Below are 57,671 nucleotides of genomic sequence, written 5' to 3'. Positions count from 1 at the left end.
AATACGATGGTTACATCGCTAATGTTGCATTTTCAATTACATTTTTAACACCATATACTATCCAGAAACTACTAGTACGCATACTAAGAGCCTATACTATAGTATATTACAAATCAAATAAAGTTTACATATTTTCACATATAAAAACACATGTAAATATAAAAAGACGGTATTTTTTTCAATGCGATAAACAATTGAATTGCTTAATTCACATGAAGATAAACTTTGGGCAATTATACGTAACGCAACGATTCGATAGGATCTAACTTAGAAGCCTTGATTGCAGGTAACAAACCAAACAATACACCAACTGCTAGACATACGCAAACACCAACAATCACCCAGTTCCATGGTACTATAAAATCAGACTGCATCACCATTGACATCAAGTTACCAACTAATATCCCTGATACAATCCCGACTCCCCCATCTGCCCAATAATAATTGATTCTATTTCAATCACATTTAAAAAGGCTTCCGTTTAGGAGGCCTTTTTTAGTATAGATAACTCTCATTCTTCAACTGCAAATATCTATTTCAATTTAATACTCTCTAGCTCAAGCCTAAATACCTCGGCACTTTTATTCGCAATTAGGATGGAAAGTTCCTCAATTCTTTCCCCAGAGAAATTAGGCATATTTAATCGGCGACCACGAAACGTTGGGTACATGTCAGACAAGCTAATTTCTACCGTTTGCCACTCGCCTGTTGTTTCAAAATAGTTAATATATGAATGTCTGTCCCCACTATTGGCTTTCACTCTTATCTGATAGCGTTTTCCATCGCCCTTTAAGCTCAAAATCAATAATGCAGAAGCATGCACATCCAAGGGCTTGAATTGGTGACGAACTGAAGCAAAACCACCATTGTTTTTAAGCGATACCACTCCAAAGAAAACAGCATTATTGTCTTCATTCAATTTTATATCACTCTCAGACAAGCCCCCCATAACACCATCATTGATAATGGTCCAATCCAAAAGGCTATTGCTTTTACTAAAGTCACAAATAGTAATCTGTCCACATGCATTCATAACACATCCTGTTAACAAAATTAAAACAGCGGAAACTCTCACAACACCAAACATATCAATCATCTTTAAAGATAAAGTTCAATGCAAATTCTCTAAAGTCAAAGATCTCGTTCAACTTTGAGCGAATAAACAGTGCATTAGCAAATGAACCCAACAATTTTAAAGGCGGCTCGTATGTTACAACATCAAGCATTTCAACACCTCCATCCACCTCTTTTAAATGATGCTGATGATGCCACAAACGATAGGGACCAACTCGTTGCTCATCTACAAAAAAACTACCCTCGCGCACGTGCGTAATTTCCGTAAGCCATTTGACATTAAAAAACGGTAATGGCCTAACTCGATAACATATAATCATACCCTCATGAATACGCTGAGGCAAACCCTTGCTCAGGACATCAAATCGCATATGTTCGGGAGTTATTCTCTTAAGGTTGTGGGGCGAAGACATAAAATCCCAAACCTCCTCAATTGAAGCACGTATAAACTGACGCCTTTTTATCTGAAAAAATCCCATATCTAGCCCTTTTAAACGATATATGCGATGCACCCAAATAGAAGGATACATAATTACCTTTATAAAAGTAACTCAGAAAATAAGATTTTGTTTAAGATATTATATCATTACGTGAACATGCCTATCTACTCGTAGCGTAAAGATTCAATAGGATCAAGCTTTGAAGCCTTAATGGCCGGCATCAAACCCGATAGAACACCAACTACTAAGCAAACTAAAACCCCGAGAATAACCCAATTCCATGGAACGATAAAGTCAGAATCCATTACCATCGACATTAAGTTACCAACAAATACACCCAATACGATACCCACAAAACCACCCATCTGACCAATAATAATTGATTCAAACAAAAACTGATTTCGTATAGCTTTACTGCTTGCCCCTGTAGCTTTTCTAATACCAATCTCACGCGTTCGTTCGGCCACGGCCACCAACATAATATTCATCAAACCAATGGCTGCACCCAACAAGGTAATTAATCCAATAATAGAAGCAACCAGTGTAACGCTTCCAGTACTTTCAATTAATAAGCGCGAAAGGTTATCACTCTTATTCACATTAAAATTGTCCTCATCGTGTATTGTTAATCGACGAATAACACGAAATAATCCTGTCGCCTCCGATATAGCAATATCCACCTGCTGACTATCAATTGCCTTAACAACTATTTTATATGACATATTGGCCCTACTGAATACTTGGCGCACATTGGTAACAGGCAGCAGCATAATATTATCGCTCTGCGATCCAAAACCAGCACCTTTCTCCTCCAAAACGCCGATTACCCGGTACTTTGCACCGCCAGTCACTATTACCTTACCAACAGCATTTTGGTCATTCGGAAACACTTTCTTAGCCAAAGCACTTCCCAAAAGAGCAACATATCGGTTATCCTTAATTTCTTGTTGGGTAAAGTTTCGTCCGCTCTGTAATACATGGCCCTCAACATCCATAAAATTCTCATCCACCCCAATAACCATCACGTTGGGATTCGATTTCTCAGATTCATGCTTAACCGTAGCTGAACCACTGGCTGTATGTGAAATTGTTACAATGGCCGGGAAGTCAAACTCATCTTTAAACTCCATTGCCTCCTTAAAGGAGATGTAGCCATAACGCTTATTGCGCAATTTACGTTTACCAATTTGCACATTCATCCCACGGTTTTCAATGGTAAACGAATTAGCTCCCATCCCAGTAAACTTATTGCTAATAGTTGCTTCAATGGATGATATTGCAGTTAGTATTCCAATTAAGGCAGTTAAACCGATACCTATAATCAATATGGTTAAAATAGTTCTAAGAAGATTGGTTCTGATAGAGCCCAAAGCAATACGTAAGTTCTCTTGCAGCAATGTTAACTTCATAACGGGTAGATTTCAGCAAAATAATGTGGCATCAAGTTACTAAAACTATTCAAATACAAGGTATACAAAGAACCAAATCGCTTTTGATCTGTTTAAAAAGATGGTGATAAATAAGCAGTTTTTAGTAGATTTGTTATTCGCTAAAAGGAAAAATCGATATTACTTATACTAAACCAATAGTAAAATGGCTTTTGATATTGAAATGATTAAAAAGGTGTATGCCGAGCTACCCGGGAAAATTGAAAAAACTCGTCAATTGCTTGACAAACCCTTAACACTTACCGAGAAGATTTTGTATGCACATTTGGCTGAAGAAACGCCTAACTCAGCATATGAACGAGGCAATGCTTACGTTAACTTTAATCCTGACCGTGTTGCCATGCAGGATGCCACAGCTCAAATGGCTTTGCTACAGTTTATGCAAGCCGGTAAAGCACAGGCGGCGGTTCCCTCTACTGTACATGCCGATCACCTTATTCAGGCAAAAGTAGGTGCAGATAAAGATTTAGCAACAGCTGAAATAACGAATAAAGAGGTCTACGACTTCTTAAGTTCGGTTTCTAACAAATATGGCATTGGCTTTTGGAAACCTGGTGCTGGTATTATCCATCAAGTAGTACTTGAGAACTATGCTTTCCCTGGAGGAATGATGATTGGTACCGATTCACACACGGTTAATGCCGGAGGATTAGGAATGGTAGCCGTTGGAGTAGGTGGTGCTGATGCCGTTGATGTGATGGCGGGCATGCCTTGGGAGTTGAAATTCCCGAAACTAATTGGAGTGAAACTAACTGGTAAGCTTAATGGCTGGACGGCTCCCAAAGACATTATTCTTAAGGTTGCTGGTTTGTTAACCGTTAAAGGTGGAACAGGATGTATAGTAGAATACTTTGGTGAAGGTGCTGAATCAATCAGCTGTACAGGTAAAGGTACAATCTGTAATATGGGTGCCGAAATTGGAGCTACAACCTCAACCTTTGGTTACGATGCATCAATGGCTCGTTACCTCGAGGCAACCAACCGTGCCGATATCGCAAAGGCTGCTAACGAAGTTAAAGAACACTTAACAGGCGATGCAGAAGTTTATGCTAGCCCTGAGAAGTATTTTGATCAGGTAATTGAAATAGACCTTAACACTTTAGAGCCTCATTTAAACGGACCTTTTACGCCGGATAAAGCGACTCCTATTTCAAAGATGCGCGAAGAAGCTGAGAAAAACGGCTGGCCACTAAAAATTGAAGTAGGCCTAATTGGTTCATGTACCAACTCATCATATGAAGACATTTCTCGTGCAGCATCTATTGCCAAGCAAGCAGCTGACAAAAACCTGGAAGCGGCAGGTGAGTTTAAAATCACGCCAGGATCAGAATTGGTTCGCTACACCATCGAAAGAGATGGCTTAATTGATACGTTTAACCAAATGGGTGGTGAAGTATACGCCAATGCTTGTGGCCCGTGTATTGGTATGTGGGCACGTACTGGCGCCGAAAAACAAGAAAAAAACACGATTGTTCATTCGTTCAACAGAAACTTTGCTAAACGTGCCGATGGTAATCCAAATACCTATGCGTTTGTTGGATCTCCTGAGTTAGTGACGGCCTTAGCCATAGCAGGCGACCTTGGTTTCAACCCTATTACCGATACGCTAACCAATAAAAACGGAGAAGCGGTAAAACTAGAAGAACCTAAAGGTGATGAGTTACCAACAAAAGGTTTTGATGTAGAGGATGCAGGTTATCAGGCTCCCGCAGCCAATGGATCGGGCATTGACGTTGTAGTTAATCCTGACAGTGAGCGCTTGCAACTACTTACACCTTTTACACCTTGGAACGGAGATAATATTACAGGAGCCAAACTTTTAATTAAAGCCAAAGGCAAATGTACTACCGACCATATTTCCATGGCTGGACCTTGGTTGAAGTTCCGTGGTCATCTTGATAACATATCGAATAACATGCTTATTGGGGCAGTTAACTTCTTTAACGAAGAAACCAACAAAGTAAAAAGCCAGCTAACAGGCGAGTATGACGAAGTACCTGCCACGCAAAGAGCCTATAAAGCACAAGGCATTCCTACCGTTGTGGTTGGGGATCATAACTATGGAGAAGGATCTTCGCGTGAGCATGCTGCAATGGAACCACGCTTTTTGGGTGTTCGTGCGGTAATAGTCAAGAGCTTTGCCCGAATACATGAGACCAACTTGAAGAAACAAGGAATGCTTGGTTTAACCTTTGCCACAGAGGCTGATTACGATAAGATTAGAGAAGATGACACATTTAACTTCCTTGACTTAGATGCTTTTGCACCAGGCAAACCATTACAACTTGAGTTGGAACATGCCGATGGATCAAAAGAAGTGATCATTACCAATCACTCGTACAATGCACAACAAATCGAATGGTTCAAGGCCGGATCTGCTTTAAATCTAATTAAGCAACAGAACAAGTAATAATTAGACTTTTAGATATGAGTAAAGGCTGCCTCTTTTATTAGGGCAGCCTTTATTTTTTACGATTAATAAGGTAAACGCCCAAAAGAACAACCCCCATAAACAATACGTGAAACGAGGTAACCACCTCTCCATCTAACATCCCCCACATAATAGCGAATATGGGAATAACATAGGTAACAGAAGAAGCAAATACGGGTGAAGAGTACTTAATCAAGGTATTCATTAGTAACATAGCCACTGCAGTACCTACAATGCCCAGTAAAGCCATAGCACCCAAGTGCGATAACCAATCGGCATGCTGCATCGCACCATCTATATCCGAGCTAAAAAACAGATAAAACACAACGGGTCCGAAAAACAAAAAAGACAAGGATGTTATTTGAATACCGCTCAAATGGGTTAAATACGCCTTTACCACATTAATATTTACAGCATAACAAACAGTTGCTGCCACTACAAAAAAGGCATGAGCATTTACATTAGCAATGGACACACTACTGCCCGAAACTATTAAACCCAGAGCACCCAACAAACCCAAGCCAATACCAATAAACTGACTCATCTTACTCTTCATCCTAAAAAACACCACGCTTACAATTAAAGTAAATACTGGCGTTAGTGAATTAAGCATGCCGGCCAATGAACTGTCTATTTCGGTTTGAGCCTTGGTAAATAAAAAAGCAGGAATGAGGTTGCCTACAAAGCCAGCAATAATTAACGGCAAAACATCTTTGCGCTTAAGCTTTTTAAGATGACGCAAAGCCACTGGCATCAGAAATAAAGAGGCAAAACCCATGCGCAAGGAAGCCACCTGGATATTATCAAAGCTTTTTAATCCGATTTTCATTAAGATAAATGAACTGCCCCATATAAAAGCAAGCAACATCAATACCGTAAATTGAAACCATTTCTTTTCCCAGGGCATATCTTTTTTTTGTACGAAACTAGCTTATTTTTGATACTCTTAATAATCGTAGCAACTAAATAAGAACAATTCACTCACTTTCTTTTTATCTTTATTCCATAATCAAACAATACAATTATGAAAACATTTATAAAAGCCTACCTGCTATTGGCTTTATTTATCACGTCCAGCATTGGAATAATACATGCGCAGAATACACTAAGTCCTGAGAAGCTGCTCAATCTTAAATCGACCAGGGCAGTACAAATGCACCCCGATGGACAACAAGTATTATATACCATTTACACGCCACGCACCCCCAACGAAGCACCGGGTGGTTCGCACGTTTCGTATATGGTTGCCAATTTAAAAACCTACAAAAGCACGCACCTATTTAATGAAGAAGAAAAAGTAAGTGCGCCACAATGGAGTCCTGATGGTAAAATACTTGCTTTTAAGAAGAAAACTGACAATGGTTACCAGATCTTTGTTCGCCCTGCAAGCGGAGGCAAAGCCAGTCAGGCCACAGAAAGTGCCAGTAGTATCAATTCATTTGCCTGGCATCCGAACGGCAAAGGCTTTGCTTACACATCAACTACACCTACCACAACCGAAGAGAAAGAGCTTAAAAAGCGTGGTTACGACTTCATCTTTTTTGAAGAGAACATTAAAAACGATAACCTCTTCTTAGTTGAGTTGGATGATGACTTCAAACAAAGCGCCGTTAAACAAATTACCGAAGGTGTAAATATTTGGGACTTTAAATTTGATACCAAAGGAGAGCAATTAGCCTATACATCCACGGCTCTCAAGCTGATCGATCAGAAATACATGTTTAGGAAGATTCATATTTATGACTTAGTCAATATGAATGTAAAGCAAGTGCTTAAAAACGTGGGTAAACTAGGCAATTATAGCTTTAGTCCTGATGGCATACACTTAAGCTATACAGGCGCTTTTGATTTACACGACCATGCCGTTAGCCAGGTATATAAAGTAACTATTGCCGATGGAAGCATTACCAACTTAACACCGAACAAATATAAAGGACACATCAACTGGTCGGGATGGAAAAACAATAAGGAACTGGTGTATTTAGCCCACGAAGGTGTTAACCCCAAATTATTTGCAGTAGATATTACCACCAAGCAACGAAAGCTTATTCTGGACTCAAAAACTTCAGGTGTTATATTTAGCAGTCCTGTAGTCTCATCTAATTTCAAATCATTTGCCTTTAGCGGAAGTACTCCCAAAGACATGTCGAACATTTACACATGGAATGGCAAGGGCAAACTATCAAAGTTTACACACCTTAACCCAGAGTTAATGACAACAGCCCTTGGCGAACAGGAGTTGATTAGTTTTGAAGCGCGCGATGGTTTAAAAATAGAGGGTTTATTGATGAAACCTGTCGGTTACAAACAGGGCGAAAAGTACCCCTTGATGGTATATGTACATGGCGGACCAGAATCACATCATTCCAACGGGTGGCTAACTGGCTATTCAACACCAGGCCAGATAATGGCAGGCAAAGGGTATTTAGCTGTGTACTTTAACTATCGTGCCAGTACAGGTTATGGCGTTGATTTTGCCATGCATGGTTTTGAAGACCCTGCAGGTAAGGAATTTGACGACTTGGCCGATGGTATTGAATACCTAATTGAAAACTATGGCGCCGATAGAAACAGAGTAGGTATGGCCGGTGGCTCCTATGGCGGATATGCTTCGGCTTGGTTTGCTACCTATTATACTAATTACATTAAGGCAGCTGCTGTGTTTGTGGGTATTACCAATGTAATTAGTAAAAAAGGAACCACTGACATTGCCTACGAAGAGCTGCACGTGCATAGTGGCGAGTCTTTGGAAGAACAATGGGAAATGAATCTTAAACAAAGCCCTATTTACCATGCTCATAAGAGTAAAACGGCCACATTAATTTATGGTGGTGCAGCCGATCCGCGGATTCACCCATCACAAAGTCTGGAACTGTATCGACGCATGAAAATGAACGACCACCCTGCAGTTAGGCTGGTACAATATCCGGGCGAAGGACACGGCAACCGCAAGCAAGTAGGGCGCATTGATGTGCTGTACCGTCAGATTAATTGGATGGACTGGTATGTAAAAGACTTAAAGCCATTAGATGGACCAATGCCTGCATTAGACATTAGCGATCAGTACGGATTAGACTGGTAAAGTACCCAGGTTGATCACGACTCATAAGAAATAAAACGTTTCACCGGATGGATATCTAATTAAATAAGAGTTCATCCGGTATTTTTTTACACTACCTTGCAAATATGAAACGAGCCATGAGAACAGCTTCTTACACAGGAGCATGATTAATTTTGGCGAGTTCCATCCCGATAAATCGGGACAAATAGTGGCCAATGAATACAAATTTTAGACATATAAAACCATCATGATTAAGCTATAAACACGCAGGACTATGATTAAAGAACCTTTATTTATATTCTGTAAATCAGTCTTGTGTCTTGATACTTGAATCTTGATACTAGTATTAAAACAGATGAAAACAGCACTTATAGCAGGCAGCACAGGTCTTATTGGCCAGTCGCTCTTACAAATTCTTTTGAACAGCAACACTTACCAAAAAGTATATGCTTTGGTGAGGCGGCCACTGGCTCTTCAGCATTCGAAGCTGGAAGAGGTAACAATTGATTTTGAACTGATAGAGCAATTAAAAATTGAAGAAGCCATAGATGACGTGTATTGCTGTTTAGGTACTACCATTAAAGCAGCCGGCAGCAAAGAAGCCTTTACAAAAGTAGATTATACGTATGTAGTGCAATTAGCCGAGTGGTGTAAAAACAATGGTGGTCAGCAGTTTTCGGTAGTCAGCTCTGTGGGAGCCAGCATTAACACCTCTAATTTTTATTTACAAACCAAAGGCCAGATGGAGGATGCGATTAGTGCTTTACAACTGCCGGCAACGCACATTTTCAGACCATCGTTATTACTGGGTAAGCGCAACGAATTCCGCTTTGGAGAGAAAGCATCGGAACTTATCATGCCCCTTTTCAACCCGCTATTAAAAGGTAGGCTTAGAAAGTACAAACCCATACAGGCCAACGAAGTGGCCACAGCTATGTTTAAGAAAGCACAAATGGGAATTGGTGGCAATTTTGTTTACGAGGGTGCTGAAATAAAATAATAGCCGCCACCCTTACACTTGGCTTTAGCTAATGCAGCATCAGTAAAAGGAGGAATAAAATTAAAATGGCCATGTTAAAACACGACCATCATATTAGTATTCTAAGCATGCACCCAAACATTAGTTAGACACTTCCATCTTCAGCTTTTTACCCTTAATTTTCTCGTTTTTAAGAACTTTAAGCACCTGCTGCACTTTGCTTCGGCGAACAGCCACAAATGCAGCACGATCCAACACATTAATCAGTCCCAAATCATCCTTTTGCAATTGCCCTTTTTTAAGGAACAAGCCTACGATATCAACCTTATTAATTTTATCCTTTTTACCACTACCAATGTAAATGGTTTGCCACTGGGGCAAAGCAGGCAAAGGCAAGTCGTCTGGCACTTCATCAAAATGCACTTCATCGTTAATATATTCAGGCACATCCTCATCCTCGGCCATAATTAAATAGGCCGTACCTTCGGCATGCATACGTGCCGTTCGTCCGTTACGGTGTATATAGGCATCCTCCTTAGATGGTAAATGGTAGTGCATCACACATTCTATCTCAGGTATATCTAACCCGCGTGATGCCAAATCAGTAGTAATAAGTAAATGATGACTTCCGTTTCTGAATTTCAATAACGAGCGTTCACGCTCCTCCTGCTTCATACCACCATGAAACACATCATGCTCAACCCCCTGATTACTCAAATGACTACTAATACGATCGGCTGCTTCGCGATGATTGACAAAAGCCAACATGGGTACATTGCCCAGATGACTGATCAAACGAACAAACACATCCAATTTATCACGTCCCTCGGCCCTTACTCCCTTAAGGGAAAGTTTGGGCGGCTTCACAGCATCTTCAATAAAGTTCAACTCCTCGGGATGCTTCAAGCCTGTGAATGATGGTATTTCATCCATTGAGGTGGCAGATGTTAACACCCGCTGATTAACTTGCTTTAATTCACGGATGATTTCTTTCATTTCTTTTTGAAAACCCAAATCAAGGGCTTTATCAAACTCATCCAAAACCAAAAAACGAATGTTGGATGGATCAAAGGACTCGCGACGCAGATGATCGGCCACACGTCCCGGCGTACCAATCAACACAGCTGGTGGGTGCTTTAGGTTATTAATTTCAGTACGTACCGAATGTCCTCCGTAGCAACAATTAACCTTATATCCGGTACGTAAACTTTTAAAAACCTGCTCAATTTGCAGAGCCAGCTCACGGGCAGGTGCCAACACCAATAGCTGTACATCCTTACTACCCCTATCTAATTGTTCAATAAGTGGTAACAAAAATGCCAATGTTTTACCCGAACCGGTTGGCGATAACAAAACCACATCTTCGCCACTGTTAACACTGGCAATGGTATTCTCCTGCATCTCATTCAGCGCATGAATATTAAGCTGACGTAATGCTACCTGAATTGATTTACTTAATTGTTGCATGGGCACAAAGGTAGCTAAAGGATATGGTATATTTGGTAAATAATTGTGTGCATGTAGTAAGTCAAAAAAACACCTATAGCACTCTTCCTGGTGCGAACTACCGAGCAACAAGTAAAATTCTTATTATCTTTAGGCTTTTGAAAACAAAAGGAATTTAAACGGGCTCACACCCCTTATTTGGCAAACCATATATGGAGAACACGCGCAATCTGGTTATCATACCCACATACAACGAAAAAGAAAACATCGAAGCCATTATTAAAGCTGTTTTTGACCTGCCTCGAGCCTTTGAAATTTTGATTGTAGAAGACAACTCGCCCGATGGAACAGCCGACATTGTAAAGCGCTTAATGAATGACTACCCCAACAGCTTGCACATACTCGAACGCAAGGGTAAACTGGGATTGGGCACTGCTTATATTTCTGGTTTTAAATGGGCTTTAGAACGTCAGTACGATTATATTTTTGAGATGGATGCCGATTTTTCACATCCTCCCAAGGATTTAATAAGCTTGCACGATGCCTGCCTTAAAGGTGCCGACATGGCCGTAGGTTCTCGCTATGTATCAGGTGTTAATGTGGTTAATTGGCCAATGGGTCGCGTTCTTATGTCGTACTTCGCATCGGTATATGTGCGTTTTATTACTGGCATGAAGATTATGGATACAACGGCTGGCTTTAAATGCTACAGTCAAAAAGTATTGAGAACCATTGAGCTGGATAAAATAAAATTTATAGGCTATGCCTTTCAAATAGAGATGAAGTTTACAGCTTGGAAATTTGGCTTTGAAATAGCTGAAGTACCCATTGTGTTTACCGATCGTACCCAAGGCACCTCCAAAATGAGTGGTGGTATTTTTAACGAAGCCATTTGGGGTGTAATGAAAATGAAAATATACAGTTGGTTTAAATCCTATAAGAGAGTTGACGTTTAGTGGCAATAATGTGAACTTTGCCAGGTAGTTTGCTGTTAATAATATGCTTTTCACTAATAACTTTTAGAATATGTCTACGCTATTAATAAAAAATGCCACCATCATTAATGAGGGCACTAAAGAAGTTGGAAGTGTTCTTGTTGAAAATGACTTGATCAAACAAATCATTACAGGCAACGAACTACCTAATGCTGATAAAACAATTGATGCCACTGGTTTATTATTACTTCCTGGTGCCATTGATGACCAGGTTCATTTTCGCGAGCCAGGCTTAACCCATAAGGCCAATATCGAAAGTGAATCGCGTGCGGCGGTTGCAGGCGGCATCACTTCTTTTATGGAAATGCCCAATACCAAACCACAGGCCACCACGCAGGAGGTTTTGGAAGAAAAATACAAGATGGCTGCTAAAGTATCTCCGGCCAATTACTCGTTTTACCTGGGTGCCACCAACGATAACATTGATGAAATACTAAAAACTGACCCTAAAAAAGTATGTGGGGTAAAGGTTTTTATGGGTTCATCAACAGGTAATATGCTAGTTGATAAAGAAGAGGTATTGGGACGTATTTTCTCCGAGTGCCCGACTATTATTGCCACTCACTGCGAAGACGAAGCAACCATACAAGAGAACACCACCATTTACAAAAATAAGTTTGGCGAAGACATGCCGTTCAAATACCATCCGGTGATTCGTTCGGCCGAAGCTTGTTATAAGTCATCTAAAAAAGCATCGGAATTAGCGCGTAAGCACGGTGCCAAACTACACATTTTGCATCTTAGCTCGGCCGAAGAACTGGATCTACTGGATAAAGACATGCCTTTGAAAGACAAAAAGGTGACTGGCGAAGTATGTGTACACCACCTTTGGTTTAGCGATGCTGATTACGACAAATATGGATCACGCATCAAGTGGAATCCGGCAGTAAAAGCTGAGAGCGATCGTAATGCTTTACGCAAAGGTTTAAATAATGGCAACCTTGATGTGGTAGCTACCGATCATGCTCCACACACCATTGAAGAAAAGAATAACAAATATTTTAGCGCTCCCTCGGGCGGACCGTTGGTTCAACATGCTTTAGTTTCGATGCTGGAGATGGTAAAACAAGGTATTTTCACTTATGAGTTAGTGGTTGAAAAAATGTGCCACAATCCTGCCATTCTGTTTCAAATAGAAAAGCGCGGGTACATTCGCGAAGGTTATAAAGCCGATTTGGTATTGGTTAATCCGAACGAGAGCTGGGAAGTAAAACCTGAAAACATTCTTTACAAATGCGGTTGGTCGCCATTTGAGGGCACTACTTTCTCGCATAAAGTAGAGCAAACCATTGTTAACGGGCAGCAAGCCTATGCCAACGATAAGGTAGATACCAACTTAAGAGGAGAGCGTCTTACTTTTGAAAGATAATAAACTACGAATGAAGAAATTAAAACACTTAAAACACATTACCCTTGGAGCAATGTGTTTTCTATTGACACTGCAAGCTTGTCAAAATCGCGATGCTTCAAAGCAGACAATCACCAACGAAACAGCAGGCATTTGTTTGGCCGACACCATTATTTATCCGGTGTTGATAAAAAACACCAACCCCAACGACACATGGACAGAACAATGCCTGAGTCAATTACAAAGAAGCCAGTTGGTTGATGAACTGTTTGAAGCCGTTTACGAGCGTAAAGCAAAAGCCTACAATTATGACACACATACCGAGTTATCTGTTTCTGAGGTTAGGGCTATTGAGGAGCAGGAAGACTTTAGTCGTGAAAAGGTGGGCAAGTTACAATTTTGGGAAACCTGGTATTTTGACGATCAGCAGGTGCGCATGACTAAAAAAGTACAAGCCATACTTTTGGCTTACGAATTTTTGTCAGACACTGGCGAACTAAGAGGTTATAAGGCGGCTTTTTATGTCAAAATGAACTAGAGAATCAGGTGCTTATCCCCCATCTTGGATTAAGCAAACTATCAATCATTCAAAACATCATACTATCCCCCATTTATCAGTGGGGGATATTTGTTTAATCAAACAGCCATTCGGTCTTTTTGAGCACATAACGAGCCGTTTTACGACTCACTTGTGAATCAATCACTTCTTTATTACATAACATCTTATCAATTGACTCATTGGTGTAATGGCGAATGGTTAACAATTCCAAATCCACATTATACCTAACAACAAACTGCTGCTGTAAATCAGCAATAGCAGCCTCCAGCCTATTGGAGTCATCAACACAAACCGATAAATTAAGTGCCGAAGTCTGCATCAGATTTAAACTAATACGGTGCTTCGAGAATATTTGAAAAATAACACTTAAGCTCTCTTCAATAATGAATGAGAAGTCCTTGGGCGACACCGATATCAAAACCTGATCTTGCTTTAGAACATAAATAGGACCCAAATATTCGTGCTGCTCGCTACTTTTAATTATCGTACCTGGCTCCGATGCATCCACAAAAGACTTTACCAGTAATGGTATTTGCGCATTTTGTAAAGGCTTTAATGTTTTGGGATGTATCACTTGTGCTCCATAATAAGTCAGCTCAATGGCTTCCCAGTAAGATAGCTCCTTAACCTTAGTTGCCTTTGGATACCAGCGTGGGTCGGCATTTAGTACACCTGGTACATCTTTCCAAATGGCCAGGTACTCGGCCTCTAACACGTGTGCTAAAATGGCTCCAGTGTAGTCAGACCCCTCCCTACCCAATGTGGTGGTCAAGTTATTTTCAGTTGAGCCAATAAACCCCTGGCTTACAAATACCTGCTTCTGCGAAAATTCAATCTCACTCTTCAGTAAATGAGCTGTTAAATCCCAGTTAACATTCGCACTTCGGTAACAGTCATCGGTACGAATATATTTTCGTATATCAATCCACTCGTTAGTATACCCTACCACATTTAAATAAGCACTCACAATAGTTGTACTCAATAGCTCCCCAAAAGGCACAATCTGATCGTATTCAAAATCGTAATTAAGAGAAGGCTCAGTCTTTAGCTTGTCTTCCAACAGACTTAATAATTCAGAAATACAGCTGACACCACCATCGAATAAAGCCTCCGATATTTGTATGTGATAATCCATCACAGTTCCAAAACGCTCACTTACTAATGATAAATCACGCATCATGTAAGCCTCAACCAAGGCCTCCATTGCATTGGTTGTTTTACCCATAGCCGAAACTACAACCATTAAACTGTCATCGTGTTGTTCCACTATTTTTGCCAGATTCTTCACTCCAGCAGCGTCTTTAACAGAGGCACCTCCAAATTTGAATACTTTCATCTGTTTATATTTTGCTTTTTATTGCCACTACTTGTCCCGATTAATCGGGATGAAATTCGCCAATTATGTCATCCACCTGTTTTAAGTCTATTTTCATGGCTCGTTTCATGAGTTTAAAATTACATCTTCAATTGGTTTCGCAAAGCACAATGAAGTTAAATAATACTTTCAATTTATAACTATTTCCTTTCACATCACAACAAGTGAGACTTGTCATTGTTAACACTCAAATCATTAGCTTATCTTACAAATCGTAACAAATTCCAAAATAGATGACTAAATTTGAAGTAACCACTCTGAATGAATTCATTCTCAAAAGCCAAATGAACCTTGATTATAAGGCTGATGGAGGATTCTCTCACTTACTGCATCATGTTAGCACAGCAGCTCGTATTGTTAATCGAGAAGTTAACAAAGCAGGATTAGTTGATGTACTTGGCGATATTGGTACCACCAACGTTCAAGGAGAGGACCAAAAGAAACTGGATTTAATCGCAAATGAGTATTTTATTGATGCCATGCACAGTTGTGGGGAAATATGTGCCATTGCATCTGAAGAAAACGAAAGTTTCATATTATTTGATGATGAGATTGCTAAAAATGCCAAGTATGTATTTATGATGGATCCCTTGGATGGCTCATCCAATATTGATGTGAATGTATCCATCGGAACCATATTTTCGATTTACAAGCGCATAACACCCGAGGGCACCCAAGCAACAATGGAAGACTTTCTTCAAAAAGGAACCGAACAGGTAGCCTCAGGCTACATCCTATACGGAAGCTCCACCATGCTGGTTTACACAACAGGCAATGGGGTTAATGGCTTTACGCTTGACCCATCAATTGGCGAGTTTTGCTTATCGCACCAAATGGTTACAACCCCCGAAGATGGAACCATATACTCCTTAAACGAAGGCAATTACAAGAAGTTTCCAAAGGGCGTTAAAAAGTATATTAAATATTGTCAAGAAAGAGATGCTGCATCCAACCGCCCTTATTCATCGCGTTACATTGGGTCATTGGTATCTGACTTCCATCGCAACTTATTGAAAGGTGGCATATTCATCTACCCAGAATTTGAAAATGCTCCTTTGGGTAAACTTCGATTATTGTACGAATGTAACCCCATAGCGTTTTTAGCCGAGCAAGCTGGAGGCATGGCTACCAATGGGGAACAACGCATAATGGAATTGCAGCCTACATCATTGCATCAGCGCACGCCATTTTACACCGGATCAAAAAACATGGTTGAGAAGGTGGAGAAATACCTTAAAAAGTATGGCAAAGACAGTTAAACCTTAGTTAGCAATAATTACACTTGAAAAGATGACATCGGCCAGATCGTCATCTTTTCTTTTTAATGACAAAGACCAATAAATAATTGCCTACACACGAAATACACACCAGAGATAAAGCTCCTTTATTTTAGTTACTTTTGCTACAAAACAGAAGCAAGTGGAAATTAGTCATATGTTAGAGTTGTATAAAAACAACCCGAAGGTAAAGCAGCTTGAAGATTTATTAAAAACAGCTCAAAGCAAAGTATACCTAACTGGCCTAAGCGGAAGCCTGAAAAGTGTTATACAAGCCTCTTTAATAAATGACGGACCTCATTTTATTGTTCTTAACGACAGAGAAGAAGCTGCCTACCTTTACAACGACATATCACAACTCTGTGGTGCCAAACATGTTTCCTTTTTACCATCGTCGTACAAACGATCTCCCGAGTACGGACAAAAAGATGCTCAGAATGTTTTACTACGGACCGAGGCTCTGAGCCAACTGTATAGCAGCGACAACAGTCAGCTGTTTGTCATTTCCTATCCCGAGGCTTTGATAGAAAAAGTGTTATCAGCCGAAACACTGGATGAAAATCGTTTGATCATTAACAATGGCGATCACTTGGATATTTCTTTTATTACCGATGTATTAAACGAATATCATTTCCAGCGGGTTGACTTCGTTTTTGAACCTGGCCAATACTCTGTTCGGGGAAGCATTATTGATGTGTATTCTTTTTCTGATGAAGACCCTTACCGCCTTGACTTTTTTGGAGATGAAGTGGATAGCATCAGAAAGTTTAATCTTGAGAACCAACTATCAAAGGAAAAGCTAGAACAGATAAGCATTGTTCCTAACCTAACTGAAAATCAAGATACCAAAACACTAACTCCCTTATCGGAGTACTTGCCTGATAATACAAAAATATGGGTTGACAGCTTTGACTTTATCGAACAAAGAATGAATGCTGTTCAGGAAAAGGTTAAATCACATTCCTTTGAAAGCGAGGAAGACGATGAGGAAAAGAACTACTCTTTTTTAGACAAAGAGCACATTTGTTCCTTTACCGATTTTTATCAACCTTGTCTTAAGCATCCTATTGTAGCACTTGGTAATCAATCGCACCTACCAAATGCTACGTGCATTGATTTTAACTCTGCACCACAGCCTGTGTTCCATAAAAACTTTGAACTACTGGAGCAAAACCTAAAAGAAAAGCAAAACGAACTGTATAATTGCTACATTCTTTCTGATAACACCAAGCAGTTTGAGCGTCTTCAGGCGATCTTTCACGATCGGGGCATTGATTTAAAATACACTGAAATAAACCATAGTCTGCACGAGGGCTTTATTGACCACGATGCTCACCTTTGTTTCTATACCGATCATCAAATATTTGAGCGTTATCACAAATTCTCGCTACGCACCGAAAAGGCCAAAGCAGCTCAGCAGGCCATATCATTAAAAGAGTTGAACCGACTTAATCCTGGCGATTTCGTTGTTCACATCGACCATGGCGTGGGACGTTTCGGAGGCTTGGTAACACAAATGGTTAACGACAAGCCACAAGAGGCCATCCGATTGGTGTATCGCGACAACGATGTTTTATTGGTCAACATCCACTCATTACACCGCATTAGCAAATTCAAAGGGAAAGAAGGTACACCACCAAAAATCAATAAATTAGGAACTGCTGCCTGGCAAAAGCTAAAAGATAAAACCAAGAAAAAAGTTAAGGACATAGCGCGAGAACTAATTGCACTCTATGCCAAACGCAAAACAGAACCTGGTTATACATATTCGCCCGATTCATATTTACAAACAGAGCTGGAAGCCTCATTCTTTTTTGAAGACACACCAGATCAAACCAAAGCCACCATAGCAGTTAAGGGCGACATGGAAAAACCTACTCCTATGGATCGTCTGGTATGTGGCGATGTAGGCTTTGGAAAAACCGAGATTGCCATTCGTGCAGCTTTCAAGGCCATTGCCGACAATAAGCAAGTTGCTATTTTGGTGCCAACCACAATATTAGCGCTTCAGCATTATCAAACCTTTAAAGCTCGTTTAAAGGATTTTCCTGCAAACATTGAGTATGTAAGTCGTTTACGAAAACCAAAAGACATTAAGACTGCCTTAACAAAACTAAAAGAAGGTCAGGTTGATATCTTAATTGGCACCCATCGCTTAACGGGTAAAGATGTGCAGTTTAAAGATTTGGGACTGCTCATCATCGATGAAGAACAACGATTTGGAGTTGCTATCAAAGAAAAGCTCAAACAACTGAAAATTAATGTAGATACCCTAACACTTACAGCAACACCTATTCCGCGCACCTTGCAGTTTTCACTCATGGGAGCACGCGATCTATCGATTTTAAACACAGCACCTCCCAACCGACATCCAATTATTACTGAGTTACATGTAATGAACGAAGAAATAATTAAGGAAGCCATATTATATGAGGTAGAACGAGGTGGTCAAGTATTCTTTATCAACAACAGAGTACAAAACATAATGGAAGTACAGGATTTGGTAAATCGTATTTTACCCGATGTAAAAACCATTGTTGCCCACGGTCAAATGGAAGGACCTAAGCTTGAAAAAATAATGCTTGATTTTATTGAGGGGCAATACGATGTATTAATAGCCACCACAATTATTGAATCAGGCCTTGACATACCGAATGCCAATACCATTATTATTAATAACGCTCATAATTTTGGCTTAAGTGAGCTACACCAGTTACGCGGACGAGTTGGTCGTTCTAACAAAAAGGCCTTTTGTTATTTAATGGCTCCTCCGCTATCAACACTCACACAAGAAGCCCGTCGTCGCCTAAAAATTGTGGAGGAATTTTCTGATTTAGGAAGCGGATTCAACATTGCCATGCAAGATTTGGACATACGAGGCGCTGGGGATGTACTTGGAGGCGAGCAGAGTGGTTTTATTTCCGATATAGGTTACGAAACTTATCAACGCATCTTAAACGAGGCCTTACTTGAGCTGCGAGAGACGGAATACAAAGAAACATTTAGCAATGAAACAAGCGACTCGTCACAAACTCTTTTTGTTAACGACTGCGTAATTGAAACTGACACCGAACTTCGACTTCCAGATAGTTATATTGAAAATGTAGCTGAGCGCATGCACCTCTATCGCGAATTAGATAACATGGAGGAAGAAGAAGCCTTAGTTGCTTTTGAGAATAACCTGATCGATCGCTTTGGCCCCATACCCGAATCTGGCCAACGCCTATTTGAACTGGTTAGGATTAGACGAATGGCTAAGCATCTTGGCATTGAGAAGATCATCTTCAAAAACCAGCTGCTATACTTTTATTTTGTTTCTAATCAGGAGTCGCCTTTCTATCAATCGCCACTATTTAGCGGCATGTTAGTGTGGATACAAAACAATTCTGCCAAAGCCACTATGAAAGAAGGTAAGAGTAAACTTTACCTAATGATGAAAGGAATAAATTCAATTAACAAAGTGAAAGAAATGGTGGTTAATATGTATGAATCAATCTTAACACCTAATAAATAAATCACTTAACAGCTACATATACGAACTCATAAGCTTTATCACTGGCATCATTTATACGGTATTGGGTAAAGGTATGTTTTGAATCATTACCCACAAACACCATTCCAGCTTCATCATTAAGCATTTCAATATGATCTGCGAGTTGATGGAGCTTTTTACCTACTAAATCAACCCCTTTAAACAACGGATGCTGCGCAACAGTCTTTACCTTTTTAGCGGCATCGGTAATCAGATAAGGTAGCTTTTGGGTATCGAGTAAATTCAACAGTAGCTCAACTCGTTTTTGAGCATAAACTGCCTCATTGTTATCCATCAAGGTAATTTGTAATGATTTCTTTTTATTAAAAATTATGGCCGAACCTGAAATGCGAACATACAAAGAATGGCCATGTACATCATCCATGGCAATATCTATTGACTCAAATCCCTGACCATTCTCATTAAAAGTACCAAGCAAATTCTCAATACGTTCTTTGTGCTCCGTTCCTACAAAATTAATGAAAGGAGTTGCCAAAACATCTTCCATGTAATGGGTCTTAAATAAGTCAAGTGCCAAATTATTTAAATACTGAATACGGCCATCTTGCAATATCATTAATGGCATCGAGGCTTCGCTAATAAACTGTCGATAACCTCTTTCTCTTTCACGTTGCTCTTGGTCAACACGATGTTTGTAATAGGCTAAATCTATGGCAATACCTAACTCCTTTTTATTAACGGGCTTTACTAAAAAACCGTATGAATTAGAAACAATAGCACGCTTTATTACCTGACTTGAGGTATCTGATGACACATAAATTACTGGAATGTCCAATTCGCGTCTCAGTTGTTCCGCCGTTTGAATACCATCTAGCTCGCCTTCCAAGTGAATATCCATCAATACAACATCGGGTCGTAAACGATGACACAAATCCACAGCATCTACCCCATCAGCACATTTACCAACCAGTTCGTGACCTAATTCACGTAAAAACATGGTAAAAATTGCTGATATAAATCGATCATCTTCAACAACCAGGACTTTTCGCATAAAAATAGTAGAGTTACAAGCACGAGCTACAATCTTTATTTATCTTTGCAGCTTGTATTAGAGTATAATATAAATAGGTTTGAATACTTTGCAACGTGAATTTAGTTATAGATAGGGGAAATACACAGGTGAAATTCGGGATTTTTGACCAGTGTCAACTATTACACTTTGACCATTCAAATTTTCTTGACAAACAAACAATCTACAAACTACGCGACTCCTTTGACATTAAGCAAATAATAGTGTCGTCGGTAGTTAAAGAGCTACACCAAGAACTTATTGATAACCTCCTGGCGTTTGAAGTACCTATTTTGGAGCTAGATACAGATACCCCACTTCCTTTCACATGGTTTTACAAAACAAAATCAAGTATTGGTAAAGATCGCTTAGCTGCCGTAGCAGGCGCCATGGAGTTATACCCTAAAAATAATCTTCTAGTATTTGATGCTGGTACCGCAATTACTTACGAGCTTATTAACAAGCAGCATCAGTTTTTAGGCGGAAATATCTCGCCAGGTATGCAAATGCGCTTTAAAGCACTTAATCATTTTACGAGCAAACTGCCCCTTCTGAACAAAAACGAGGAAGCTAATATAATTGGAGAATCAACAAATGAAGCCATTCAAGCTGGTGTTCAAAATGGCGTTATATTTGAAATAGAGGGAATAATCAATCATTTATCGAACCAACACAAGAACCTAAAAACAATAATAACAGGCGGGGATGCAGAATTTTTTGCAAGGAAGTTAAAAAATCCCATCTTTGTACATCCTAATTTAGTACTTATTGGACTTAACAGAATTCTAGAATACAATGCACAATATATATAAGGTAGTTGTCACATTTTTATTCGTAGCTTTTATTGCCATTTCAGCTGCCAGTCAGAACAGAACTTATTCGCCCTATTCACGATATGGTATCGGTGAGTTACAAGAGGGTGGATTTGGCCGAAATGCAGCCATGGGTAATACAGGTATTGCATTAAGCAGTTCGTATAATCTAAATAACATCAATCCTGCGTCATACTTTAGCATGGATTCTATTTCATTCTTTTTTGAAGCCGGATTAACTGGTTTCGATCAAAAGATACAAACGAACGAGATGACTGCGCAGTTTTCTGATATGAACTTTTCGTATTTTGCTATAGGTTTTCCGGTTGCAAAATGGGGATTTATGTCAGTTGGTGTTAAACCTGAATCATTGGTAGGATACCAGTTTTTCGACGATAACGAATCTTCAAGCTTACCTATCACGGACGGCAACTACACAAAGTCATTGTACTCCGGAAGCGGTAACACGACTAAAGCGTACACGGGTATTGCGCTAAGCCCAATCAAAAACTTGTCGTTTGGTGCTCACTTTTCGTTTGTTTTTGGTAAAGTCGAGCATTATTCATTAGGTCAATTTCCTAACGATCCTTATGCATTTGATTTAGGCACATCACAACACATATCTATCAACGATTTCTATATGGACTTTGGTGTCCAGTACCGTTTAGATCTTAAAGAAAGACATAACCTTGTTTTTGGAGCTATTTACCAACCAAAGCGAGGCATGAATGGTAAAGTGAAAAAATTAGTGGCTGCTGGCACAACACTTGATTCTAATGGAATGACTGTAATTGCTGCTGACACATTAAGTTACTCTGAAACAGAATTTAGTGGAGGTGCATTGGAGTTGCCTGAAAAGTACGGCTTTGGTCTTGCTTATAACATAGATGAACTATTGACCATTACGGCAGATTACTCGCTTTCGAAGTGGAGTGAAGCTGAGTTTCCGAACCTAGCAACCACAAGTTCTGACATTAATGCGTTTACCATTGGTGATGAACAAACATTTGCCTTTGGTGTAGAATATGTACCTAATTACAGGAGTGCTTCTTTCTATCCTAGCAGAATTAAATATCGTTTGGGAACATCGTATAAACAAGACTACCTTATCGCACCTCAGTCTCAGGGCGGAGATCATTTAACAGATTTTGGCATAACTTTTGGAATGGGTTTACCGTTAAAAAGAAGTAAAACGTCTTTCAATCTAGCATTTGAATGGGGACAAAGAGGTAGCACCAACAATAATCTTGTTAAAGAAGAATATTTGCGCTTTACGATGAACCTTACATTACACGAATATTGGTTCATGAAACGAAAATTTGATTAAAACTAATACAAAACCAGAATACCATGCCAATGAAAATTGTTACATTATTAATTACAGGTCTGCTTTTTGCAGGTTCTGTTTTTGCTCAAAAAGGAGTTGAAGATGGGTCGAAATTCGGCCATGGAGAAGACAGCTTAAGGTGTTTAGAGAACCTATCGCTGTATTACGAGTATTACAAACAAAAAAATTATGCAGAGGCATTTCCAAAATGGGAAATAGCATTTAACGAATGTCCGGCTTCAAATAAAAATTTGTACTCTCATGGTGAGAGAATTGTTGAAGGCTTGTATAAAAAAGAGAAAGACGCTGCTAAAAAAGCTGAGTATTATTCATTATTAATGAAAGTATACGACCAGCGTGCAAAGTACTTTGGTACCGATAAAAAATACCCAACAGCTTACATTATGGGTAAAAAGGCGATTACTATGTTGCGTTACAACCGTAACAACACTGAAGTAATCAAAGAGGTACAGCCTATGCTAAGCGAAGCATACAAAGTTCTTGGTGATCGTACTCAGTACCCAGCGTTATTAACGTATATGGCTAACAGTTCCGCTATGTACAGAATGGATGCTCTTCCAGGAGAAGAATTAGTAAGCATTTATACTGATGTTACAGCAACTTTGAAAAAGCAAATGGCAAAATCTAAAAAGCCAGATACTTATGCACAAGTAATCAAAGATGTTGAAAAACTATTCTCTCAGAGTGGTGCTGCCAACTGCGAAACTTTAGCTGAAATTTTCGGACCTCAATTAGCTGATCATACAACAGACCTTGATTGGTTAAAACGTGTGAATCGTTTATTAGCGAAAGGTGACTGTGGTGAATCAGAGTTATTCTACCAGTCGTCGGAATACTTACACAAAATTGAGCCATCATCATCATCTGCTTTTGGTTTATCTCGTATGTACATGAAAACGGGTGATACAGATAAAGCTGTAAGCTATTTAAGCGAAGCTATTACCTTGGAAGAAGATCCATATAGTAAAGCTAAATACCACAATACGCTTGGTATGATTTATATGTCGCAAAAGAAATATAGCCAAACAAGAAGTGAAGCTCGCAAAGCAATTGCTTTACGTAGTGATTGGGGTTCACCTTACATCTTAATTGGAAAAGTATATGCGGCTACAGCTTCAAGCTATGGATCAACCGAATTTGAACACAAAACAGTATACTGGGCAGCAGTTGATCAATTTAAAAAGGCTAAGTCGGTAGATAAAGACGACAAGAACATAGCTGAAGCTAACGAAAACATTCTTCTTTACTCACAGTATTTTCCAAATACGGAAGAAATATTTTTCCAAAGCTTAAAAGTAGGTGATGCCTACAAGATTGCTGGATGGATTAACACCTCTACAACTGTAAGAGCTAAAAAATAAGGCTTTGATACCTTTCTTAAAAAATAAAATACAAACATATACAGCAAGCGGGTTAATACTGCTTGCTGTTTGTGTTTTTGCGGCATCATGTCAATCAAACAAACCTGAAGAAATTGCCGCAATAACCAACCGGGAAGAAATACCCTCATTAATTTACGATGAGTTTGAATCGACACTAACCGACTCAGGTAAGATTACCCACAAATTTATTACTCCCAAATTACTACGATACGACCGTAAAAAGGAGCCATACATGGAATTTCCAAACGGCCTACATGTAATCATGTACCAGTCCAATGGTGAAATAGACGCACAAATAAAGTGCAGGAATGCTTTTAACTACGAGAAAAAAGGCTTGTGGGAGCTTAACATAGATGTTGAGGCGATTAACCTTAAAGGTGAGGTTTTAAATACTGAGCAATTATACTGGGATACAAAAGCGAAGCGGATATACTCAGAGAAATTTGTAACCATTACACAAGGGAGCAGTGTGTATACAGGAACTGGATTTGAAGCAGATGAGAATATGGAGAACTGGGACATTAAAAATATACAAGGCGATCTTGAATTCGAAGAGTAATTATAACATCGCGACTTTTTTTCATATCTTAACTTCATAAAAACCCCTTGCTCTCATACATGAATGAATATTTAATAATTGTACTAACTCTTATTCTTTCGGCCTTTTTTTCGGGATGTGAAATGGCATTCTTTAGTTCGAACAAAATACTACTCGAACTTAATAAGAAGAAACATCCGATACCCGCGAGAATCATAGATCGATTTGTACAAAACCCTGGTATTTTTTTATCAACCATACTTATTGGCAATAACATTGCCTTAGTTATTTATGGTTTACAAATGGCTAAATTAATAGAGCCAACTATAAGCCAATATGTCGAATCAAGTATTGCTTTGTTATTGATTCAAACAACCATTTCCACACTCATCATTCTTCTTACCGCCGAATTCTTACCGAAAACACTATTTCGGATTCATCCTACTTTTATTTTGAACATATTTGCTGTTCCACTTATGTCTTTCTATCTGCTTTTTTATCCATTGAGCAGATTGACAATGGCTGTATCTGATTTTATCATTAAAAAACTGCTTAGAACAAAAGCAAATACTGAACAAGCAAATTGGATGCTTAGCAAAGTTGATTTAAACAACCTACTGACAGAGCATCATGAAAAAAGTGATAAAGATGATGAGGGAGCTAATGAAATAAAATTGCTAAAAAATGTACTTGATTTTTCAAAGCTAAAAATCCGTGAATGCTTTATTCCAAGAACAGAACTTCAAGCCATTGAGGTAAATGATGATTTAGAACCGCTTCGCCAACAATTTATGGACACCGGATTATCCAAAATACTGGTGTATAAAGATAGTATTGATAACATCATTGGCTATGTCCACGTATCATCGTTATTTAAGCACCCCAAAAAACTGCGAAATATTGTGAGTCCAATCTCCATTATTCCAGAAACGATGACAGCCAATAAAGTACTTGAACTATTTACGAAAGAACACAAAAGTATTGCGTTGGTAGTAGATGAGTTTGGAGGCACAGCAGGCATCGTTACTTTAGAGGATATTCTAGAAGAAATTTTTGGCGAGATTAACGATGAACATGATATTTTAGAGCATATTGAAGAACAAATAAATGAGAATGAGTATCGTTTTTCGGCCCGCTTAGAAATCGATTATTTAAATGAAAAATACGCTATCAATCTTCCACAGGCAGAAGATTACGAAACGATAGCCGGACTCATACTCTTTCATAATCAATCTATTCCGGAAGTGAATGACATCATTACCATTGAACAATTCACATTCCAAATTTTAGAAGCCAGCAGCGCTCGTATTGAGTTGGTTAAGGTAAGCTTAGCTTCGGATTAATAGTGGCCTTAAAACTTTATGATAGCAAAGATAAACACAGCTTATCAGGTGTCCCATTTTTTTGTATATTCGTAACCTGATTTTGAAATCTACATAATTTTATAAGTAATAACAGAATGGCAACATTAGAGAGAATTAGAAATAAATCTGGACTACTCATCATCGTGATTGCGGTTGGACTTTTAGCTTTCCTTTTAGGAGACTTAATGAGTTCGGGAGATTCCATTTTTAGAAGAAGAAACATGCAGATTGCTGAAATTAATGGAACGTCTGTATCTTATCCTGAGTACCAAAGCTACGTAACGGAATTGGAGGACTACTACAAGCTTAATTCACGTACATCTTCATTGGATGAAAACACATCATATCAAATACGTGAGCAGGCGTGGAACCAAATGGTTCAGGACGTTATCATGGATGAAAAATATGAAGATTTAGGCATTGCGGTAACAGCAGATGAGATTTTTGAGATGGCTACGGGTAAAAACGTACATCCACAGATTCGTCAAATGTTTACCAACCCTCAAACAGGTGCATTTGATAAAGCACAGGTTATCAATTTCCTACAGCAGAAGAATTTAGATCCAAATGCTAACTTCTACTGGCTATTCCTAGAGAAGCAAATCAAAAAAGAGCGTTTATTTACAAAATATCGCGATTTGATTAAAAAAGGAATGTACGTAACTACTGCTCAAGCTAACGCTGAGGCAAAAGCTAAAGAAAGCAAAGTTGATTTCGATTTTGTAATGAAGCGTTACTCATCTATTCCTGATTCTTCAGTACAAGTTTCAGATAGTGATATTAAAAACTATTACTCGTCTCATAAAGACAACTACAAACAAGAAGCAACTCGTGACGTAGTTTATGTTTCTTTTGACGTAAAACCATCGGAAGAAGATCGTCAAATGGCGAATGATTGGATAGCCAACGCCAAAACTGAGTTTGCAAATCCAGCGACCGATGCTATTCAGTATGTAAACATGAACTCTGAGTCGAACTACATCGACCGTAACCTAAAAGTAGAGCAGTTAAGCTCAACACTACAAGGATTTGTTCAAGGTGCTGCTGTTAATGAAGTATACGGACCTTATTTAGAAAACGAAACTTTCAAACTTTCGCGCATTGTTGCTATTAAGCAAATGCCTGATTCAGTTAAAGCTCGTCATATTTTAGTGAACGACCCAGTATTGGCCGATAGCTTATTTGCTTTGGTTAAAGGTGGTGCTAACTTCGCAACTATTGCTCGTGCTAATTCAAGCGATCAGGGTTCTGCTATTAATGGTGGTGACTTAGGTTGGTTTGCAGAAGGAACAATGGTTAAGCCATTTAACGATGCTTGTTTTGAAAACGATAAAGGTGCCATCCTTAAAGTAGAATCTCAGTTTGGCATTCACATTATCAATGTTCAGGATAAAGGTAAGCCAGTAACAAAATATAACATTGCTACTTTAGAACGCAACATATCTTTCAGTACAAAAACTAATCAGCAGGTATATGCTCAAGCAGCTAAATTTGCGTCATTAAACAATACTGTTGAGAAGTTTGACGAAGCCATTACTGCAGACAACTTGGTTAAGCGTTATGGTAGAAACTTAAAAGCAAACGATCGTACGGTTAATAACCTTATTCACTCACGTGAAATGGTACGTTGGGCTTTTGAAGCTGAAATGAACAGCATATCAGATATTTTTGAATTTGGTGATTCATATGTTATTGGTTTCGTAACTGGTGCAAAAGAAGAAGGTTACCAATCAATCGCAGCCGTTAAAGGAAGTATCGAAAGACAACTTCGTAACGATGCTAAAGCTGAAGTTTTAATTGCTGAATTAAACAGCAAGAAACAAGGTAATGACATTAACGCTTTAGCAACTGGTATTGAAGGAGAAGTGATGACAGCTAACCAAATTAACTTTGGTGCATTCCAGGTTCCTGGAGCTGGTGTTGAGCCTGCATTAGTTGCATTGGCTACCAATGCTAAATCAGGTGAGTTAAGTGCTCCTGTTGCAGGTAACAATGGTGTTTATGTAGTTAAGGTAAACAATGTAGTATCGTCTACTGTTGATGCCACTGCTGAAAAAGCTCAACTATCACAAACCAATGGTTTTAAAGTTGATTACCAAACAACTGAAGCTATCCGTAGTAAAGCAGAAATTACTGATGAAAGAAGCAAATTCTTTTAAACAAGTAATTCTAAAAATATAGAAGGAGGAAATTTATTTTTCCTCCTTTTTTTATGCATAAAAATCAGACTTTTAGAGTCTTCAACACATCATCCCCTCCTCTACTTATTGAAATTGAAACTAACTCACTAACATGACATAAAGCACTGTTTTCATAATCCAGAAATATTATCTTGCTTGTTCAAATCAAACTTCAAAACAAGAAAGATGCAAGCAAAACTCACTCTACCATTATTACTGCTTTTTCTGGCAGGTAACATTTCTGCCCAATACAAGGATTATTTTACCAATGAAACCATGCGTTTAGATTATAACCATGTTGGTAATGCCAACGAAGAGCATTTTGCTTTTGATCAAATGGTAAACGATGGCGAGTGGGCTGGTAACAAAACGGTACTGATTGACGAACTTATGCTAGGTAAATACTTTTTTGAGGTACAAGACCCTAAGTCCAATAAGGTTATCTACTCTAGAGGATACTCGAGTATTTATGGAGAATGGGAAACAACACCTGAAGCGAAAGAGAATTGGGGTAGTTTTCACGAATCACTGCGTTTTCCTTGGCCTAAGCAAAATGTAAACATCCTTATTTATAAGCGTAACATTAATAATGGCTTTGATCCAATTTGGGAATATCAAGTCAATCCTCTGCACCACCGCGCCTTTACAGCTCCTGTAAAAGATCATTACAATACATTTGATGTTGTTATTAATGGTGCACCCGAAAAACAAGTGGATATCGTAGTACTTGGCGAGGGTTATGCAGCTGATGACATGGGCAAATTCCGCAAGGATGCTCAACGTTTTGCTGATGTATTACTCAATACTGAGCCCTTTGCCTCATTCAAAGAGAAGTTCTCAATTCGCGCAGTTGAAACACCAGCTCCACATTCAGGAGTCAACCACCCGCATCAAGATATTCAAACACGTTCGGCACTATCTGTCACTTATGGAGCCTTTAACTCTGAGCGCTATGCCCTTGGTTACGATAACAAGCTAATACGCGAAGCTTCTGCAGCCGTGCCGTATGAGTTTACGGCTATTCTTATGAATGATTCGATATACGGAGGTGGTGGTATTTATAACCTCTACATTACGGCGGCTGTTGACAATGCTTTTCAAGAGTACCTATTTGTACACGAGTTTGGTCATCATTTTGCAGACTTGGCCGATGAGTATTACACCTCTGCATCGGTGTATGAGGTTGACATGCAACACCTGGAACCCTGGGAACTTAATGTTACGGCAAATGCCGATGCAGCTACCATCAAGTGGAAAGATATAGTAACACCTAACACGCCAATTCCTACCCCATGGGAAAAAGCGAAGTACGATGAACACAGCATAAAAAAACAAGAGAAACGTTTGGAAATGCGCAAAGCCAAAGTAGACGAGAAGGTTATGGAGGACTTTTTTATTGAAAAACGAGCTTGGGATGATGAATTACTATCCAACATGAAGTACAGCGAACACATTGGTGCTTTTGAAGGCGCACAGTACAAATCAAACGGATTATACAGAAGTGCCGCTAACTGCATCATGTTCACGCGTCATCATCAGTTTTGTCCAGCGTGTCAGCGTGGTATAAAGCTAATAATTGAACAGTATACTAAATAATTAATTTCGAACGCAAAAAGGTCAAAAGCAAAACTTAACACCAACTTTTGTGCAAATTTTCAAGAGGATATAAAGCCATTTCATAGCCTCGTAAAGAGTCAGAGCATTGGGTTCGATAGGTATCAAGTGTATGAACCTATAGAATCCAAGGCTTGAAACTTATAGGTTCAAAGACTGGAGCTAGTAAGGCCCATACCTTGGGTTCGGTAAAGCCTAATATTTTTTCTAGCATATTAGAGATATTTAGCCTAAGGATTCATCTTTTTATATCTTAGCATTGGACAAAATCATACAGACTCATGCGCATTGACATCAATCAGAAAAAAATAGCTTTTGGTAACAAATTTTCAATTGTAAAAAACGGAGTAACTATTATAAATGCGGCGTCTCGCTTATTTAGAATATTATCGGTAACCGAACTATTTAAACCAAATAGTGAATTACCATTGGGAACCATTCGCCGGCGTCTGGCTGTTTTTAATGCTAAATATGATATTGAGTTAGTTAACCAGGCGTCCTACCATTTTAGCACCATATCATGGTGGAAGAACCATCATCAATGCACAAACGGGACAACTACTTTTGATGTATACGGGCACCGTGGAAGGCGTTACTCTATTTATAAAAATGGCGAACAAGTGGCCTATTTTAAAAAAGAAGCGGTAACGTTTTTTGAGGGCGATAACTACATGCTGATTGCCAATAATGATGCTGATCACTTTTTATTATGCTGCATTGTTTTAATTGTTGACAACTATCGCAGTAACAACAAAAACGACAGTGCCGTCAACATTGATTTTGGGCATATATTTCAGGCACGCCCCTTTGATGAAAATTGGCAAGCTCACTAAAAAGCCTAGTTAATCCAGGTACTATGCGCCAAGTCCTTACTGTCATACTTTTTACTGTATCTGTGCTTTGCACTGCTCAAAACCATTTGAGTATAGAGCAAGAAGCTTGGCTCTATCGCATTGTGCACAAAACGCCTGTCTTACAACAAAACTGGAAACACTATTTTAGTTTCGATAAACAGGCTTTTAGAAAAGAAGGAAGATTTAGATCTTACTACGATTACAATGCCATAGAGGCCTACCAGAAACTTAATCCCAAGAGTTTAACAATTCACTACGACAGAATTCAATCATCATCATACGGATTGATTTCAGAGGCTGCCATAAAACTTACCTTATGGGAATTAAATCTGGAACTGAAAAAGTATATCTACCAGACAGATCAATGGAACGACAGCTTGCTTAACAAGTTCAAACTCCCTTTAAACAAGCTATTAAGTGGTGTTTCTAAAAAGAAGAAGCAAGCAGCTTTAAACATCATACTTAACCCGTCCTTACCCATCTTTAAAAAAGTTGAGCTCCTTGACAAACTTAACATTGATGCGGAGGTACAAAAGTTAGTGCTCAATACATGGGGAGAACAAATAGCAGCCTATAGCCGTTTGAAAAGTCAGCACTTTTTTGGCATATTATCGAACCAGCAAAATCTGGTAGCCACAACATTTTTAGCTGCTGGCGAAGGTAGTGGAACTGCTGGCTTGCTTTACGAATATGAGTTAAATCCGCAAGACAGTAGCAAACGCTGGTATGGTAAAGGCATTGGCTTATTTACTTATCAGGTGCGTGTACGAAAAAACCAAGTTGTTTTACAACCACAAGTATCAAAAAAACTAGTACTCCCAGCGAATCAAGCTATAGCACTTCACACCTCTCTATGGGGCCTCGATTCTTCTTTTAAACCCATGCTTATTATTACCGATGACAGCATTAGCTATCATTTATTTGCCGATGCTGCCACCAATGGACTATCGCCCAATAAAGATGTTAGCAAAGGTATATCGCACATAGAACGAATTGATGAGTATCGACAAAAAAAAATTGAAAACCCGCTAAGAGAAATACAAGACAATGGTTTACTCAAGGAAAACTATCGACAAAAAGAAGTTCTGGAGCAGCAGTTGAGCACATTAGAATCTGAAATAGATTCGATAGTACAATTAGCCCCTAGCAACACAGATACAATTGCTTATAAAAAGAGGTTGATAGATGCTAAACTGAGTACCTTAAGTAAGAAAGAAAATCGATTAAAGGAATTGGAACGTCAGCTGGCTCAGAAATACAAAGACATCAATACAGCAGAAGCTAGCTTACAAAAGATGATTGATTTACTAGGCCCTCACCCACAGAGCTGGACCAATGAAGACCATTTATTTAAGTATGCCACTGGCGCCAGCTTTAATACCATTACACAAGATTTGATTCTTCCATCGGACTCAACAAAGAGAACAATTGAAGTTAGATTGATCGCAGCTGGCTATACGCTTGAAGGAATTAAAAAAGATGAAGTACAAGCTTATGTTAGCCTTACCAATGCCAGGGAAGCTAAACCAATAGTTACTGTATTACCTACTCACGTCGACACGATGTTTCAATATTATTATCATCCTGATGAAACTCTCCCCTATTCTCCTTTGCATTTCGACTCAAGGCTGATTAGCCAAATTAACCAACACAGTTTTGTAAAAATAAAACTGGAAGAGTTGACCATTGCCGATTCAATAAAAAGTACGGATACGAGCTACAAAAATTTACAACGAGAATACCAGCAACCTCGTACATTGAATGCTAAGAACCGAACAACACATATTCATTTTCAATCGGAAGCAGATACACTAAACATCCGAATTTTGGCAAAATGCGACCCTGTGCCAACCCGTTTACACCTAACAGATAGCTCAATCAGGGAGGTTCTAAATGTTAATGCGTCATCTGCTGAAAACAATAAATATCTGGCAGCATTAAGAGGACTCTATTTATTAGAATCAGTTCTGAATCAAACAAAGTTCAAAGAACAAAAGCATTCCATTATTAACCAACTGCCTGCTAACGACAAGGAACTATCAACAATCATCCAATTAATAGAAGCAGAGCACTAGAGAAGCTATTTCCACTCCACCACATGTCCACGGTCTTTATGCAACATTTCTTCGGGCACACTAGCTTTAATTGAAACTGACAAGCGTTCTAATAATAAGCGCTTGTAAAAAGCTCGAGAGTAGACCAAACTCACTTCGCGCAGCGGTACAGGTATTTCAAATTCTTTTACTTGCTTATGCAAATCAAACACCAATTCTTGCGCCGCCAAAGCAGGCAATAAAGTATAGCCACCCTCGGCATCAACCATTTTACGAATAGTATCCAAGGAGCCACTCTCGAAGTGCAGAGGAAGGTCGGCACTTACATTTGCTTGCAACTCGCATAAATTAAGTACCTGGGAACGAAAACAATGCCCCTCGTCTAACAACCACAATCCAGATGAAGTCAAGTTATCCACCTTTAAGCTTTTAACCTGGTGCAAAGAGTGTTGCGGATGTGCATAAATCAATACATCTTCATAAAAAAGGGCTTGTTCTATTATATCTTTTTCCTCCAAAGGCGTAACTAAAATAGCAGCATCCAATAAATCCTGCTTCAAAGCTTTTACCAAATCCTCCGTAATCATTTCTTTAAAAGAGATATTAACCAAAGGGTTGTTCTTTTTAAAATGACCAACAAATAAAGGCAATAAATAAGGTGCTAAAGATGGAATTATACCAATTGTTAAACTGCCCTCAATACGTCCAGATTCCTCTCTTACGATTTCCTCCATCCGATTATATTCGTTAATAACCACACGAGCCTGGGCAATAATCTTTTCTCCTACAGGAGTTGTTAAAATGGGTTGTTTGGTACGATCAAATATGACTATGTCCAGCTGCTCCTCCGCCTTTTTTATTTGCATACTTAAGGTAGGTTGCGTTACAAAGCACTTTTCTGCGGCAATGGTAAATTGTTTATAATTATCCACCGCCACCAGGTATTCTAACTGCTGTAAATTTAATCCAAGCATCTTATTATCAACTATTATAGATTTTATCGATGCAATATATAAAATTTACCTATTTGATTGATAATACGCGCAGTAATATATTTGTATCAGAAATTAAAACAAACAAAAACAAAATATTATGAAGACAATAAATGAACTTTTAGGCTTAAAAAAACAAGAGAGCGAACAATTGATCAATGAACTAAATAGCCTTTTGGCAAACTATCAATTATTCTATCAGAATCTGCGTGGTTTTCACTGGAATGTGAAGGGAGAGAAATTCTTTGAACTTCACCTAAAGTTTGAAGAGCTATACAACGATGCTGTTGTGAAAGTAGATGAAATTGCCGAGCGCATTTTAACACTTGGCGGAACACCAACACACACTTTTACTGATTATATTAACAGCGCAAGCATTCAAACAGCCAAAAACGTAAGTAATGGTAACGAGTGCATGGAAGTTACTTTGGAAAACATGGCTATCCTCATCCAATCTGAAAAAGCAATGTTACCATTAGCGCAAGAAGCTGAAGATGAAGGAACCATCACTTTGTTAACGGACTATATTAGTCAGCAAGAAAAAACCATGTGGATGTTGCACTCATGGCTAAGTAAATAGCCATATTCCACCCACCTACTAAGGCGTCTGATGAATCAGGCGCCTTTTTTGTGTTCTATAAGCGCTTATTACTTCCTAAGGTATTAATGTTTAGAATGTAAAAACATAAGTATAATACGGTAATCACATCTAAGAAATTGTTTTTCAACTAAAGCCGTTGAGGCTTCCCCTTTTTGCCTTCAGCCCAAAAAGGGAAGAAAAAGGCCGCCGACTAAAGCACTCGTTTACCCATTATGACATCACTACGGGAAAAATTTAATAATTGACAGCTTGGTATCAAATTTTTCTCCCCTACGTTTATGTCAATGGGTCCCAAACTGCGTTGCTTATGTCGGTATAACGCAAGATAAAACTATATTAAAAGTTAAATGCTATTGCCGTAACCCATGTAATAAGCAAAATGCTTTATCAATCATTTTGTTATACATTTGGTGTAAGTTGTACTTTATAAAGCAATAGGTAAATTCTATTCATTATTTATGCCATTTTAAACACATAAACCATCATGTGTCGGCTAAATGTTATATTTTTAATAGTCGAATTTTAAAACTAACGCAATGAAAACGGTTCATATAAAATGCCTCAACAACGATCAATCAAATTGTTACCCAGTAGGCACCTCTCTTGAAAAAATAGCAAATGACATGGGCATTAAATTATCGACCCCAATTTTGGGCGCTTATGTCAATAATAAACTGCGAGAACTCTCCTACGAAATATACCATCCTAAAACCATTGAGTTTATTGATATTACCCGCCCAGATGGCATGCGAATGTATATACGCAGTTTATCGTTGGTACTGTACAAAGCTACATCGGAGTTATATCCCAAGGCACAATTACGCATCGAACACTCGGTTTCAAAGGGTACCTACTGTTCGGTTGAAGGCGAAGAGTTAACCATTGAAGATGTGCTGTCTATTCAAAATCGAATGAAACAGATTATTGACCAGGACACACCTTTTATTCACAAACAGGATGAATCTGAGGAAGTTATCAATCGCTTTGAACAGCAAAACCAGCTGGATAAAACAGCATTAATTCGTCATCGCGGACAATTATACACTTCATATCACCAGTTAGAAAAACACATGGGTCTCTATTATGGTTATTTGGTGCCATCAACAGGTTATCTTAAGGTATTTGACCTGATTAAATATTACAATGGCATGTTGCTACAAATACCCAAGCGCCAACATCCCAACGAGTTGGAAGAGATTGTAGTACAAAATAAGATGTTTGACATTTTTCAGGAGTTTGCAGAATGGAACCGGGTGCTAAATGTGCGTAACCTAGCCGACATCAACACCTCTTGCTCCAACGGAAAAGCTGAAACACTGATTAAAATTTCAGAAGCACTGCACGAGAAAAAGATTGGGCATATAGCCGACATGATTGATGAACGCAAAAAATCGGTTAAGCTGGTTCTTATCAGTGGACCATCGTCGAGCGGAAAAACAACCTTTGGCAAACGCCTGGCTATCCAGCTTATGGTGGCAGGCATGAAACCAGTAAACCTATCATTAGACAACTACTTTGTAGATAGAGAAAAAACACCTTTAGACGAAAATGGCGAATACGATTTTGAAGCATTAAATGCCTTGGACGTTGAGTTATTTAACGAACAGCTGATTAGTTTATTGGCAGGTAAAGAGGTGGAAATACCTAAATTCAATTTTGAAACGGGCAAACGTTACTTCGATGGGGAAAAATTGCAGATGCACGAAGAAAATATTTTAATTGTGGAGGGCATACATGGACTAAACCCTCAGCTTACGCACCTCATTCCCGATCAATCGAAATTTAAAATATATGTATCGGCGCTGACATCGGTTAACATCGATAACCAAAACCTGATACACACAACCGACAACCGCTTAATCAGGCGCATTGTACGTGATTATAAATACCGAAAATATTCAGCTCAGGATACCATTTCGCGCTGGCCCAGTGTCAGGCGTGGAGAAGACTCACACATCTTCCCGTATCAAGAGGAAGCCGATGTGATGTTTAACACGGCCTTATTGTACGAACTATCGGTATTAAAGCAACAGGCCGAACCTATTTTACTAGAAGTTCAGCCCAACCAGCCTGAATATGCCGAAGCACGCCGACTATTAAATTTCTTCAGCTATTTCAAACCTATCAGACCCAATGAGATACCACCAACTTCGATTATACGTGAGTTTTTGGGCGGTAGTAGCTTTGATTATTAAAGACTATAAGTTTAACCATATAACAAGAGCTGTCCAAGTTAAGCAATCCTAAAAAAAATGATTGATTAACTGAGGCGGCTCTTATATTTTGTACCATTCAGAGGCTTGTGCGTATAGAATTATTGGTGGCTCATTCTTTTTGAACAATATAGAATGGCAGCCAAGTTTTTAATCTTTCCATTCGGTTGAACCGAATCAATAAATGGACACAAGACTCTATTCATCCTCTTATGACTTAACTCTAATTCAATCACTTAAAAGTTAAATTTACCGTTACCATTTTTTGCATCTGAATCAGCTAAAATTTCTTCAATGGTATCCCAATGCTCCACAACTAGACCATTCTCTATCCTGAAAATATCATAAAAAGCAACTTTCTTATTCATAAAAACACCTTCCGATACGCTAAGTACAAAATTACCCTCTCCGAAAATGGCATGATTCTTTTCGTATACCATCGGCATACCAGCTTCAGCAAGTGCTGCCAATGCATCTCCTAATCCAGCAAGGCCATCTTTTACACCAGGGTTATGCTGAAAATACTTCTCACTGGAAATATAATCGGTAATTTTATCAGGATTTGCACCCAAAAACACATCATCCAATAGTCCTTTTACTAAAGCCTTGTTACTATTCGTTTTTGCTAGATCTTCAATAATTGTCGGCCCATCAATTTGAGTTCGTCCAGAGGCTGTTTCGCTAACCTTCTCTTGCAAATTATCCCAATGTTCCACAATTAAACCATCTTCAAACCTAAAAATATCGATGCCAATCTTAGGTCCAAAAAAATTATAATCGGTATGTGCAATTACAAAATTTCCATCCTCAAAAACACGAATAGTATTCACTTTTGCACTTCCGGCTGGCAATTGTTGTAGCAAAGCGCCAAACCCTGCCAAACCATCGGCAACAGATTGATTATGCTAAATATATTTGTTAGCATTGATGTAGGCGATTGGTTCCGATGCACCAGTTTCGATACTTTTTAATAATTCAACTACCTTTTGTTTGTTTGATATTTCCATTTTTTCATCATTGTTATTGGCCTCGCATGACATTAAGAGCGCCAAGGTTAGAACTGTAATTGTGTAGAGTTTCTGCATTATTTTAAGTTTAAATATTACAATGCAAAGATGAAGTGAAACAAAAGGTGAGTAAAGGTAGTTTTCTGACTTTATAGGGTAAGTCTCTCCCTTAAGTAAGGGAAACCAAACAAAGTTCATACGCTACAAACAGTTTTCAAAAACTGACAAAGCGTCTCTTTTGCCACTATTGATAATATTGTTGAACAAAGCAATTCTGAAGAAAACGAAAATCCCTTTTAATTTTATTTCATTAGCATGCACTTAGTATCTAAAGTTACCTACTGTTACTTATGCGATTAATGGCATAGCTATGACAGACCATTAATATTGTTCCCTAAATTCTGAAGGCGTTTTATGAGTGTGCTTTTTAAAATACTTTATGAAGTTGGTTGGCTCATCATAGCCTAATTTATAGGCGATTTCTTTTATGGATTGATGGCTATGAACCAAAAGTCGCTTAGCCTCGAGCAAAACCCTTTCATCAATAATTTGTTTGGGCGTTTTACCCAGTAAAGTGGTGGTTGCTTTATATAATTGCTTTTCCGAAATACTTAATTCTGTTGCATATTTATTTACCGAGCGCTCCTTCCTGAAATTCTGTTCTAACAAGTCTTTATACAACATCAAGTAATCAAGGTTAACACCAGGCTGTAGCTCTTCAACTCCTTGCTTTTGAATCTCACGTTCAGCTTGTAGTAAAAAAACATGCAGCAAATTATGCAGTATATTATAATGTCTGCTATCAACAGATCGTTGATACTCGGCCTCCATTGCTTTAAATGTATCTCTTATACCAGAAGCTGTATCATGCAATTTTATTTTTGCTATGCCATACAAGTCACTATACAACATAGAAGAGTGTAAAAACTGAATATCTTGTTCGTTCTTACAAAAGAATCCATCGGTAAAAATAATAGACTTTCCTTTATAGATGCCATCCCCATCATATAGATTAACACTATTATGAGGAACAAAAATGATACAATCGTCTTCAATGCTAATAGGCTTAAAGTCTATGTAATGAGTTGCAGAGCCTTGTTTAATCCATAAAATATGATAAAACTGAGGTCGATGAGGCACAACCATTACTTCCTTTTTAGTATTTAACACACTTGATAGATCAATGATTTCGAATTCTAATGGCAAGCCATTTTTAAAGGGATATTTTTTAATATCATTGCTCATAAACTATCTTAATTTACCACGTATGCCAATTACGAATCTCTTTATTACTTATAAGTCACCTAAGTCTGACAAAAACACACTACTGCGTGAGGTGCGAATACATCCATATAGTAGAATGATCGTTAACAAAGCTAATTACTTTTTCTACATTCAGACATATCAAAAAGAGCCAATAATTCATTAAGAAAGTACCAGCTTTTTGCAAAAACCTTATGACCAATCACTGCTTCAACTTATTAATCAAAAAAGTAATTGATTAAAATACTAAAGCCAGAATGATTTTTAGAAAATTAGCTTGAGCCATCATCAAGTAATTTACCTGAAAAACAAGGTGCAATCACTTAGTAAATCTTATATTTACCACCTTCAAAATCAACAATACTCACCTCACAACATACGACTCCAACATGCACCAACACAGTTACATCTATTCTTTTAAGTACGACACGCACAATGTTGAATTATGTCAGTTGGAGTCGAGGCAGTTATTTAATGAGCAGGAAAATAATAAGTTACTGTTTTCAAATATTAAGATTGACCCCTCAATAAGTCCTTTTATAAAAAACCGTTTTGAAATTATTGCTAGTGCCGAAGACTACCAACTCTTGTTGAATAAGGTTAAGCAAGAGAACATTCATATGGATGGTTTTAAAGCCGAGTATATGGTTTTGCATGGCGATAAAACTAACTATACACAGAGGCTCGATAAGTTAAAAGATATTGGTTATTGCATTGAGGGCGATCCCGATTATGTTACGCCTTTAATTACCTATTCAATTTGCTATTACAATAACACATGGTATTTTGGAGAGCTTATTAAACACGATACCGATTGGTTTAAGCACAAGAAAAAGCCCTACTCGTTTAGCAGTGCCATTAACATGGATATTGCCAAGGCTCTTGTCAGTATTGTTTCCAAGGGTAATAAAAGCAAGCGATTATTAGATGCAGGCTGCGGTGTTGGAACGGTAATGCTAGAGGCTTGCATTGGAGGGTTTGCAATTGAGGGTTGTGACATACACTGGAAAGCCTGCCAGTCTACGCGAAAAAACCTTGCTCACTATGCTTATACCGCTAATGTTTACCGATCAGATTTGCAAGATCTTGAGCATAACTACGACGCAGCCATTATTGACTTGCCATACAATTTGTTTAGCCATTCGGATGACGAAAATGCCTTATACATTATTCAGGCAGCCATCAAACGAAGTCCCCGCCTTGTGATTGTATCTACTTCAGACATAAGCAGTTTATTAAGCGAGGCTGATTTAAAGCTTGTTGACTCTTGCTCCGTAGAAAAAAAGGGCAAGAAGTTTACACGTAAGATTTGGGTGTGTGAAATGCAGGCCTCATAACAGCAATACTTCCCCTTAGCTACTGCCAAGGAGAAATATTGCAGATACTTTGCTACGAATATATTTACTGTATCAACTGCACATCCGGCATTACAAAGGATTTATCCCAAAAGGCTTCATCAGGTCCATAAAGTCGTAACCAAACATATGGCTTTTTGCCTGAGGTAGGCACCCAATTGGACTCCAATCCATCGGGAGCGGTGGGTCCAAAATAAACATCCACACTGCCATCGTCATTCATTTGCATATCTGTTGTATTAAATAAGCCCAAACCCGAACGCCCAATAGGATTATCTATAAAAGCCCAAGTAGCATCGTCATACACAGTAATGGACCAAAACTGCTTAGTTGGTATTTCTTTCGGAATCCTGACTTTATACAATTTATCGGCTTCCAGAGCTCTCCCTTTTGAATCGGCAGTTGGAGCCAGGTACACAGTCGCTGGTCGTTCACCTAAGGTTTTGGGATACAAAGTAAAAAAACTCCATGCTGCCGCTCGCTTATCTATCTCAATTTGTTCTTCAGTAACAAAGTCAAATCCATCCACCTCATCAGTCTGCATCACAAAGCTCCAGTGCTTATCATTCCAATACAAACCTTGCTTGTGGTGTTCAGTAACCAAATTGTACACATAACTATACGCATCCTGCGCCGCTTTCCTGAATAATTCATTCTGGCGTGCTGACGGTTGATAAGGTTTACCTTTTTCTATACCAATGCTTGCCAGATGCCCCATCATTACTTTGTCACGTTCCAAAACTGGTTCAACACTAAAAATGGCATGTATATCTTTCAAAGCACGTTCATCATAACGAGGTAATGTTTCCAAGGGATATTGAAGACCATCAACAAACTTTGTTTCGGTACTTTCGGCTCCCAAGTAATACATTTTCATGGTCTTTGTATATTGATAGGCATCTTCATCGGTGGCATTCTGCCCTCTTATCGATCGAAAAACCAATGAAATACGGTTGGTGGTACATTGTATTGGAAAATAGCCGGAAGTAGGTATGGCACCGGTATAAGCAGGAGGTATAAACAGATATTTACCGCCTTTACCTTTATCAGCACCAGATGGCCCTACATCTGCAATCGTTGATTGCCAGGCATCCACCACTTGCCCGTACAAACTAGCTTTCTCACCCGCCGCAGGTATTTCCAATACAACCGGGCCATTTCGCAAATCGGTAAATGCACATATATACGGGGTAGCGGTATTAGCCGTAATGGCTTTATGCTGCGATAATGCGGGGGCAGAATATGCAACCACCACATTATTATCAACACCTGGCAACTCCATAAAGCCTTTGCGCAAACGATAAATAGCTGTGGCTGGCATGGCCCAAACTACCGCTTCAAATGCACGCTGATAAGTAACCTGCTCCTCTAATGAGTTAAATTTAATCTCCTGTTTCGCATCATTATCTTCATAGAAACAGCTTGTCATTACTACCGCGAGGGCAATCAATATTGAAATCATAGCACCGAATTTCATATCATCTAGTATTAATGGTTTATATAAGTTTACATTACAAAATTGCTCTTTTCTGATTATGTGTAGCAGAGGGGAACACGAATTAATAATAATTAAGTGATTCCCTTAGTCTACAAAAAGCAATACTCCACAAGATGCTTGCGGAGTATGCTGTTAAAGATTCATATGCCTTATAACTTCACTTTTTTTAGTTGCTCTTACCTAATTCTTTCCATTTGAGGCAACTCATACTTTAAATCTATCACATCCTGATGAGGCTCGTACATGCGCAATATCAAGTAAAAACCGCCTTCAGGTGCTGGTAACCAGTTATCCGTATTCTCCGGCTTTTCATTTTGAATTAAAATCTCAAACGAACCATCAGCATTCTTCTTCAAACCAGATGACTCACTACTCAACTTGTAGCGATTAAGCTCATTGTCGCAAAACAGCTTGGTGTCAGCTTTATATAATGTAAGCGACCAAAAAGCATTAACCGGAGGCTCCTCTTCAAATCGTATCGTATAACTATGTTTTCCACTCGTCGCTTCACCATCACTGTCTGTATATCTTATCGGATACATGGCCTCTTTTTCTCCTTGCCCACCCAAATAAGGCCCTGCTATTAAAGAGCGAAACCCGTAATCAAAACCATAATCATCTAATTTGGTGGCAACATTCCACCCATTTATAATTGTTGATGACGAATACATGCTCGATAAAATTGTTAATGGAGCTTCTAAAGCTGCTTCTTTCAATCCTTTCAGCTGAGACGGATTCAGTGACGCTTCATCAAATTTACCATTTTTAATCCCAATTCGTTCCAGCTGACCGACCAAAGCTCTGTCTTCAGCTAATATTGGGTTTTGATTCATGGCAAAAGCCAGATAACGGTAAAAGCGTAAAGTATCAGAAACAGGATATTTTGGCATCTGTGGTAAAGTGGTATTCTTCTCCATGTTCGCTTGCCCCATATATTCACTTATTGCCTTTAACTTGAATTGGTCTTGCAGTGCATGTACTTTACTCACATCTTCACCCTCCAATACATGAATACGTCCCCATAGCCAGGCTTTGGGCGTGCGTACATTCACTACTTTGTCAATACCTGAGGGTAATTTTCCATTCCACGCTGGTGGAACTAAAGCGATGGTTTGTGCCTGTGTACCCGTATTGCGCTTACCAATATACTCGCTTAAGGTATGGTACATATCAAATACATTAACAACGTAGTAACGACCATCGGTGTCTGGTGTTTGAAGAATGTAAGGCTCCGTTAAGTTAACAACAGCACTCATATAATAAGTATCGTTATTGGCTGTTGGCATGTCTTCATCCATAGCCGTTGGTAGTCTTTTGGCCCATCCTATTTCATTCAATGGAGCACGGTAGCTGGTTGCTGGCTTAGGATTTGGTACATCAATGTAATCGCGCATGGCCTGCTCCATGCGCACCATGGCATACCCCCACTGATAAGCCATTGTTCCCATTGCTTTGGCATCAAGATAATAACCTTGTGCCGCAATATCAGCATTGGGTGCAACACTAATTACCGGATCATCTTGCAGAGCTACCTGATCATATAGTGTATTTCTTGGTTCTTTTTCCGTAGCGATATAATTACAAGCTGTTGTAAGTAAGGCTACTATTCCTGTTAATGCTATAAATTGTTTCATCATTCAATAGTTTAATTAACCATTATGTTTACACTTCAAAGATCTCGCATAAACCATTGTTTTATTAGAGGGCCAACCTTAATTAAGTATTTTAAGGGAAACACTTAGATACATAGAAACCGCATCGGCAGATACCGATGCGGTTTAAAATATTCTTTTAAATTATCTATTCTCCGGCGCCTGCTTTTTCAATCTGATTCATAATGGCAGCCGCACCAATACCAGCTCCTTTCTGTCGTGGAGGAAAGGCCTCTAAACTCTTAACAAACTCTCTTACTGGTGGAGTAATCATTGGTAAGATCCACGTTTTTTCTTTCATCCATAGGAAGTGTCCCTTTGTTTCAGGTGTCCTTTCGTATGGATCTAGTTTAATATCGATAATCATACCTGCTGGTATTTTCTCACTTGCTTTTATCCATTCATCCTTTACAGCTAAATGAATCTTCCAGTTATCAACACGAATGGCATTTAAATCATTCTCTCCAAAGTAAAAGAACTCACGACGTTTTGTTTTACCTTTACCTGTAAGCATATCCATTTGGTTGTAACCATCAATGTGTACCTTATATTCTTTACCATTCACTTTTTTACCTTCAAGCAATTCTTCTTTGATATCTTCTTCGCCAATAGCTGCCATTAAGGTAGGCAACCAATCTTCGGCAGTCATAAATTCACCAGTGTGTTGTCCAGCTTCAATTTTACCTGGCCAACGAACCAACATCGGCACACGTAAACCACCGTCCCATGTTGTTCCTTTTTCGCCTCGGAAGCTTGCAGTTCCTGCACTTGGCCAATGCGAAAGGTTAACACCATTATCCGATGTAAATAATAAAATTGTATTGTCGGCCACGCCCATTTCATCAAGCTTATTCAATAGCTCACCAATTAAGTAATCCATGTGCATCAGTCCATCGGCATATTTACCATGACCACTCTTACCAGCCCATTCGTCACTCACAAAAATCTCCTGGTGCATACGTGTTGGACAGAACCATAAGAAAAACGGATCACCTTCCTTTTTGGTACGATCTAACCAGTCTATGGAAATATCTAATACCTCATCGTCAAAAGTCTCTTGTCGCTTAGCATACAAAGTTCCTCTATCCTCGATGGTTTGTTTACCTACTTTACCAAAACGCGGGTCAACAGTTGAATCATCCACATCGCTGGCTTTTGTGTATAGTACATTACGAGGCAAGCCCGGGTAGTTAGGATCCTTTGGAAACTCAGGTTGTTCAGGCATGTTCATCATGTTCAAGTGATAAAGCACACCAAAAAACTCATCAAAACCATGAACAGTGGGTAAGTGCTCATTACGATCGCCCACATGGCTCTTGCCAAATTGAGCGGTGGCATAACCTTTATCTTTTAATAACTCTGCTAGTGTAACATCTTCGGCTTGCATGCCCAAATGTGAGCCAGGCTGACCAACAGATGTTAGTCCCGTACGAATAGGATATTGTCCTGTAATAAATGCAGCACGACCAGCTGTACAACTAGGATGTGCATAAAAATCACTGATCATCATGCCCTCTTTGGCAATACGATCGATATTGGGTGTTTCAACAGCACCCAAACCGCGATGGTAGGCCGATATGTCCATTGGTGCCACATCATCGGTGGTAATTACCACAATGTTTGGCTTTTGAGCAAATAGGAATGTTGAACAAAACAATAGGCTCATTAGTGTTAAAAGTCTGACTTTCATAATAGTAGTTTTAAATTGATTAGATTTTAAAGGCATAGAGATCATTTCCTTATTGTAATGCGAAAAAAGCTATTTTCACTCATAGATACAAGTATCTCAAACTCCTATTTAAAGCCTCCCCGCCCTTTGGCAGGGAGATTGGGGAATTCAAGAGCAAACTTGAATTGGGAATTAATATTAATGCGGCTCAATATTAGGAGGCAGTGGATTTTCTATCCCTTCAGGTGGCAAGGGCTGAACGGGTTGTTCTGGCTGCGGGTCATCATCGTTATTACACGATACTAAACTCACTGAGGCAACTATGGCCATGGCTGTAAATAAAAATCTAAATCTCTTCATCGTTCTAAATTTTAAGTGGATAATTAAATTTTACATTACAAAGATGCAGGATCGAGACAGCCAATTTCTGAGGGCAAAACTTAAATGGGAGAGTTAGGTGTTTCCCTTAGGTCAAAATTAAGCCACCTTTAAATAACAAATCCCCACATCATTGATGCAGGGAAGTGTAAACTCAGATATTATCCATAATATCAGAATGATTTACTTTAATAAGGTGTCACTTCCGGATTTTCGGGTAGTGGCTGCTCAATATACTCGGGTGGTAATGGTTGAACGGGTTGTTCTGGCTGCGGATCATCATCGTTATTACATGATACTAAACTCACTGAGGCGACAATGGCCATTGCTGTAAATAAATACTTTAACTTCTTCATCTTTCTAATTTTTAAGTGGATAATTAAATATTACATTACAAAGATGCAGGGTTGCGACTGTCAATTTCTGAGGGCAAAACGTAAATGGGAGAATTAGGTGTTTCACTTAAGCAATGAACAGTCATTAGATCAACGAATTAAATAAAAAGTAACACCACATGGAAGCGTCAAGCCTCTAAGCTATTGAGGATAGCAGGGCATACGCATTTAAGATTTATACCTTTGCTCTAGCCGCAAGTGCTTTTGGCTGCGCCGATTTTCAATTCATTTTTGGCAACAGCCCCAAAAACGGAAACAAAAAAGGCAGCGACTGCACCACTCGCTTACCCAATAACTCAACGTTTCTGGAAAAATTTAAAGATTTGCAGCTTCGAGCCAAATTTTTCTACCCTCCACTTATGAGATTGGGTCCCAAGCTGCGTTGCTGTGGTCGGTTGATTTACAGCTTTATTTTAAATGCGTTTGCCGTGTTGAGGATAGTTGCCAGCCCCAATTACAAGTATGGTTTACAAGTCATCGAACAGCTTACGCTCCACGGCAAATAGCACCAAGCCAGCAATATTTTTACAACCTGTTTTATCAAGTAGATTACGTTTATGGGCTTCTACTGTTCTGTTCGATATAAATAACTCATCCGCTATTTCCTGGTTGCTTTTTTCCTTACAAATCAAGTGTAGAATTTCATTTTCACGTTTGGTCAATGGAATCTCGGTTACCAGGCGTTTTTTAGGTGTCGGTTGTGCAGTAAGGCCTTCCATAATAATGCCCGTTACTTCCTGACTATAATATGTCGATCCTGTACTAACGGTCTGTATGGCAGTCTGCATCTCTTCTTCTGTACAATCTTTTAGAATGTATCCTTTTGCACCAGCACCCAACATTTTCTTAATGTTATAAGGCTCATTCATCATGGTAAGTGCCAGGATATTAATAGCCGGATAAAGCTTGCTGACCTCTTTACACAAGTCAATGCCATTCATCTCAGGCATCATCATATCAGTAACCAATACGTCAATTGTAACATCAGCTAGTAAATCAAGAGCCTCTTTCCCATTGCTGGCTTCTCCAACAACTTCAAAAACATCAGCATCCAAAAACGCTTTTAATCCTTTGCGAACCATGGCATGGTCATCTACCAATACTATTTTAATCGTCTTCATATTATAAGCTTAGTTCAATTAATATTTGTGTGTCTCTTCCCAAATCCGTTTCTATTTGATAAAAAGCACCAATGGATTCGGCTCTGGTTCTCATACTGTTTAAACCAAATGAGCCACCCTCTTTTTTAAGATCAAACCCAAGGCCATCGTCTTCAATGGTTAAAGTCACAATGTTATTGCGTTTAAACAGTTGAATGATGCATTCCTGGGCCTTGGCATATTTAAGCACATTATTGACCGCCTCTTGCACAATGCGGTACATGGTCATTTCAGCCGCCAGCGGAAGACGTTCTTCATTTAGGTTTTGATAAAACTGAATATCGGTATCCGAAGAGCCTTTCAGTGCTCCCACTAAAGCATCAATAGCTAAAGCAAGGCCATTTTCATCAACAACTTTTGGCATTAACTTATGTGCCAAGAAGCGACTATCACTTATGGCCTTTTTCAAATAGTCATAACCTGTTTGATATCGCTCAGTTAACAATTCATCGTCCGTGCCTATGGATGAACGTACCTTTTCGAAGTTAAGCAATGCTGTTGACATCGTTTGTTGCAATGAATCATGTATATCGCGGGCTATGCGACTGCGCTCCCGATCTTCGGTCTCCAAAATGGCATTGGTAGCCCTTTCCTCTGCTTTTACCCTATCGGTGATATCCATAAAAATACCAACCACACGTTGGGCTACCCCAGAACTTTCGCGCGATGAGTTACCACGGCAACGGCACCATCTTAATTCTCCAGTTTTGGAATAAAAGCGAACATCGATATTAAATGATTGCCCCTCTTGAATGTGTTGCTCCAGATGATGCTTAAATTTAGAACGGTCGTCGATATGCATGACATCTAACAAAAAGTCCATCTGTGGTTTTACTTCGTGTGGAGCATAGCCCAATAGATGAAGATGTGATGGCGACCAGGTCAGTTTCGACTGATTGACCTGGTAATCCCATATGCGAGCTCCAGATCCTTCTACGGCCAAACGAAAACGCTCATCACTCTTCTGTAGTTCATCCTGCATTTGTTTTTGTCGTTCAACACCCGACTTAAACAAGGCATCTTGTTGTGCTTGTCTGTTAACACGTTTCAGAATCAGGAATAATACCACCAATGAAAAAGCGATTACACTTATGAGTAATGCCAGTACCACATGATACAGGCGCATGCCTTCTTTAATATTTTCTTGTCGTGCCTTTTCAGTTTGCGCCACAATGCGCTGCTCAAAAGCCACAATGGTATTTATCAACTGTCGTTTGTTATCTGCATAAGCCTTATTACTAATTAATTCAAGTGCCTGATCTCTTTTGTTAACTCTAGAATTGTCCGAATCTTTAACCATCTGCATGGCCATAGCTTCTTGTTGGTTAAGTTGAATGGATAAATAAACAGCCTTCTTTAAGAGCTCAAACTCCACTTTGCCATAACCTAACTGGCGAATGCTATCCTCCAACAGTTGAAAACCTTTGTTTTTACTTGGAAAACGGTAGAGCGATGACTCGGACAACTGCCAATAGTCTGCTTCCCACTTTTCATCGCCTGTTATAATGTAGTTTAAACAATAATGCGTTAGATCATCGTTGCGCTCTCGCAGCTGGTCACTCAGGGTGATGCTATGTAACTGACCAATCTGACTCTCGCCAAAAGATGTACGGTTTTTTAATAGACCCAGAAAAGCCAATAAAATAAGTAACAAAAACGCTATTACCAGGCTAAAGAGAAGAATAAAGGTCGTTTTGATTTTTAACATGCCATTATTGTGTATAGACGAAAGGTAAAATTAACAACATATTTAATGTGATGAAATTTTAAAGTAATAGGAGCTTCGTTTAGCAACTATTTTAATAAGCTATCTTTCAAGAGGCCATAGCTTACTTGAGGTATCAAATCATTCGCCACTCGAAACAAGGTTTCGAACTATTGAAAACAAGAATTACATAATCAGCTCCTTAAGCCAAAGATTGTTTCGACCAATAGAAAGCAATTGCCAAACCAGATATTATGTGCCAAATACCCCACCAACCAGCAATCAAAGCCATACCACCAGTACCTAACTCAGGTGGAAAAATACTTGGATTAAAAATAAGCACTAAAGCCAAACCACTGTTTTGAATTCCTGTCTCGATGGTGATGGTACGTCGGTTTTTGTGTCCCAACTTAAACAGTGATGCCGTACCATAACCTGTGAGCAGAGCCACTACATTATGCACTAAAACCAATAAAAACACATAGTGTATGTATCCCATAAAATGATTGAAATTGTTGGCAAAAGCAATAATCACATAGAATGCGAATATGATGATGGACATGAACTTTATGGGCTTCTTTATCTTTTCGGTAAGCCTAGCAAAGCGATAATTAAAAAGCATGCCCAACACAATGGGCATACCCACCAGCAAAAGCACCGTCTTAAACATTTCAAGCGACTCTATTTCAATAGGCACTACTAAAGGTGTTGTACTGCTGTACATACTGCCCCAGAAACCAAAGTTTAAAGGAGTAAGGAAGATGGCGAGGATGGTGGCAATAGCCGTTAGACTTACAGATAAGGCCGCATTACCTTTGGCCATTGACGATACAAAATTAGAGATATTACCTCCGGGACAGGCAGCAACCAGTATCATGCCCAGTGCTACCCCGGCCGATAAATAGGCGCCCATCAGCCATATAATAACAAAGGTAAGAGCTGGCAGTAGAATAAACTGTGTAAAAAAACCGACCATAACCGCCTTAGGTTTAACAAAAACCTGCTTAAAGTGTGCAACTTTTATTTCGAGTGCTATCCCAAACATGACGAAGAACAAGGTAAAATTTAAAGCCATAAGACCTTCTTCATTAAAATTTAACCTCAACTCATCTAGTACTTCAATACCCTCCAACATCATTTACTTTTAAAAACCACGTAAAGCTGATTATTTATTGAGAGAGTTGCAAATTATACCAATCGTTAATGCCAATAATAAACGAAAAAGTCGTAGGGTGGTATTCGAACCAAAGGCCATTCCGACATTAAATCGGCATTATATAAAACCAAATATAACGCTATACTTAAGCACCTCTTTATCAACTCACAAACTAAACAAACAAACAAACAAACAAACAAACAAACAAACAAACAAAGCATGTTCATCAATACAAAAAGGTTATTCATCAAACACATACCTCTAAGTGAAACATTATTAATAACTTAACTGCTGAACAATAGAAAATCCGACAACATGAGTAGTGACATAATCCCTCCAGTAGTTCGTAATACCCTAATTGACAGCATCAGAGGTTTTGCAATAATAATTATGATAGCGGCCAATTCATGGCCCTATTTAGCCCCCTCGAACTACTGCCCAATGGGTTTGAGAATACTGTTTTCAGTGGCCGCACCCTTGTTTATATTTCTAAGTGGTGTATCCTTGTACCTGGCTGAAGAAGCTGGTAAGTCAGCCAAACAAATACTGATAAGGGTTATTCAAATTCTGGTTGTTGCAATCATTATTGATGCTTTGGTATGGCAGATTCTTCCTTTCTACACATTCGATGTTCTTTACTTAATTGCTTTTTCATTAGCACTTATTGTTAGTATTCGGTCGTTCTCTTTAAGTTATCAACTTATTATAGTTACTGCCTTATTCTTTTTGAACCTGCTACTATTAAAATACCATCAGTTTGAGATGAGTACCTTGTCAGTATTTGCTATTAAGCAATTATCGATTATTACAGCTATCAAGCAAGCTGTAATCAGTGGTTGGTTTCCGATATTACCATGGGCAGGCGTAGCTATTACGGGCTATTTAATTGCAAAATACCGTAAGTTTTTAAAACGTTTTAAAAGCTATTGCTACCTATTGGGTATCGCCAGTATAGTAACAAGTGTGTTTATTCTTTTAACCCAAGAGAGTACAAACATTCAAGCGTTTAGAATTGGATATACTGAACTTTTTTATCCAGTAAAAGGTATCTTTTACCTCTTACTATTAGGTTTATATTGTTTACTCATTCCATTAGTTAGCACAACCTGGAAACAACAAAATTTACTATCATCCATCGGCAGGAAATCCCTTTTTATTTATTTTGTGCATATCGTCATAATAAAGTACTTTTTCTTCCCTTATATCCAAGATCCCAGCTCGTTTCAATGGTGGATTTTTACCGTACAATTACTTATTTTCTACCTTTTAATTATCGTAATTAACTATCTAATAGAGGCCAGACAAACAGATTTAAAGTATGGCAAGTACAAAAGGATTGGATTCGTAACAGGCTTATAATACCGTTCTATTCAAAACGCGCCTTTAGTTCGTTTTGAGAGATTTGTTCCAGACGTATTGTATTAGGTCTTAATTTTAAATAGCTTTAGTTTTCTCGAAAGCTTTAGTGAGACCGAGAAGTTCCGAACTTGATTCTTAAATCGCTCGGCCGCACTTAAGCTTGAGGTAAATTGAATCGGAGTGGAAATCATGAATACTTTTAAAAGGTTGACGCAATAAGAACTAATAAGGCAGTTATTTAAAATGTAGCCTTGACCTTTTATCCTTATCATTTTATATCAAAAAAAGTAAGTCCGGTTTGGGTGGATAGCTCAATTATTAAAATTAATGTTGGACAACATTGTTTCAAATGTTATCACAAGGGGCATGGCTTGATTTTTGTCGGTTTCGACCCATACTTAAATCAACTATAACTTAACAACTATGAAAAATCTTAACTCCACTCGCTTGTATCCAGCTCTAGTATTCATTTTCATCCTTACCAGCAGTTTAAACACTCACTCACAATCCCTACTCGAAAAGGTAGGTGCTATCAAAACCAATTACATTTTTACCAGTGCCAACATTCAACTACCAGTGCAATCGCAGCTAATGGTTAAACGAGGTCATTCGAGGTATAATTATTATTCCGGCGTTGAAGACGGCTATGGTTATGGCTATGGAATGGAAACCTGGTGGCTCGAGTTAATAAGCACTTCAGGCATTAGTGAAAAGAAAGTTAAAGTAAAAGGAAGACCTAAAAACTATTACCAATTTAACTTATACGATGCGCAAGGACAAGCTCTGCTAGTAACACGACTCGAGCTAAATGATGTTAAACACGTTAGCAATGGATCCACGCTGATAAGCTATTCAATCAACCTTAATAATGTGCCAGTCATATTGCTAGATAAAGCCCACGAAATTCGCATCGACAAAATTTCAGGTTACTAAAAATTAAAAGAAAGCTAATTCGAATATTACAATGTATGTATCCTGCTTTTCCTAGATAGGTAGTTGAGCTGGATAAACCAACAGGTAGCTCGATCACTGGTAAACAATCGTTAATAAACGTCTATGCATTGAACATTAAATGCTATTGGTGGTCTTACTTGTTTAATAATACACCACTACGAATAAAACCTTTAAACTATGAAATTGACCTACCCATTAATTGTACTCATTATAGTGATTATTACAGCCTGTTCAAGCGATGATAAAAACCCACTTACCGACAGTATGTACGTGAAAGTACCGGATGAGCATTTTGAAACAAAATTAGTGGAACAAGGCATCGATTCCGACGGCTTGATTAACCAACAAATCCTCAGGAGCGATGCAGAAAAGGTGACACATTTGGATTTAAACCAGGTGGCTCATTTCGGCGACATTAGTGACTTAAGTGGCATTGAAGGCTTTGTTAATCTCACATGGCTATCGGCTGCTGGCCATCAACTAGAGGTAGTGGACCTATCGAACAACACACAGCTCGACACTGTTTACCTGCTTGGCAATAAACTTAGTAGTATTGACCTGAACAACAATACCAAGTTACAGTTAGTGGATTTAATGTCGAACCAACTTGGGTCGATCACAGGCTTGTCCAAGGCCACCCTGTTAAAAGAGCTAGAGCTGTCGTGGAATGACTTTGAGACCTTAACCATTGATAACGCCACACTTGAAGTATTACACATGAGTCATAACCTACTCACGAACATTTATATTAAAGATGCCCCACAACTTACCAACATTCTTTTAAGCAGTAACAAGCTAAGAAATATTGATTTGAGCAGTAATACTCAACTCGAAACCTTGCTAATATCGGACAACCAGTTAGTGGACCTAAACCTCAACAGCAATACTCAATTGACTCACCTGTACGGATCAAGCAATTTATTGGGTAGTCTGGACCTTAGCCATAACCTCAAACTGCTAGATTTACGTATAGACAGAAATCCTTTATTAACCTGTATCAAGGTACACGAGCAACAAAAAATACCTTCAGTTTCCTTATCAGACTATCAGGTATTGAACAGCGATTGTAAGTAATCATTCACCATTCGAAACTAGGTTTCGAAGCATTAAAAATCAGTGAAAAGACGGTTTCAACGAAGAAGAAGGGACATTTGAAGCTATAAAGCTGATACGAGGATGGAACCCCATCTGAGAAGGCAATCAACCTTCCATACTCAAGACACAGAGGCTTATCCTTTTTCTCCAAAAAATGAAAACCTTGCCTTCTGTCAAAAAAAACGTGCTTACGTTTCTACCAAAACATAAGCATTTTTTACTAAAAACATAGTGACGCTTTTAAATTTCGTAAGCATGTTTTTTATTATACCCAAGTGCGTCTGATTTACAGCCACTTAGTAAACTTACAAAATATACCAAAAACAACCACCACAATAAAGGTACACCTTACCATTTTACAACTACAGTTACCCGTTAATCCTCTAACAATTACACCAAACAATTCCATCAACAGATAAAGGTTATTTATCAACAACATCGCATCAATTAAATTATAAATTATATTTTAGATGCTCTATTCGGGACATAAAGCACACTTAAACACACGAAATGTGGGATACTTCGTTAAGTGGGCTATAATATGAACACTAATATTTAACGCAAATAAGTAGCAATGAAAACAAAGTTATTTCTCATACTAAGCTTAATTCTAGCGGTAGGGAGTTGTAAAAAAGATGACCTGACAATAAACAATGGCGACCTTTACGTCACCGTTTATGCCGGCTATAATTATTCGCATGTACCCATTGAAGGAGCCAATATTTTTACGGTGCCTCCTTCACAGCAAGGCGTCACCGATGGATTTGGCTCCGTATTATTAACCGATATAGAGCCAGCCTCGTATGAGGTATACGCCAATCTAGATGGTTATGGATCGGGCAAACAAGTTGTTAGAGTTATGGCCGACTCTTTAAAATCCATTACTCTGTACATCGAGCAGGGTGTTACCACTGGATTCACTCCAGAGATAGAAGTTATTCTACCAGCTTATCCCGCTAACTTTTCTTTAAATGAAAACATTGTGTTTTCGCTCACTATTACCGATAGCGACACACCTGCAAATGAGCTAGATGTAATAATATCGAGTAACCTGGATGGAACACTGGTAGAAACGCACCCTGATGCCTCTAACAATGTTAAATTTGAAACCGCAAACTTATCAAGAGGTTTGCATGAAATTACTATTAAAGCAACAGATGCCGATGGCTATTCAACTTCAAAAATAATTACTGTATCAACCATGGCACCAGGCAACATCACTTTAGAGTCGGCAGTTGCCACATCAGGGTCAGTACACTTACAGTGGAAGAAATATGGCTTTGATGATTTCAAACGATATGAAGTTTTAAGGTCAACAACGAAGGATGGTGAAGGACATGTCATTGCATCCTTTAACGAAATTACAACGCTAAGCTACACCGATGATTTACCTCCTTTTGCCAGTGAAGTATATTACTATATCAGAGTTTCTAATAGCGACGAACAAACTAGAAATAGTAATAAGATACAAGTGATAGAACCAGCAGGCAAAATCTATTACAATGCTATTTCAGATGCGGTACATCACCCCAGCGAACCTATTGTCTTTGTTATTGATAACGCATCTCAAAAACTACTTTCAATTAACTACGAAACGCAAACCATACTCAATACCATTAGCTTAGGTGAAACAGTTGGTAAAATTGATGTTGCCGATAATGGATTTGGTTTAGAGGTTTATGTACCCAATAGCAATGGCTTTATAAAGGTTTATAATGCCAGCACCTTTAATCTGGTTAAATCAATTAATACAGGTTTAGCAACACAATGTGTGGTCAGCAATGGTAATGGCTACCTGGTGGCATCGCTTAGGCCTTCGCCATGGTGGGAACAACCAATCAGAACGTATTCCCGAAGCACAGGAATTAACATTAGTGGTAACGGAGATCATGAAGGTGATCGTATTCGTTTTATCCCTAACACCGATAAAACCATAAGCATATCGACTAGTGTCAGTCCTGTTGACATGGAATACCTTGAGATGGATAGCAATGGTAAAATACTGTTGCACAAAGATGATAGTTACCATGGTGATCATCCTCTTGATCCAAATATTTTCAGAATATCGAGCAATGGTGAATTTGCAATAACTAGTAATAAAGGTGCTGTGTATACCGCTAATAGCTCAATGACCTATAAGGGCATGGTAGATCGTGGCAGTTTGTCCTTCTCTGACTTTGCCTTTAGCAAAGATGGTAATACTATTTACGCAGGTACGTCTAACCGTACTTCGCTACAAATTATTAAATACCCCGAGTTAACACGTAATGATGAGATATTAATCAAGGGCTATCCCAAATTTCTCTTCTATTCCAATGGAGAGATTATCTCTATTAGCCAAACAGATATGAATGGCAATAATTTTGCTATTGAGCGCATAAGCATTGATTAACAACCTTTTAAACTCTTAGGCAGGGATTTGTAAGGCACGCTTGTTGTTGCATTGCAAGTCCCTGTTTTAGAAACATCAAACTACAAAAAACATGGAAATTGAATTTAAGTTTGAAATGATGGATTGGATGGCTTTACAAAAAAGCTATTTACAACACTCAAAGCAATTCCGGCGATCGAAGCTAATGATGACTGCCCTTATGCCTGTCGTATTTACTTTTTTGCTAACACTCGACATACTGAAGGGTGAGTATAATTTATTAAGCATTGGTATACTGGCCTTTATTGCTATCCTTTGGATACTATTTTTCCCAAAGTATTTAATAAAATCAACGCTTAAAAGGTCGAGAAAACTAATAGAAGAAGGCGACAACAGTGCCATACTAGGCATGCACAAACTTAAATTTGATACCAGAGGTCTTGTTCATACTCAACCCGAATCGGAACAACAGATTAATTGGAAGGGCATAATAAAACTGGAAGAATCAGCAAACCACTATTTTTTGTATAACACAGCAGTATCGGCGATTATCATTCCCAAGCAAAAAATAAGCAGTCAACTAACTCAGCTTAATGAGGTATTACACGAACATATAAAACGGTAAAATATATACAAAACCACCCAACGAATGGTTAAATACAATCACATGAATATCACTCAACACCAGACCATATTGCACAAAGCATTTATATTAATGCTCTTTTTAATGTGTAGTCAACAACAAGCATCATCACAATCAATTAATTCAAATCAAGCTGCATCACCAACGCATTTTTTAGGACTTGGAGCCGGCATTAACGACTACGGTTTGGGAATTGGTTCAGAAGTAAAAGCATATAAAAACTGTTGGGTTTATGGCAATGCAGGCATTAGTACATGGGGCTATCGATTAACGGGTGGTATTAATTTTTACTCAAGTGCAATAGGCTACAAATCATCGTTTAGTCTAGGTTATTCCTATGCTCTAGGCATTGACGATTTTGAACCAACATTGGAGGTACACAAATACAGATTTAGTGCATTTCAAGAATATATCGAAACAGAAGTTCTCATGGATCTTCATCCCATTGGAACCATCAATTTTATTTATTCTTATAACTTAAAAGTTGGTATGAAATCAAAATTTGTTTTTAGCGGAGGATACTCACTAATACTAACGAATGATATTTATGAAAATAAATCCATCTACGAACTAACTGAAAAGTCGAAGGATTTTATTGACATAATGGCTCCAGGTGGAGTTATAGTAGGGGTGAAATTTATGATTTAAGCGCCTCTCATCTAAAATAGAAAAACCATAAAAAACTCCATCTATTACAATACCTACTGTTGTACATTTCCAAACGATACTTACAATTAATTATAACTAAACAAACAATATTGTGTGGGTTAATTCATCAAAAACAAACCACCATCAGCAAGTCATAAGCACGAAATAATCATATAAAACAAGCCACAATGACAATTTCTCACACAGGTGCATGATTAATTTGGCGAGTTCCATCCCGATAAATCGGGACAAGTAGTGGCTAAAAGACAAAATATAAACACATCGTTAGTTTGTGGAATACCTAAATATGAGAAAACCAATTAGGAGTCAAACGTGATTTTTAACTTAGGCAAAAAGCTCCATCTGCTGCATTAACTTTAATAAACAGATAGATAAAATCTAAGTTTCATATTAAG

The 57,671-nt window shown here is 38.6% G+C and carries 46 protein-coding genes; 26 read left to right on the top strand and 20 right to left on the bottom strand.

The genetic code is table 11. The features are described from left to right. Positions 1-233: 233 nt before the first annotated feature. The 4 genes from FNN09_RS21600 to FNN09_RS14875 all read right to left on the bottom strand — a co-directional run bounded on the left by FNN09_RS21600 (position 234) and on the right by FNN09_RS14875 (position 2,923). On the bottom strand, positions 234-449 hold the full coding sequence (locus tag FNN09_RS21600; protein ID WP_366520171.1) for an FtsX-like permease family protein: 216 nt from the start codon (positions 447-449) through the stop codon (positions 234-236). Between the two features lie 83 nt (positions 450-532). After that, positions 533-1,033: a CIA30 family protein gene (locus FNN09_RS14885; RefSeq protein ID WP_143303164.1), complete on the bottom strand. Its 501-nt coding sequence runs from the start codon at positions 1,031-1,033 to the stop codon at positions 533-535. Between the two features lie 55 nt (positions 1,034-1,088). Then, positions 1,089-1,553 (bottom strand): SRPBCC family protein, encoded by a 465-nt coding sequence (locus FNN09_RS14880; protein WP_143303163.1) that lies wholly within the window; start codon positions 1,551-1,553, stop codon positions 1,089-1,091. 125 nt (positions 1,554-1,678) lie between these two features. Further along, positions 1,679-2,923, bottom strand: a complete 1,245-nt coding sequence (locus tag FNN09_RS14875) for an ABC transporter permease (protein WP_143303162.1) — start codon at positions 2,921-2,923, stop codon at positions 1,679-1,681. A gap of 184 nt (positions 2,924-3,107) precedes the next feature. On the opposite strand from FNN09_RS14875, the gene FNN09_RS14870 reads away from it, so the two are divergent. Next, positions 3,108-5,372 (top strand): aconitate hydratase, encoded by a 2,265-nt coding sequence (locus FNN09_RS14870; protein ID WP_143303161.1) that lies wholly within the window; start codon positions 3,108-3,110, stop codon positions 5,370-5,372. A 52-nt stretch (positions 5,373-5,424) separates the two neighbouring features. Here the strand turns inward: FNN09_RS14870 and FNN09_RS14865 are convergent, their stop codons facing one another. Then, positions 5,425-6,300 carry a DMT family transporter gene (locus FNN09_RS14865; protein WP_143303160.1) on the bottom strand — a complete coding sequence of 292 codons (876 nt, stop codon included), beginning with the start codon at positions 6,298-6,300 and terminating at the stop codon, positions 5,425-5,427. A 117-nt stretch (positions 6,301-6,417) separates the two neighbouring features. Between FNN09_RS14865 and FNN09_RS14860 the strand changes: the two genes are divergently transcribed. Both FNN09_RS14860 and FNN09_RS14855 read left to right on the top strand, forming a co-directional pair. Continuing rightward, entirely contained in the window at positions 6,418-8,475 is a 2,058-nt protein-coding gene (locus tag FNN09_RS14860; protein WP_143303159.1) for a S9 family peptidase, read from the top strand. A gap of 334 nt (positions 8,476-8,809) precedes the next feature. Continuing rightward, positions 8,810-9,454: an oxidoreductase gene (locus tag FNN09_RS14855; RefSeq protein WP_143303158.1), complete on the top strand. Its 645-nt coding sequence runs from the start codon at positions 8,810-8,812 to the stop codon at positions 9,452-9,454. Positions 9,455-9,574: 120 nt separating this feature from the next. Here the strand turns inward: FNN09_RS14855 and FNN09_RS14850 are convergent, their stop codons facing one another. Next, positions 9,575-10,900 (bottom strand): DEAD/DEAH box helicase, encoded by a 1,326-nt coding sequence (locus tag FNN09_RS14850; protein ID WP_143303157.1) that lies wholly within the window; start codon positions 10,898-10,900, stop codon positions 9,575-9,577. A gap of 191 nt (positions 10,901-11,091) precedes the next feature. Here FNN09_RS14850 and FNN09_RS14845 point away from each other — a divergent pair, with 191 nt between their 5' ends. From FNN09_RS14845 to FNN09_RS14835, 3 genes are all read left to right on the top strand, one after another. After that, positions 11,092-11,835 (top strand): polyprenol monophosphomannose synthase, encoded by a 744-nt coding sequence (locus FNN09_RS14845; RefSeq protein WP_143303156.1) that lies wholly within the window; start codon positions 11,092-11,094, stop codon positions 11,833-11,835. A 70-nt stretch (positions 11,836-11,905) separates the two neighbouring features. Next, a complete protein-coding gene (locus FNN09_RS14840; protein WP_143303155.1) occupies positions 11,906-13,243 on the top strand; it encodes a dihydroorotase in 1,338 nt (445 codons plus the stop codon). A gap of 10 nt (positions 13,244-13,253) precedes the next feature. Beyond that, positions 13,254-13,760, top strand: a complete 507-nt coding sequence (locus FNN09_RS14835; RefSeq protein WP_143303154.1) for a hypothetical protein — start codon at positions 13,254-13,256, stop codon at positions 13,758-13,760. A gap of 94 nt (positions 13,761-13,854) precedes the next feature. Here FNN09_RS14835 and FNN09_RS14830 read toward each other — a convergent pair whose 3' ends face one another. Continuing rightward, the gene (locus FNN09_RS14830; protein ID WP_143303153.1) at positions 13,855-15,117 is read right to left on the bottom strand and encodes an aspartate kinase; all 1,263 of its coding nucleotides are present in this window, start codon (positions 15,115-15,117) and stop codon (positions 13,855-13,857) included. Positions 15,118-15,389: 272 nt separating this feature from the next. Here FNN09_RS14830 and fbp point away from each other — a divergent pair, with 272 nt between their 5' ends. Both fbp and mfd read left to right on the top strand, forming a co-directional pair. Further along, positions 15,390-16,415, top strand: a complete 1,026-nt coding sequence (fbp, locus tag FNN09_RS14825) for a class 1 fructose-bisphosphatase (protein WP_143303152.1) — start codon at positions 15,390-15,392, stop codon at positions 16,413-16,415. 160 nt (positions 16,416-16,575) lie between these two features. After that, positions 16,576-19,947, top strand: a complete 3,372-nt coding sequence (gene mfd, locus FNN09_RS14820; protein ID WP_143303151.1) for a transcription-repair coupling factor — start codon at positions 16,576-16,578, stop codon at positions 19,945-19,947. Position 19,948: 1 nt separating this feature from the next. Here mfd and FNN09_RS14815 read toward each other — a convergent pair whose 3' ends face one another. Then, positions 19,949-20,977 (bottom strand): response regulator, encoded by a 1,029-nt coding sequence (locus FNN09_RS14815; RefSeq protein WP_143303150.1) that lies wholly within the window; start codon positions 20,975-20,977, stop codon positions 19,949-19,951. A 95-nt stretch (positions 20,978-21,072) separates the two neighbouring features. Between FNN09_RS14815 and FNN09_RS14810 the strand changes: the two genes are divergently transcribed. The 9 genes from FNN09_RS14810 (at position 21,073) to FNN09_RS14770 (ending at position 33,162) form a co-directional block, all read left to right on the top strand. Next, positions 21,073-21,807, top strand: coding sequence for a type III pantothenate kinase (locus tag FNN09_RS14810; RefSeq protein WP_185969028.1), 735 nt, complete (start codon positions 21,073-21,075; stop codon positions 21,805-21,807). After that, positions 21,791-23,134: a hypothetical protein gene (locus tag FNN09_RS14805; protein WP_143303148.1), complete on the top strand. Its 1,344-nt coding sequence runs from the start codon at positions 21,791-21,793 to the stop codon at positions 23,132-23,134. Before FNN09_RS14810 ends, FNN09_RS14805 begins: the two co-directional genes overlap by 17 nt. 23 nt (positions 23,135-23,157) lie before the next feature. Beyond that, positions 23,158-24,516 carry a M48 family metallopeptidase gene (locus FNN09_RS14800; protein WP_255434134.1) on the top strand — a complete coding sequence of 453 codons (1,359 nt, stop codon included), beginning with the start codon at positions 23,158-23,160 and terminating at the stop codon, positions 24,514-24,516. Positions 24,517-24,520: 4 nt separating this feature from the next. After that, a complete protein-coding gene (gene lptC / locus FNN09_RS14795; RefSeq protein ID WP_143303147.1) occupies positions 24,521-25,096 on the top strand; it encodes an LPS export ABC transporter periplasmic protein LptC in 576 nt (191 codons plus the stop codon). A 59-nt stretch (positions 25,097-25,155) separates the two neighbouring features. Further along, a complete protein-coding gene (locus FNN09_RS14790) occupies positions 25,156-26,418 on the top strand; it encodes a hemolysin family protein (protein ID WP_143303146.1) in 1,263 nt (420 codons plus the stop codon). Positions 26,419-26,534: 116 nt separating this feature from the next. After that, positions 26,535-28,598 carry a SurA N-terminal domain-containing protein gene (locus FNN09_RS14785; protein ID WP_143303145.1) on the top strand — a complete coding sequence of 688 codons (2,064 nt, stop codon included), beginning with the start codon at positions 26,535-26,537 and terminating at the stop codon, positions 28,596-28,598. Positions 28,599-28,805: 207 nt separating this feature from the next. Beyond that, positions 28,806-30,215, top strand: coding sequence for a M64 family metallopeptidase (locus FNN09_RS14780; protein WP_143303144.1), 1,410 nt, complete (start codon positions 28,806-28,808; stop codon positions 30,213-30,215). A 299-nt stretch (positions 30,216-30,514) separates the two neighbouring features. Then, complete coding sequence (locus tag FNN09_RS14775) at positions 30,515-31,066, top strand: hypothetical protein (protein WP_143303143.1); 552 nt, start codon at positions 30,515-30,517, stop codon at positions 31,064-31,066. A 23-nt stretch (positions 31,067-31,089) separates the two neighbouring features. Then, positions 31,090-33,162 (top strand): hypothetical protein, encoded by a 2,073-nt coding sequence (locus FNN09_RS14770; RefSeq protein WP_143303142.1) that lies wholly within the window; start codon positions 31,090-31,092, stop codon positions 33,160-33,162. Positions 33,163-33,167: 5 nt separating this feature from the next. Here the strand turns inward: FNN09_RS14770 and FNN09_RS14765 are convergent, their stop codons facing one another. After that, positions 33,168-34,115 (bottom strand): hydrogen peroxide-inducible genes activator, encoded by a 948-nt coding sequence (locus FNN09_RS14765; protein WP_143303141.1) that lies wholly within the window; start codon positions 34,113-34,115, stop codon positions 33,168-33,170. A 118-nt stretch (positions 34,116-34,233) separates the two neighbouring features. Here FNN09_RS14765 and FNN09_RS14760 point away from each other — a divergent pair, with 118 nt between their 5' ends. Together FNN09_RS14760 and FNN09_RS14755 are read left to right on the top strand one after the other, a co-directional pair. Then, positions 34,234-34,713, top strand: a complete 480-nt coding sequence (locus tag FNN09_RS14760; RefSeq protein ID WP_143303140.1) for a Dps family protein — start codon at positions 34,234-34,236, stop codon at positions 34,711-34,713. Between the two features lie 557 nt (positions 34,714-35,270). Then, positions 35,271-36,929, top strand: a complete 1,659-nt coding sequence (locus FNN09_RS14755) for a nucleoside kinase (protein ID WP_143303139.1) — start codon at positions 35,271-35,273, stop codon at positions 36,927-36,929. Between the two features lie 254 nt (positions 36,930-37,183). Here FNN09_RS14755 and FNN09_RS14750 read toward each other — a convergent pair whose 3' ends face one another. The 3 genes from FNN09_RS14750 to FNN09_RS14745 form a co-directional block, all read right to left on the bottom strand. Then, complete coding sequence (locus FNN09_RS14750) at positions 37,184-37,828, bottom strand: hypothetical protein (protein ID WP_221932511.1); 645 nt, start codon at positions 37,826-37,828, stop codon at positions 37,184-37,186. Between the two features lie 24 nt (positions 37,829-37,852). Continuing rightward, a complete protein-coding gene (locus tag FNN09_RS21360; RefSeq protein ID WP_221932510.1) occupies positions 37,853-38,032 on the bottom strand; it encodes a hypothetical protein in 180 nt (59 codons plus the stop codon). Between the two features lie 303 nt (positions 38,033-38,335). After that, positions 38,336-39,199: an AraC family transcriptional regulator gene (locus FNN09_RS14745; protein ID WP_143303138.1), complete on the bottom strand. Its 864-nt coding sequence runs from the start codon at positions 39,197-39,199 to the stop codon at positions 38,336-38,338. Positions 39,200-39,606: 407 nt separating this feature from the next. Here FNN09_RS14745 and FNN09_RS14740 point away from each other — a divergent pair, with 407 nt between their 5' ends. Continuing rightward, the gene (locus FNN09_RS14740; protein ID WP_143303137.1) at positions 39,607-40,554 is read left to right on the top strand and encodes a TRM11 family methyltransferase; all 948 of its coding nucleotides are present in this window, start codon (positions 39,607-39,609) and stop codon (positions 40,552-40,554) included. 64 nt (positions 40,555-40,618) lie between these two features. On the opposite strand, the gene FNN09_RS14735 is transcribed toward FNN09_RS14740, so the two are convergent. From FNN09_RS14735 to FNN09_RS14710, 8 genes are all read right to left on the bottom strand, one after another. Next, positions 40,619-42,034 (bottom strand): DUF1254 domain-containing protein, encoded by a 1,416-nt coding sequence (locus tag FNN09_RS14735; protein ID WP_185969027.1) that lies wholly within the window; start codon positions 42,032-42,034, stop codon positions 40,619-40,621. A gap of 212 nt (positions 42,035-42,246) precedes the next feature. Next, positions 42,247-43,704 carry a DUF1254 domain-containing protein gene (locus FNN09_RS14730; RefSeq protein ID WP_185969026.1) on the bottom strand — a complete coding sequence of 486 codons (1,458 nt, stop codon included), beginning with the start codon at positions 43,702-43,704 and terminating at the stop codon, positions 42,247-42,249. A gap of 166 nt (positions 43,705-43,870) precedes the next feature. Then, a complete protein-coding gene (locus tag FNN09_RS14725; protein ID WP_143303134.1) occupies positions 43,871-45,412 on the bottom strand; it encodes an arylsulfatase in 1,542 nt (513 codons plus the stop codon). Between the two features lie 177 nt (positions 45,413-45,589). Continuing rightward, positions 45,590-45,751, bottom strand: coding sequence for a hypothetical protein (locus FNN09_RS21175; RefSeq protein ID WP_185969025.1), 162 nt, complete (start codon positions 45,749-45,751; stop codon positions 45,590-45,592). Between the two features lie 206 nt (positions 45,752-45,957). Next, positions 45,958-46,125, bottom strand: a complete 168-nt coding sequence (locus FNN09_RS21170) for a hypothetical protein (RefSeq protein WP_185969024.1) — start codon at positions 46,123-46,125, stop codon at positions 45,958-45,960. Between the two features lie 506 nt (positions 46,126-46,631). After that, the gene (locus tag FNN09_RS14720; protein ID WP_143303133.1) at positions 46,632-47,285 is read right to left on the bottom strand and encodes a response regulator transcription factor; all 654 of its coding nucleotides are present in this window, start codon (positions 47,283-47,285) and stop codon (positions 46,632-46,634) included. Between the two features lies 1 nt (position 47,286). Then, positions 47,287-49,032 carry a PAS domain-containing protein gene (locus FNN09_RS14715; RefSeq protein WP_143303132.1) on the bottom strand — a complete coding sequence of 582 codons (1,746 nt, stop codon included), beginning with the start codon at positions 49,030-49,032 and terminating at the stop codon, positions 47,287-47,289. Between the two features lie 199 nt (positions 49,033-49,231). Beyond that, positions 49,232-50,164: a bile acid:sodium symporter family protein gene (locus tag FNN09_RS14710; protein WP_143303131.1), complete on the bottom strand. Its 933-nt coding sequence runs from the start codon at positions 50,162-50,164 to the stop codon at positions 49,232-49,234. A gap of 336 nt (positions 50,165-50,500) precedes the next feature. On the opposite strand from FNN09_RS14710, the gene FNN09_RS14705 reads away from it, so the two are divergent. The 6 genes from FNN09_RS14705 (at position 50,501) to FNN09_RS14680 (ending at position 57,255) form a co-directional block, all read left to right on the top strand. Continuing rightward, a complete protein-coding gene (locus tag FNN09_RS14705; RefSeq protein ID WP_143303130.1) occupies positions 50,501-51,544 on the top strand; it encodes a heparan-alpha-glucosaminide N-acetyltransferase domain-containing protein in 1,044 nt (347 codons plus the stop codon). A 423-nt stretch (positions 51,545-51,967) separates the two neighbouring features. Further along, positions 51,968-52,477: a hypothetical protein gene (locus FNN09_RS14700; protein ID WP_143303129.1), complete on the top strand. Its 510-nt coding sequence runs from the start codon at positions 51,968-51,970 to the stop codon at positions 52,475-52,477. 198 nt (positions 52,478-52,675) lie between these two features. Then, positions 52,676-53,572, top strand: a complete 897-nt coding sequence (locus FNN09_RS14695) for a leucine-rich repeat domain-containing protein (protein WP_143303128.1) — start codon at positions 52,676-52,678, stop codon at positions 53,570-53,572. Between the two features lie 595 nt (positions 53,573-54,167). Beyond that, positions 54,168-55,985 carry a hypothetical protein gene (locus FNN09_RS14690; RefSeq protein WP_143303127.1) on the top strand — a complete coding sequence of 606 codons (1,818 nt, stop codon included), beginning with the start codon at positions 54,168-54,170 and terminating at the stop codon, positions 55,983-55,985. Between the two features lie 91 nt (positions 55,986-56,076). Beyond that, a complete protein-coding gene (locus FNN09_RS14685) occupies positions 56,077-56,589 on the top strand; it encodes a YcxB family protein (protein ID WP_143303126.1) in 513 nt (170 codons plus the stop codon). Positions 56,590-56,631: 42 nt separating this feature from the next. Continuing rightward, positions 56,632-57,255, top strand: a complete 624-nt coding sequence (locus FNN09_RS14680) for a hypothetical protein (RefSeq protein WP_143303125.1) — start codon at positions 56,632-56,634, stop codon at positions 57,253-57,255. Positions 57,256-57,671: the final 416 nt, after the last annotated feature.

The organism is Carboxylicivirga sp. M1479 (assembly GCF_007097485.1).
Classification (GTDB): Bacteria; Bacteroidota; Bacteroidia; order Bacteroidales; family Marinilabiliaceae; genus Carboxylicivirga.
Note: the sequence above shows the minus strand (reverse complement) of the source record. Positions and strands in the feature narration are given on the sequence as shown.

Coding starts and splice junctions, on each gene's coding strand:
- FNN09_RS21170 (WP_185969024.1), bottom strand. CDS start 46,125: ATGAAGAAGTTAAAGTATTTATTTACAGCAATGGCCATTGTCGCCTCA.
- FNN09_RS14685 (WP_143303126.1), top strand. CDS start 56,077: ATGGAAATTGAATTTAAGTTTGAAATGATGGATTGGATGGCTTTACAA.
- FNN09_RS14705 (WP_143303130.1), top strand. CDS start 50,501: ATGAGTAGTGACATAATCCCTCCAGTAGTTCGTAATACCCTAATTGAC.
- FNN09_RS14845 (WP_143303156.1), top strand. CDS start 11,092: ATGGAGAACACGCGCAATCTGGTTATCATACCCACATACAACGAAAAA.
- FNN09_RS14855 (WP_143303158.1), top strand. CDS start 8,810: ATGAAAACAGCACTTATAGCAGGCAGCACAGGTCTTATTGGCCAGTCG.
- FNN09_RS14735 (WP_185969027.1), bottom strand. CDS start 42,034: ATGATTTCAATATTGATTGCCCTCGCGGTAGTAATGACAAGCTGTTTC.
- FNN09_RS14755 (WP_143303139.1), top strand. CDS start 35,271: ATGAAAACGGTTCATATAAAATGCCTCAACAACGATCAATCAAATTGT.
- FNN09_RS21175 (WP_185969025.1), bottom strand. CDS start 45,751: ATGAAGAGATTTAGATTTTTATTTACAGCCATGGCCATAGTTGCCTCA.
- FNN09_RS14840 (WP_143303155.1), top strand. CDS start 11,906: ATGTCTACGCTATTAATAAAAAATGCCACCATCATTAATGAGGGCACT.
- fbp (WP_143303152.1), top strand. CDS start 15,390: ATGACTAAATTTGAAGTAACCACTCTGAATGAATTCATTCTCAAAAGC.
- FNN09_RS14835 (WP_143303154.1), top strand. CDS start 13,254: ATGAAGAAATTAAAACACTTAAAACACATTACCCTTGGAGCAATGTGT.
- FNN09_RS14850 (WP_143303157.1), bottom strand. CDS start 10,900: ATGCAACAATTAAGTAAATCAATTCAGGTAGCATTACGTCAGCTTAAT.
- FNN09_RS14785 (WP_143303145.1), top strand. CDS start 26,535: ATGGCAACATTAGAGAGAATTAGAAATAAATCTGGACTACTCATCATC.
- FNN09_RS14870 (WP_143303161.1), top strand. CDS start 3,108: ATGGCTTTTGATATTGAAATGATTAAAAAGGTGTATGCCGAGCTACCC.
- FNN09_RS14690 (WP_143303127.1), top strand. CDS start 54,168: ATGAAAACAAAGTTATTTCTCATACTAAGCTTAATTCTAGCGGTAGGG.
- FNN09_RS14720 (WP_143303133.1), bottom strand. CDS start 47,285: ATGAAGACGATTAAAATAGTATTGGTAGATGACCATGCCATGGTTCGC.
- FNN09_RS14880 (WP_143303163.1), bottom strand. CDS start 1,553: ATGGGATTTTTTCAGATAAAAAGGCGTCAGTTTATACGTGCTTCAATT.
- FNN09_RS14830 (WP_143303153.1), bottom strand. CDS start 15,117: ATGAAAGTATTCAAATTTGGAGGTGCCTCTGTTAAAGACGCTGCTGGA.
- FNN09_RS14780 (WP_143303144.1), top strand. CDS start 28,806: ATGCAAGCAAAACTCACTCTACCATTATTACTGCTTTTTCTGGCAGGT.
- FNN09_RS14805 (WP_143303148.1), top strand. CDS start 21,791: ATGCACAATATATATAAGGTAGTTGTCACATTTTTATTCGTAGCTTTT.
- FNN09_RS14730 (WP_185969026.1), bottom strand. CDS start 43,704: ATGAAACAATTTATAGCATTAACAGGAATAGTAGCCTTACTTACAACA.
- FNN09_RS14760 (WP_143303140.1), top strand. CDS start 34,234: ATGAAGACAATAAATGAACTTTTAGGCTTAAAAAAACAAGAGAGCGAA.
- FNN09_RS14885 (WP_143303164.1), bottom strand. CDS start 1,033: ATGAATGCATGTGGACAGATTACTATTTGTGACTTTAGTAAAAGCAAT.
- FNN09_RS14800 (WP_255434134.1), top strand. CDS start 23,158: ATGCCAATGAAAATTGTTACATTATTAATTACAGGTCTGCTTTTTGCA.
- FNN09_RS14715 (WP_143303132.1), bottom strand. CDS start 49,032: ATGTTAAAAATCAAAACGACCTTTATTCTTCTCTTTAGCCTGGTAATA.
- FNN09_RS14865 (WP_143303160.1), bottom strand. CDS start 6,300: ATGCCCTGGGAAAAGAAATGGTTTCAATTTACGGTATTGATGTTGCTT.
- FNN09_RS14775 (WP_143303143.1), top strand. CDS start 30,515: ATGCGCATTGACATCAATCAGAAAAAAATAGCTTTTGGTAACAAATTT.
- FNN09_RS14860 (WP_143303159.1), top strand. CDS start 6,418: ATGAAAACATTTATAAAAGCCTACCTGCTATTGGCTTTATTTATCACG.
- FNN09_RS14710 (WP_143303131.1), bottom strand. CDS start 50,164: ATGTTGGAGGGTATTGAAGTACTAGATGAGTTGAGGTTAAATTTTAAT.
- FNN09_RS14875 (WP_143303162.1), bottom strand. CDS start 2,923: ATGAAGTTAACATTGCTGCAAGAGAACTTACGTATTGCTTTGGGCTCT.
- FNN09_RS14790 (WP_143303146.1), top strand. CDS start 25,156: ATGAATGAATATTTAATAATTGTACTAACTCTTATTCTTTCGGCCTTT.
- FNN09_RS14695 (WP_143303128.1), top strand. CDS start 52,676: ATGAAATTGACCTACCCATTAATTGTACTCATTATAGTGATTATTACA.
- FNN09_RS14815 (WP_143303150.1), bottom strand. CDS start 20,977: ATGCGAAAAGTCCTGGTTGTTGAAGATGATCGATTTATATCAGCAATT.
- FNN09_RS21360 (WP_221932510.1), bottom strand. CDS start 38,032: ATGCAGAAACTCTACACAATTACAGTTCTAACCTTGGCGCTCTTAATG.
- FNN09_RS14740 (WP_143303137.1), top strand. CDS start 39,607: ATGCACCAACACAGTTACATCTATTCTTTTAAGTACGACACGCACAAT.
- FNN09_RS14680 (WP_143303125.1), top strand. CDS start 56,632: ATGAATATCACTCAACACCAGACCATATTGCACAAAGCATTTATATTA.
- FNN09_RS14770 (WP_143303142.1), top strand. CDS start 31,090: ATGCGCCAAGTCCTTACTGTCATACTTTTTACTGTATCTGTGCTTTGC.
- FNN09_RS14725 (WP_143303134.1), bottom strand. CDS start 45,412: ATGAAAGTCAGACTTTTAACACTAATGAGCCTATTGTTTTGTTCAACA.
- FNN09_RS14700 (WP_143303129.1), top strand. CDS start 51,968: ATGAAAAATCTTAACTCCACTCGCTTGTATCCAGCTCTAGTATTCATT.
- FNN09_RS14765 (WP_143303141.1), bottom strand. CDS start 34,115: ATGCTTGGATTAAATTTACAGCAGTTAGAATACCTGGTGGCGGTGGAT.
- FNN09_RS14745 (WP_143303138.1), bottom strand. CDS start 39,199: ATGAGCAATGATATTAAAAAATATCCCTTTAAAAATGGCTTGCCATTA.